39 protein-coding genes, 1 tRNA gene and 1 pseudogene (1 of these 41 running past the window's edge) are annotated in these 57,671 nt (G+C 57.7%); 25 read left to right on the top strand and 16 right to left on the bottom strand.

Features of this window, described 5'->3' with window-relative positions; genetic code table 11:
- Window positions 1-354, bottom strand: the 5' portion of a protein-coding gene (locus H3T93_RS04385; RefSeq protein WP_144177927.1) for an ABC transporter ATP-binding protein. Its footprint begins 774 nt before the window's first position; 354 of the gene's 1,128 nt are visible here — the first part of the coding sequence; its start codon is at window positions 352-354; its stop codon lies beyond the left edge, outside the window.
- Between the two features lie 204 nt (window positions 355-558).
- On the bottom strand, window positions 559-957 hold the full coding sequence (locus H3T93_RS04380) for a carboxymuconolactone decarboxylase family protein (RefSeq protein WP_144177929.1): 399 nt from the start codon (window positions 955-957) through the stop codon (window positions 559-561).
- 172 nt (window positions 958-1,129) lie between these two features.
- On the opposite strand from H3T93_RS04380, the gene H3T93_RS04375 reads away from it, so the two are divergent.
- From H3T93_RS04375 to H3T93_RS04345, 7 genes are all read left to right on the top strand, one after another.
- Window positions 1,130-3,121: a serine/threonine-protein kinase gene (locus tag H3T93_RS04375; RefSeq protein ID WP_144177931.1), complete on the top strand. Its 1,992-nt coding sequence runs from the start codon at window positions 1,130-1,132 to the stop codon at window positions 3,119-3,121.
- A gap of 61 nt (window positions 3,122-3,182) precedes the next feature.
- Window positions 3,183-4,106, top strand: a complete 924-nt coding sequence (locus tag H3T93_RS04370) for a DsbA family protein (RefSeq protein ID WP_144177933.1) — start codon at window positions 3,183-3,185, stop codon at window positions 4,104-4,106.
- 110 nt (window positions 4,107-4,216) lie between these two features.
- A tRNA-Thr gene (locus H3T93_RS04365) sits at window positions 4,217-4,290 on the top strand.
- Between the two features lie 403 nt (window positions 4,291-4,693).
- The gene (locus tag H3T93_RS04360; protein ID WP_144177935.1) at window positions 4,694-6,115 is read left to right on the top strand and encodes a G5 domain-containing protein; all 1,422 of its coding nucleotides are present in this window, start codon (window positions 4,694-4,696) and stop codon (window positions 6,113-6,115) included.
- Between the two features lie 33 nt (window positions 6,116-6,148).
- The gene (rsmA, locus tag H3T93_RS04355; RefSeq protein ID WP_121912791.1) at window positions 6,149-7,030 is read left to right on the top strand and encodes a 16S rRNA (adenine(1518)-N(6)/adenine(1519)-N(6))-dimethyltransferase RsmA; all 882 of its coding nucleotides are present in this window, start codon (window positions 6,149-6,151) and stop codon (window positions 7,028-7,030) included.
- Window positions 7,027-7,947: a 4-(cytidine 5'-diphospho)-2-C-methyl-D-erythritol kinase gene (locus H3T93_RS04350; protein WP_144177937.1), complete on the top strand. Its 921-nt coding sequence runs from the start codon at window positions 7,027-7,029 to the stop codon at window positions 7,945-7,947. The genes rsmA and H3T93_RS04350 overlap by 4 nt, the downstream gene beginning before the upstream one ends.
- 10 nt (window positions 7,948-7,957) lie before the next feature.
- Window positions 7,958-8,569, top strand: coding sequence for a LytR C-terminal domain-containing protein (locus tag H3T93_RS04345; protein ID WP_046323561.1), 612 nt, complete (start codon window positions 7,958-7,960; stop codon window positions 8,567-8,569).
- 107 nt (window positions 8,570-8,676) lie between these two features.
- On the opposite strand, the gene H3T93_RS04340 is transcribed toward H3T93_RS04345, so the two are convergent.
- Window positions 8,677-10,101 (bottom strand): CCA tRNA nucleotidyltransferase, encoded by a 1,425-nt coding sequence (locus H3T93_RS04340; protein WP_144177999.1) that lies wholly within the window; start codon window positions 10,099-10,101, stop codon window positions 8,677-8,679.
- Window positions 10,102-10,209: 108 nt separating this feature from the next.
- On the opposite strand from H3T93_RS04340, the gene H3T93_RS04335 reads away from it, so the two are divergent.
- From H3T93_RS04335 to H3T93_RS04315, 5 genes are all read left to right on the top strand, one after another.
- Window positions 10,210-10,851 (top strand): NUDIX hydrolase, encoded by a 642-nt coding sequence (locus tag H3T93_RS04335; RefSeq protein ID WP_390895323.1) that lies wholly within the window; start codon window positions 10,210-10,212, stop codon window positions 10,849-10,851.
- Window positions 10,848-13,043 carry a DUF6049 family protein gene (locus H3T93_RS04330; protein WP_144177941.1) on the top strand — a complete coding sequence of 732 codons (2,196 nt, stop codon included), beginning with the start codon at window positions 10,848-10,850 and terminating at the stop codon, window positions 13,041-13,043. The genes H3T93_RS04335 and H3T93_RS04330 overlap by 4 nt, the downstream gene beginning before the upstream one ends.
- Complete coding sequence (locus H3T93_RS04325) at window positions 13,040-17,242, top strand: murein biosynthesis integral membrane protein MurJ (RefSeq protein ID WP_144177943.1); 4,203 nt, start codon at window positions 13,040-13,042, stop codon at window positions 17,240-17,242. The genes H3T93_RS04330 and H3T93_RS04325 overlap by 4 nt, the downstream gene beginning before the upstream one ends.
- A 243-nt stretch (window positions 17,243-17,485) precedes the next feature.
- Entirely contained in the window at window positions 17,486-18,769 is a 1,284-nt protein-coding gene (locus H3T93_RS04320) for an aminotransferase-like domain-containing protein (RefSeq protein ID WP_046323564.1), read from the top strand.
- 3 nt (window positions 18,770-18,772) lie between these two features.
- Window positions 18,773-19,975: a D-alanine--D-alanine ligase family protein gene (locus tag H3T93_RS04315; protein WP_144177945.1), complete on the top strand. Its 1,203-nt coding sequence runs from the start codon at window positions 18,773-18,775 to the stop codon at window positions 19,973-19,975.
- Between the two features lie 1,234 nt (window positions 19,976-21,209).
- Here the strand turns inward: H3T93_RS04315 and H3T93_RS04310 are convergent.
- Window positions 21,210-21,560, bottom strand: a complete 351-nt coding sequence (locus tag H3T93_RS04310; RefSeq protein ID WP_198214739.1) for a hypothetical protein — start codon at window positions 21,558-21,560, stop codon at window positions 21,210-21,212.
- 109 nt (window positions 21,561-21,669) lie between these two features.
- On the opposite strand from H3T93_RS04310, the gene trxB reads away from it, so the two are divergent.
- Entirely contained in the window at window positions 21,670-22,614 is a 945-nt protein-coding gene (trxB, locus tag H3T93_RS04305) for a thioredoxin-disulfide reductase (protein WP_144177949.1), read from the top strand.
- A gap of 797 nt (window positions 22,615-23,411) precedes the next feature.
- Here the strand turns inward: trxB and H3T93_RS04300 are convergent.
- From H3T93_RS04300 to rpmH, 8 genes and pseudogenes are all read right to left on the bottom strand, one after another.
- Window positions 23,412-25,004: a ParB/RepB/Spo0J family partition protein gene (locus tag H3T93_RS04300; RefSeq protein ID WP_144177951.1), complete on the bottom strand. Its 1,593-nt coding sequence runs from the start codon at window positions 25,002-25,004 to the stop codon at window positions 23,412-23,414.
- A gap of 4 nt (window positions 25,005-25,008) precedes the next feature.
- Entirely contained in the window at window positions 25,009-25,956 is a 948-nt protein-coding gene (locus H3T93_RS04295) for a ParA family protein (RefSeq protein WP_186363957.1), read from the bottom strand.
- A gap of 2,047 nt (window positions 25,957-28,003) precedes the next feature.
- A complete protein-coding gene (locus tag H3T93_RS04290) occupies window positions 28,004-28,888 on the bottom strand; it encodes a 16S rRNA (guanine(527)-N(7))-methyltransferase RsmG (protein WP_144177955.1) in 885 nt (294 codons plus the stop codon).
- Between the two features lie 372 nt (window positions 28,889-29,260).
- Window positions 29,261-29,902, bottom strand: a complete 642-nt coding sequence (locus H3T93_RS04285) for a Jag family protein (RefSeq protein WP_144177957.1) — start codon at window positions 29,900-29,902, stop codon at window positions 29,261-29,263.
- A 177-nt stretch (window positions 29,903-30,079) separates the two neighbouring features.
- Window positions 30,080-31,102 carry a membrane protein insertase YidC gene (gene yidC, locus H3T93_RS04280; RefSeq protein WP_110426017.1) on the bottom strand — a complete coding sequence of 341 codons (1,023 nt, stop codon included), beginning with the start codon at window positions 31,100-31,102 and terminating at the stop codon, window positions 30,080-30,082.
- A 2-nt stretch (window positions 31,103-31,104) separates the two neighbouring features.
- Window positions 31,105-31,416 carry a membrane protein insertion efficiency factor YidD gene (gene yidD, locus H3T93_RS04275; protein ID WP_110426018.1) on the bottom strand — a complete coding sequence of 104 codons (312 nt, stop codon included), beginning with the start codon at window positions 31,414-31,416 and terminating at the stop codon, window positions 31,105-31,107.
- 107 nt (window positions 31,417-31,523) lie between these two features.
- Window positions 31,524-31,916 (bottom strand): annotated as a pseudogene (gene rnpA, locus H3T93_RS04270) (ribonuclease P protein component); the annotation flags it as partial.
- 26 nt (window positions 31,917-31,942) lie between these two features.
- Window positions 31,943-32,077, bottom strand: a complete 135-nt coding sequence (rpmH, locus tag H3T93_RS04265) for a 50S ribosomal protein L34 (protein ID WP_015022700.1) — start codon at window positions 32,075-32,077, stop codon at window positions 31,943-31,945.
- Window positions 32,078-32,408: 331 nt separating this feature from the next.
- Here rpmH and dnaA point away from each other — a divergent pair, with 331 nt between their 5' ends.
- The 8 genes from dnaA (at window position 32,409) to H3T93_RS04225 (ending at window position 44,483) form a co-directional block, all read left to right on the top strand.
- Window positions 32,409-34,151, top strand: a complete 1,743-nt coding sequence (gene dnaA, locus H3T93_RS04260; RefSeq protein WP_144177961.1) for a chromosomal replication initiator protein DnaA — start codon at window positions 32,409-32,411, stop codon at window positions 34,149-34,151.
- A 414-nt stretch (window positions 34,152-34,565) separates the two neighbouring features.
- Window positions 34,566-35,690: a DNA polymerase III subunit beta gene (gene dnaN, locus H3T93_RS04255; RefSeq protein ID WP_110412227.1), complete on the top strand. Its 1,125-nt coding sequence runs from the start codon at window positions 34,566-34,568 to the stop codon at window positions 35,688-35,690.
- 29 nt (window positions 35,691-35,719) lie between these two features.
- Complete coding sequence (gene recF, locus H3T93_RS04250; protein ID WP_144177963.1) at window positions 35,720-36,982, top strand: DNA replication/repair protein RecF; 1,263 nt, start codon at window positions 35,720-35,722, stop codon at window positions 36,980-36,982.
- Between the two features lie 8 nt (window positions 36,983-36,990).
- Window positions 36,991-37,476 carry a DUF721 domain-containing protein gene (locus tag H3T93_RS04245; protein WP_390895321.1) on the top strand — a complete coding sequence of 162 codons (486 nt, stop codon included), beginning with the start codon at window positions 36,991-36,993 and terminating at the stop codon, window positions 37,474-37,476.
- Between the two features lie 292 nt (window positions 37,477-37,768).
- Window positions 37,769-39,817 (top strand): DNA topoisomerase (ATP-hydrolyzing) subunit B, encoded by a 2,049-nt coding sequence (gene gyrB, locus H3T93_RS04240; protein ID WP_186363958.1) that lies wholly within the window; start codon window positions 37,769-37,771, stop codon window positions 39,815-39,817.
- Window positions 39,818-39,950: 133 nt separating this feature from the next.
- Entirely contained in the window at window positions 39,951-42,578 is a 2,628-nt protein-coding gene (gene gyrA / locus H3T93_RS04235) for a DNA gyrase subunit A (protein WP_411675002.1), read from the top strand.
- Window positions 42,579-42,682: 104 nt separating this feature from the next.
- On the top strand, window positions 42,683-43,309 hold the full coding sequence (locus H3T93_RS04230) for a DUF3566 domain-containing protein (RefSeq protein ID WP_110424635.1): 627 nt from the start codon (window positions 42,683-42,685) through the stop codon (window positions 43,307-43,309).
- Between the two features lie 58 nt (window positions 43,310-43,367).
- Window positions 43,368-44,483 carry a VanZ family protein gene (locus H3T93_RS04225; RefSeq protein WP_144177967.1) on the top strand — a complete coding sequence of 372 codons (1,116 nt, stop codon included), beginning with the start codon at window positions 43,368-43,370 and terminating at the stop codon, window positions 44,481-44,483.
- Here H3T93_RS04225 and H3T93_RS04220 read toward each other — a convergent pair.
- A complete protein-coding gene (locus H3T93_RS04220; RefSeq protein ID WP_144177969.1) occupies window positions 44,429-45,382 on the bottom strand; it encodes a DMT family transporter in 954 nt (317 codons plus the stop codon). The genes H3T93_RS04225 and H3T93_RS04220 overlap by 55 nt on opposite strands.
- 196 nt (window positions 45,383-45,578) lie before the next feature.
- On the opposite strand from H3T93_RS04220, the gene H3T93_RS04215 reads away from it, so the two are divergent.
- Both H3T93_RS04215 and H3T93_RS04210 read left to right on the top strand, forming a co-directional pair.
- Window positions 45,579-46,289, top strand: coding sequence for a LytR/AlgR family response regulator transcription factor (locus H3T93_RS04215; protein ID WP_144177971.1), 711 nt, complete (start codon window positions 45,579-45,581; stop codon window positions 46,287-46,289).
- Window positions 46,286-47,653 (top strand): sensor histidine kinase, encoded by a 1,368-nt coding sequence (locus H3T93_RS04210; protein WP_144177973.1) that lies wholly within the window; start codon window positions 46,286-46,288, stop codon window positions 47,651-47,653. The genes H3T93_RS04215 and H3T93_RS04210 overlap by 4 nt, the downstream gene beginning before the upstream one ends.
- On the opposite strand, the gene H3T93_RS04205 is transcribed toward H3T93_RS04210, so the two are convergent.
- The 3 genes from H3T93_RS04205 to H3T93_RS04195 form a co-directional block, all read right to left on the bottom strand.
- Entirely contained in the window at window positions 47,617-48,666 is a 1,050-nt protein-coding gene (locus tag H3T93_RS04205) for a glycosyltransferase family 2 protein (RefSeq protein ID WP_144177975.1), read from the bottom strand. The two genes, H3T93_RS04210 and H3T93_RS04205, sit on opposite strands and share 37 nt — an antisense overlap.
- A gap of 171 nt (window positions 48,667-48,837) precedes the next feature.
- Window positions 48,838-49,509, bottom strand: coding sequence for a hypothetical protein (locus tag H3T93_RS04200; protein WP_198207789.1), 672 nt, complete (start codon window positions 49,507-49,509; stop codon window positions 48,838-48,840).
- Window positions 49,502-51,931, bottom strand: coding sequence for a glycoside hydrolase family 3 C-terminal domain-containing protein (locus H3T93_RS04195; RefSeq protein WP_144177976.1), 2,430 nt, complete (start codon window positions 51,929-51,931; stop codon window positions 49,502-49,504). Before H3T93_RS04195 ends, H3T93_RS04200 begins: the two co-directional genes overlap by 8 nt.
- 791 nt (window positions 51,932-52,722) lie before the next feature.
- Here H3T93_RS04195 and H3T93_RS04190 point away from each other — a divergent pair.
- Both H3T93_RS04190 and H3T93_RS04185 read left to right on the top strand, forming a co-directional pair.
- Window positions 52,723-55,815, top strand: coding sequence for a glycoside hydrolase family 3 C-terminal domain-containing protein (locus H3T93_RS04190; protein WP_186363948.1), 3,093 nt, complete (start codon window positions 52,723-52,725; stop codon window positions 55,813-55,815).
- 499 nt (window positions 55,816-56,314) lie between these two features.
- Complete coding sequence (locus H3T93_RS04185) at window positions 56,315-57,151, top strand: alpha/beta fold hydrolase (RefSeq protein ID WP_186363949.1); 837 nt, start codon at window positions 56,315-56,317, stop codon at window positions 57,149-57,151.
- Window positions 57,152-57,671: the final 520 nt, after the last annotated feature.

Below are 57,671 nucleotides of genomic sequence, written 5' to 3'. Positions count from 1 at the left end.
CTTCTCCACCCGCTGGCGAATCTGATCCTTTGGGGTGCCAGCGATCTTCAGGGCGAAGCCCATGTTGTCGGCCACTGTCATGTGGGGGTAAAGGGCGTAGTTCTGGAAGACCATGGCGATGTCGCGGTCCTTGGGCTGCATGGTCGTCACGTCTCTGTCACCAATCATGATGCGCCCCTTGTTGACCTCTTCCAGGCCAGCCAACATGCGCAGGGTGGTGGACTTTCCGCAGCCGGAAGGCCCTACCAGAACAAGGAATTCACCGTCCTTGATGTCCAGAGTGAGGTCACTGACCGAGGGCTCATCGTTGCCCGGGTAGATACGAGTGACGTGGTCGAATACCACTTCTGCCATTGTTCATCCTTTCATCGGCAGGTACGTGCCGAACGATCCGTAGTGAAGGGTTGATTTTCACTGTGGTTTCCGTCCCGGGGTCAACACCGGCATCGGCATGGCCATGCGACGGTTTTCTATTTTGTGGTTAAGAGAAACTCTCCCTTGAGCCAGTGCCCACTATACACCAAGGTCTGAATTCGACGTGCAAACCCTTGCCGAGACTCAATCCTTGGGCTTGTCGGAATCTTCAGTATCGCGCTCGAAGACCGTCCTGGCTACGTTGATTGCGTTGATGACCCTGGGGAATCCCACGTAGGGAGCACATTGGAGTATGGCTTCGACCACGGCCGCCTTGCTCAGCCCCACATTCAGGGCTCCCTGTATGTGGACAGTCAGCTGTGGAACCGTGTCACCCTGCGTCACCAGACTGCCTATAGTGACCAGCTCACGCTGCTGAAGATCGAGTCCTTTTCTGGTGTATATGTCACCAAAGGCGAATTCGACAATCCAACGGCCAAGGTCCGGCGCTATATCCTGAAGGGAGTCGATGACAGCCTGTCCTCCCTTGCCGTCAATAGCGGCCAAGGCCTGGGATCCCTTTTCAAAGCGCGAAGCTTCCATGGAAGCCCCTTCTTTCTGTTATTTTGTATATTTTCCCGCCGAGAATATTGTATCAACGCCTGGTTGCTCATTGTGCCGTCGGCAGTCGAGCCATCTGAGGCAATCTCGGACGCGGCGAAATAACAAAGGCCGCAATCAGGTGCTTTTCAACCAGTCGGGGCACAATGGAGATATGAGCGATCTTGAGGGTTTGGACCTGAGGCCGGGACGGCTGGTAGGGGGCTACACCCTGATCGAGCCCCTGGGCGGTGGTGCCATGGGGTCCGTCTGGCGCGCACGTGATGGTGGGGGCCAGGACTACGCCATGAAGATCCTGCGGGAATCCCTGGAGGAGGATCAGGTCCCGTCAGACAGCCCTGACGAACGCGACCGCGCCTCGGCCCGCGAGCGCCTGCGGCGCGAGGCTCTGGCCCTGCAACGGATTCGCCATCCAGGCGTCTGCCGGATCGTGGATATGGAACTTGATGATGCCCTGGCCTTTATCGTGACCGAACTGATCGAGGGGCGCAACCTTCGCGACGACGTGGCCGTCAACGGCCCCTATCAGGGTGACGATCTGGAGCGGCTGGCACGGAAGCTGACCGATGCCGTCGCAGCCGTCCACCAAGCGGGCATCGTCCACCGGGACATCAAGCCCACAAATGTCATGATCTCGGTCTCGGGGCCGGTGCTTGTGGACTTCGGCATCGCTATGGGCCAGGGGCAAAGCCATGTGACCAGGACAGGGCTGGTCATGGGGACCCCTGGCTTCATCGCCCCGGAGATCATCGACGGAGCCGAGGCCGACCAGGGAACCGACTGGTGGAGCACGGCCGCCGTTCTGGCCTATGCAGCCACCGGGCGAGCGGTCTTCGGTGACAAACCGATGATGGCGGTCCTGGAACGGGAGGCTTCGGGCAATGCTGATCTGTCCGGGCTGCCTATCGGCACCATGAGAGCCCTGCGCTCGGCCCTCTCCCCCGACAGGAGGGCACGTTGCACGCCTGAGGAACTTCTGGAGGCCATCGGTCGGGATGCCATGGATCCGCAGGCCTGGCAAGGGGAACAAGACGATCAGGAACCCAGCAAGAACAGTCAGAAGACGATGCGCCCTTTTGGCGGCGGCTCTTCGGAGTCTGAGGGACAGGCCGACTCGCCCACCATGGTCGTGGAGCCAGCCACCATGCCCATGCCGCCGATCGCTCAGGCTGATCCAGACAGTCCGCGCACGGCTTGGTCACGACCTCCGACTGAGGAAGAAGCCGATGAACAGACGACCCTCCTACCCGACACGGAACAGCCCACCAGCCTGTTGAATCCCCTTCCCACAGCCGAGGAGCAGACACAGGCATGGCAGGACCAACAACCATTAGCCGACCGACAAGATCTTCAAGCCACCACCGTTCAGGATCCGCTACCGCCAGCACAGCCCCTGCCCAGCGGATACCGCAATGAGGCGAATGCCCACTGGCTGGGAGACCAGCCTCCAGCTCAGATGCGGCGCCTGCGCTACCTGAAGGCGGGAACCCCCTGCCTGGTCATGCTGGGAATCCTCCCCGCCCTGCTGACAGCTCTGGCCCCGGTCTCGGCACTAGTGGCCGCCGGAATCCTCCTCTGGGCCCTGAGCACCGCAGGATGGAGCATAAAGGCCCAAATAGAACGGGAGCTGCGCCGCGAGGGCCCTCGGCGGGGCACCGACCGTCTGTTGAACGCGGCCGCCCTTCCCTGGCACTTGCTCAGGGGCCTGGCGGCCGCCCTGCTCCGCCTGCTGGGCATAATCCTTGTCCAAGCCTTGGCCGCGCTGCCGCTGACCTGGATAGGCGCCCTCACCACCGTTCATACAAGTCTGGCCCTGGGCGGACACCTGCTGATCTTCCCCCTGCCAGCGGCCAGGCCACTGTCCGCCGGCGGACTGGCCATGGCCCTGGCGACGCTGGCCGGCTGGCTGTTGACAACCCTGCCCACGCAAGACGGCTCAGCCCCCAAGGCCAGCAGTGGCAACATGGTCCTGCGTCTGGCGGCGGGCCGCATCCCCATGGGCCGCCAGAATCCCGATGCGCCGGGTAGCCCCCGTCGCAGGTGGATTCTGCTCCTGGTCTGGCTGCTGATCATTGCCGTTCTCCTGGCCGGGCTGATTACCCAGCCCTCCATGGACTGGGCGCCCATTCACCTCCTGCGCGCCTAAGATGGCGCTTCACCCCTGGCGGCTACACTATGCTCAGTATGCCAAGGAAAGGATCCAGGTCATGTCCAAGGGCAAGCAGAACCATCAGGCCGCGCTCAAGGCCCAGGAAGAAGCTCGGCGGCTCCAGGAGGCCAAGGAACGCCGCCAGCAGACCATGATCGGCATCATTGTCACCGTGGTGCTCATCGCACTGATCGCTCTGGGCGGATTCTTCTACTGGCGCAGCCATCGCCCGGTCAAAACCCAGGACTTGGAACAGGCCCGGCAAGCCGTCGCCCGGGTCAAGGAGAAACCCTCGGCCGCCAATGACCAGGGTGGCTTCCTGATCAGCTCCCGGGGGCTGGGCAAGCCAGTGGCCAAAGCGCCGACCGTGGAGATATACATGGACTTCATGTGCCCAGGATGCGGCGCCCTGCATCGCGGGCTGGACTCCACCTTGACCGGTCTTGTGGATGGCGGGCAGATCAACTTGGTCATCTACCCCATGAGCTTCATGGACCGGCTCTCCACGGACAACTACTCGACCAGGACGGGCACGGCCACCATCTATGTGGCCCAGCACGATCCGGACCACCTGCTGCCCTTCATAGCCAATCTCTACGCCAAGGACTTCCAGCCGGACGAATCCAACTACCAACCCATCAGCAACGACAAGATCCGCCAGCAGGCCATCAAGGCCGGGGTTGATCCCAAGGTTGCCGACCAGGCACTCAAGGGCCACTACCGGGACTGGATCAAGGCCATGGACGCCTATACCCCCATGCGTAAGGAGCTCTGGAATCCCTCCGGGTCCAACAAGGGACAGATGACCACGCCCACGGTCCGCATCAACGGCAATTACTGGGATCTGGGCAACCTGTCCCAGGCCGGCTTGGACTACCGCTCAGGCCTGCTCAAGGCTCTGGGTCTGGATCAGTCCAAGGTGGGCGTCAAGGGCGCCATGCCCGCAATCGGCGCCTCCGGCCATCCGCGCTCACTGGACTGAACTGGATACGTCGAGAGAAATTTCGCGCCCAGCGTCCCCTTGGGGGCATGGTGATGGTACGATATCATTTCGTACCGCGGCCCGGAATGCTGTAATGGACCACCGGGACCGCCTCCTTAGCTCAGTTGGCCAGAGCAGCCGCCTTGTAAGCGGCAGGTCGTCAGTTCGACTCTGACAGGAGGCTCTACGCCAAGAACGAACTATTAAATCCAACTATTCATTTTTCTTCTTGGCAGGCTACAATAATGGACATTGCCTGGATAACTACAAATACTTCCCTCGAGTAAGTCATTTCGGAGGCTCGTCCTCCGAAGTACGAACGGAGCATTTCCCCAACCATCTCCGTTCGTATTCGAGGACGGGATCATTCCCCTTCATTCCCGTCCTCTTGACGTTGACCCGCCGACCAGGACCCGGGTCTTAAAAAAAGCCGACTGACCGATGAAGGCCAAGTCGGCTTTTTTATTGCCGTCCGTCTACTACAAATGTGGATGTTTGCCCGACCTTGCGAATTGTGCGGCCTTACTCCATGCCCGCACCGCTAGAATTGCGGGGTACAGACAAGGCAGGAATGGGGAGGCGAGCACATGGCCAGACGCTGGACACCGCGGCGTTTTGTCGTGCTCAGAAGGATCCGCGTGGCCTCTTGCGCCCTTCTGGTCGTTCTGGCCATGATTCTGACCTTCGGCATCACTGCACGCAAGAGCGTGGCGTTGAGCGTCAACGGACAGACCAGAATGGTGACCACCTATGCCTACAGCGTGGACGGTCTGCTACGCCAGCAGGGGGTCAAGGTCAAGACCCACGATCTGGTCGATTCCACCTCGGGAGGCCAGCTGCGCAACCATGCGGCGGTCACTGTGCGCTCCGCCTATCAGACCACCATCGTCATTCAGGGGCAGCGGGTGCCCTTCTGGACCACGGCAACAAGCATGGACCAGCTGCTGGGATTCTTTGAGGAGAACCGCAAGCAGGCCATGAAGGTCACCGTGGATGTGGGCAACGTCTACAACCAGCTGACCGGCGGTCTGGTCATCAATCAGGCCGGGCCGGTCACGGTCGTGGCTGATGGGAAGACCTCGGTGGCCCCTGACGGCAAGCTTCCAGCCGCCTCCATCCTGGACTCCAAGGGTATCGTGCTGGGCAAAGAGGACCGAGTCAGCGTGGAGCATGACCAGGGCACCACTGTGCTGCGTGTCCAACGGGTCACCCACGGAAACACCCAAAGGACGGTTCCCCTCCCCTTCGCCACGAGGACCGTGGTCGACCCGAGCCTGGCGCCCGGTCAAACCCAGGTACGGCAGGCGGGCGTAGCCGGTCAACGCATGCAGACCATCCAGGTCACCTACGTGGATGGACAGGTCGAATCGGAGCAGGTGATAAAGGAGGAGACCGTAGCCATGCCAGTGGATCAGGTGGTGGCCGTCGGTCCCGACAAGCCACAGGAGGGCCAGAACAGCGGGCAGCAGTCCAAGGGCAACGCAGGCAAGGACTCCCAACAGACGCAGAAGACCCCCTCTCCGAGCCCCTCGCCCAGCCAGGATTCGCAGTCGTCATCAACACCGGCCCCTACACCGACACAGACCAAGCCGCCACAGACCACGCAGCCGACACAGCCGAGCACACCAACTCAGCCTAAGCCCGAGAACAAACCAGCCCCGTCCCCAGCGCCAAGCCCATCTCCTAGCGGTCTTTGGCACGCAGAACCTGAAGTAGCCCAGGCCTATGCCGGCGGTGCTGCCGCCCAGCGCGGATGGACAGGTTCGGAGTTCACGGCTCTAGTGGAACTGTGGAACAGGGAATCAGGATGGCTCTGGTATGCCGAAAATAAAAACTCAGGCGCCTACGGTATTCCCCAGGCTTACCCCGGTTCTAAGATGGCGTTATTTGGAGCCAACTGGCATGACGATGCCGCTGTCCAGATCGATTGGGGCCTCTACTACATTGCGCAGCAGTACGGGAATCCTAGTACGGCCTTGCAATACCAAAAACAGCATAATTCGTACTAATCCCCAACCACACCCGCCGAGCAACGAACCGACATGAACACTAAACCCGAAAGCGACCGCCTCCTGGGTGCCGCCGACATCCGACGCATCGCCGACCAGATCGATATCCACCCCACCAAGCGATTGGGGCAGAACTTCGTCATCGATCCAGGAACTGTCCGCAGAATCGTGCGTTTGGCGAGAGTGGAGTCCGACCAATCCGTTCTGGAGGTGGGTCCTGGTCTGGGATCCCTGACTCTTGGGCTGCTGGAGGCTGGCTGCCTGGTGACCGCCGACGAGATCGATCCCGTCCTGGCCCAGCAGCTTCCGCAAACCGTCCGCGAGCGCATGCCGGAGAGCCTGGACCGGCTGACCGTGATCAACCGTGATGCCCTGACCTTGACCCCTCAGCTGGCAGGCGACGCGGGCACGGCCACCGACCTGGCCATGGTGGCCAACCTGCCATATAACGTTGCCACTCCGATCATTCTGACCCTCCTGGTCCGGTTCGCCAATCTGAGCCGGTTTTTAGTCATGGTCCAGAAGGAGGTGGCGGATCGGCTGACGGCAGCCCCGGGCTCCAAGGTCTACGGCGCTCCCAGTCTGAAGCTGGCCTGGTACGGGCATGCCGCCCAAGCGGGCAGAATCGGGCGCCATGTCTTCTGGCCAGCCCCCAACGTGGACTCGGCCCTGGTTTCCTTCACCCGGGACAAGGATGGACGCGGGCGCGGGGACGAGGGGACGAGGACCGAGGTCTTCGCCCTGATCGATGCCGCCTTTGGACAGCGCCGTAAAACCCTGCACGCCGCCCTGAAGGGTCTGGTGACCACCGAAGCCTTCCAGGCAGCAGGCATTGACCCTGCACGTCGGGGGGAAACCATGACCATCGAGGAGTTCGTCGCCCTGGAGCAAGCCCGCCGCGAGGTGACCGCGTGAGCCCGGCAGCCGGACGGGACGGCGTGTGCCTCTGCTGTCCCGCCAAAATCAATCTGAGACTTCGCGTTGGTCCTACCCGAACCGACCTTGGAGGACGACACCGCCTGGACACCATATACAGCGCCGTGGGAATCTGGGACCGGGTGGAACTGCGCCCGACAGAACCTGGCAGCGGCTTCCGCCTGAGCTTGGAGGGTGAGCACCTTGGCGACCTGAACCGCCGGGATGCCGATCCACACGCCAACCTAGCCGTCAAAGCCCTCCTAGCCATGGCCCAAGCCACCGGGCACGAGCCTGATGTGGCCATCCACATCGTCAAACGGATACCGGTGGGCGCCGGCCTGGCCGGCGGATCAGCGGATGCTGCCGGAACCATGCTGGGCCTGAACCGGCTTTGGAATCTAGGGATGGCTGCCGCCGACCTGGATCGAATCGCTGCCAGTCTGGGCGCGGATCTGCCCTTCTGCCTGCATGGAGGGCTCAGCAGAGGCACAGGTTTCGGCCAGATTCTGGAACCCCTGGATCCTGATGGCCCGCAGGCTCAGCGGCTGTCCCGAGCTGGGCTGACCGGACACCTCCTGATCGGGGCCTACGAGAGCCAACTGAGCACAGCCCAGGTCTACAAGGCCTTCGATCTGATCGGACCCGGCTCCCACGATCTGAACGACCTGCAGGAGACCGCCTGCACTCTGCACCCGCGCTCACGCCGAGCTCTGGACCTTGCCCGACGGGCAGGCATCGGGCCGGCTTTCGTCTCTGGATCAGGCCCCTCGGTTGTGGTCATGGCCCCTCTGCCCGAGCAGGCAATCGCACTGATAAGGCTCTGGCGGGAGCAAAATGCCGTGGACAGGATCATCGAGGCTGACTCGCCAGTCCTGCCCAGGATGGTCCCACTGCGAGTCACCCATGGACAGTAGAGTAGGCAACATGACGAATCCCGAACCACTGGACGAACGCGAGGCCCGCAGGCAGTTCGTACGACGGCGGCAGAAGATGGTCTTCACCATAGTCGTCAGCGCCCTAGTGGCCATCCTGGTCATATGCAGTCTGATCATCTTCGGGTCCATCGGGCATAACGCCAAACACACCAGCATCGCCAAGCCCAACTATGGGGTCGCCGTGCCCTGCCCGCCTGACAAGTCCAAGCTGGTCAACCACCCCGACATCCGCGTGCGGGTGCTCAACGGAACCAACAAGTCCGGTCTGGCCACTGCCCTGGCCTCGGCCCTGCGCAATCGGGGATTCAACATGCAGGATGTCGCGGACTATCCAGGCAAGACCGAGACTGCACGCACCGAGATACGCTTCGGGGCCTCGGCCATTGACCGTGGCTACACAGTGGGATCCCAATTCAACGATGCCGTGCTGATCATGGACGACCGCGGCGACGATCTAATCGACGTCGTCGTCGGGGCCACCTTTAACGATCTGAACGACGAGGACAGCACCTCTGTCGTGGGCCGCAAGATCGAAGCCATCAAGGGCTGCCAGGCCGACCCCTCCTCCATGAAGAACCTGCCCAAGGCTCCCAAGGCCTAATGCTGGCGATCTGGCTTACTGCCGGATTCAACACAACGACACCACAATCCTCGCCGCCAATGTTCGCAGCTTTCTGGCCAGGAGTTCCGGGGAAGGGTTGACCTGGGTCAGGCTTGGTCGGCGCCTTCTCCTTGCCACCAGTCCCGTAGCTCCTGCTCGGCTGTCTGCCGGTCGACAGGGCCCTGATCCAGGCGGTAGTCCAGCATGTGCCGGTAAGCACGTCCCACCTGCGGTCCGGGCTTGAGGCCCAGAATCTGCATGATCTGTCGTCCATCCAAGTCGGGCCGGATGGCATCCAAATCCTCCTGCTGGCGCAATTGAGCCACCCTGTCCTCCAGCTCGTCCATAGCGGAGGAGAAGACCTGAGCCTTGCGTTTATTGCGGGTGGTGGCATCGGCCCGGGTCAGGCGATTGAGCCGCTCATAAAGCGGACCGGTCTCCCGGGCATAACGGCGGACGGCCGCATCGGTCCAGCGCTCGTCCACATAGCCATGGAAGCGCAGGTGCATGGAGATCAGGTCGCAGACGTCGGCGATCAGGTGGTGGTCGAAGCGCAGGGCCTTGAGGCGCTTGCGGGCCAACCGGGCTCCGACTGCATCATGATGATGGAAGCTGACCTTGCCACCGGGCTCAAAGCGTCTGGTGGCGGGCTTGCCGATGTCGTGCAGCAAGGCAGCCAGGCGCAGGGTAAGATCCGGGGCGGGCACAGGTCCGTCAGGTCCGGTCTCCAGGGCGATGGCCCGGTCCACCACCATCAGGGTGTGTTCAAAGACATCCTTGTGCCGGTGATGCTCGTCTATCTCCAGCTGCAGAGCCGGCACCTCGGGCAGAACGATGTCAGCCAAGCCGGACTGCACCAGGGCCTCAATGCCCTGGACGGGGTGTTCGGCCAGCATGAGCTTGGTAAGCTCATCGCGAATCCGCTCGGCCGAGACAATGCTGATTCGATCGGTCATGCGGGTGATGGCCTCTGCGGTCTCCGGGGCGATGGTGAATCCCAGCTGGGCCACGAACCGCACGGCCCGCATCATCCGCAAGGGATCGTCGTCGAAGGACTGGCGGGGATCCACCGGGGTCCGCAGCACCTGCTTGGCCAGGTCGTTGGCCCCCCGGTAGGGGTCTACAAAGACCAGGTCGGGCACCCGCAGGGCCATGGCATTGACGGTGAAGTCGCGCCGTGAAAGATCCCCCTCGAGGCTGTCCCCATAGTCCACCTCGGGCTTGCGGGAATCGGGATCGTAGGTGTCTCGCCGGTAGGTGGTCACCTCCACCTTGACCTCGGTGCCGTCAGGACGCCGCCGAAGCGCACCCAAGGTGCCGAATTTACGACCCATATCCCAGAAACCCGACCCCCAATGACGCAGGATGGGCTCGAACTGCTCGGGTCGGGCCGAGGTGCAAAAGTCCAGGTCGTGGGAGGGCCGACGCAGGAGCAGATCGCGTACAGGACCCCCTACCAACGCCAGTTCATATCCCTGCTCGGCGAAGAGGCGCCCGAGCTCAATGGCCTCCGGCCAGACTTGGAAATCCACGCTCACCCTTTCCTACGGAGTTGATGCGCCTACTAGCATACCGTTACCCCACCTGCACATTACCTTACGTAAAGTTGGAGTATGATTACGCCCGCAGACATGGCGCGCATGCTTGCACATAGCGCCAACTCTGCGGACACCCATGCCCGCGGCCAGCAGAGGCGGGACCATCTTGTGGAAACCGTAAGCGAACGTCTGGATCCGCAGGTCCGCGAGCACATACAGGCAGAGGATGACGCTCCCACGCCTGCCCTCATGCCCCGGCATAAGCAGGCACCAGGACCTTCGACCTTTGCCTCCCTGGATGCCCAGGAACTGCCCGTGGTGCGCGAGTATTCGGCGGGCGGACTGATCTTCGACCGGCATGACCGGGTGGCCATCATCGCCCGGCACTCCCGCTCAGGCCACCTGGAATGGTGCCTGCCCAAGGGCCATATCGAGAAGGGGGAAACACCCGAGCAGACGGCGGTGCGCGAGGTTCACGAAGAGACTGGGATACTGGGCCGGGTAACCGATTCCATCGCCACCATCGACTACTGGTTCACCGGAACCAACCAACGGGTCCACAAGTTGGTCCATCATTTCGTCCTGCGGATGATCGGCGGCTCCCTGAGTGTGGAAGGCGACCCCGATCATGAGGCCGAAGATGCCATCTGGGTGGACTTCTCCGATCTGACCTCGGTGCTCAGTTACCCCAATGAGCGTAAAATAGCCTGGCTCTACGCGAGGAAGTACAAAAAACAGCCATGATCCAGACCCCCCTGCGCCCGAGCGGGCGCACCAGCCAGCACACTCATGCCTTCAATCGGTGGACCCGGTGGGCTCGAATCCTGCTAACGATCGTCCTTCTGCTGACCCTGGTGATGGCTCCTTGGCATCCGGCACCAGCCTTGGCTGCCACCAATCATCAGAGCTCTGCCGAGGTGGCCCTGCGCTGGTCGACGCCAGTGGTGACCGACAAGTCCGGCTACACTCTGCGCGCCGCGGTGACCAACACCGCCAACCAGCCCATGGAGAATGCCCATCTGAGCGTGTCCACCAGCGCCCTTTACTCCTTCAGCTCCCGGGCCGACATGCAGGCCTGGTCCGAAGGCCACGCTCGCATCCCCACACCGGACGTGCTGGGTACGCAGACCGTACCGACAATCCCGGCAGGGCAGAGCGTCGAGATTGCAGTCAACGTGCCGGCTGATCAAGACGCGATCAAGAAGATGACCAGCTGGGGGCCCAAACCTGTCCGGCTCTCCCTGAGCGACGATCAGGACCAGGTCCTGGGCGACGTGTTCACCTTTCTGACCCGGACCTGGGATGGCCTGCCTACCGCAGGCACCCCCGCCCTGGCCCTGACCATGGTCATGCCGCTGACCTCCTCGGACTGGAACATTGACGACAAGGCCATGACGGCGCTGATGACCCAGTCAGGTTCGGGCAACGATAAAAACCGGAGCGTGACACTGACCCGCCAAGGGGCCCGCCGCCAGGGGGATCAGAGCCAGCTACTGGCCAAGCACGGGTCCCTGCAGGCCCTGGGCGATCCGGTCTATCTGTCCGCCTTCGCCAATCGTCCCCAGATCCAGGGGCTGATTCAGCCGGCCGACTTCGACATCACCGGGTATGCCTCCCAGAATCAGGACCGCTATGCCCAGGCTGGGGTCACGCCCGGATCCTGGAGCGCCAAGACCTCGGCCAAACTCTATGCCGACAGCGCGCCTGACACATACGCCTGGCAGGGCAGACAGGAGTGGACCGTGGAGTCCATCACCGCCGCCCGCCGTGCCGGCTATCAGACGGTCATCGCCCCCCAGGGCTTCGAAGTCGACGCCGGCACCTCCGCCCACACGGGCAAGTACACCATCGAAACCAAAGCCGGAAAGGTAACCGTCCTGTCGGCACAGCGCGAGCTCAGCAACCTGGCCAGGGGCCACCCCAGCTCCACACGTGCCACCGGGGAGCAGACCCAGGCCGGGCAGACGGCCCGCTTCATAGCCCAGAGCGCCTTCTATCAGATGGAACAGCCCTACGCCGAACGTTCCCTTCTGGTCTGCTTCGATACCGATGAAGACACCCAGCAGGCGGACCAGATCATGACCGAATTGGAGCATGCCCCATGGATCAGCCTGAAGTCCATGGACAACCTGATGCAGGCACCCGACTTCACCGGCGGGTCGTCGGGTCTGCTCAAGGCCCTGGAGCTCGACAGCACCAAGGGCAGCGCCAAACATGGCGATGGACCGACAGGCACCCTGGACTCCCTGATCGCCAGCCGGGCTGAGATCGACCGGTTCGCTACCACCATCCTGGCTGACGGCAAGCAGGATTCCCAACCCACTGCCAGCGCCACGGCAGGCAAGACCGACAGCCAGGCCCTGGCCCGCCAGGATGCCGACACCACCGCCCGCCAGCCCAAGGATCCGCATCAATGGCTGAGCCAGCTGACCGCCGCCCACGACGACCTGGCTCTGAAGTCACTGGGCGGAACCGCAGCCGCCGCCGGTTTGGCCGATCAGGCCGAGGCCATGTCCCGCCGACTCCTGGATGGTGTCAGCATCACGCCCAGCGAATCTCTGAACGTAGTCAGCGAGACGGCTTCCATGCCAGTGACCGTCAGCAACAGCCATCCCTACCCTGTCCACGCCCGCATCAGCGCGCGAACCGACTCCATGGAGATCGTCACCTCGCGTATGGCGGAGGTGGTCATTCCCGCCCGATCAGAAGCCCAGGTGACCTTCAAGGTCAGAGTGGCAACAGCCGGCAGAGCCAATGTGGATATCGGTCTGCTGGATCGCCAGGGCCGACCCTTCGGCCAGGTGCGCCGGGCCCAGATCACCAGCAATCTACGGCTGAGCGACATGAGCGGCCTGATCATTATTGTCATCGCCGTGCTTCTGGGACTTCTGGGGCTCTGGCGGCAGTTCCACCGTACGAAGGACCCGGACGAATGAGTTCCGTAGGGCGCAATTCCGCCATCATGGCCACGGGCACCGCGGCCTCCCGTGTGACCGGGCAGATCCGCACCATCCTGCTGGCAGCCGCCATAGGCACCACCGGAATCGCGGCTGACGCCTACCAGACCGGCGCCATGATTCCTCAGGTCATGTTCACCCTGATCTCGGGCGGCATCTTCAACGCCGTACTGGTCCCGCAGATCGTACGCACCCTCAAGGAGCGGGATGCAGCAGACCGGCTGAACAAGCTGATCACGGTCGCCATGGTCCTCCTGGCCCTGTTGACCCTGCTGCTGATGCTGGGCACCCCGGTACTGACCACCATCTATCTGAACTCCAAGTGGAACCCGGCCCAGCGTGCCCTGGCCAACTCCTTCACCCTCTGGTGCATGCCGCAAGTGTTCTTCTATGGGCTCTACACGGTCCTGGGTCAGATCCTGGCCGCCAAAGGCCGGTTCACTGCATACGCCTGGAGCTCAGTGGGCGCCAACGTTATCAGCTGCCTGGGCTTCCTGGTCTTCATCTTCCTGTTCGGCAACGCCCGCAATCAGCCGGTCGGCTTCTGGGACGACGGTAAGGTGGCCTTGACCGCTGGAGCCTGGACCCTGGGCGTGGCCTTCCAGGCACTGGTCCTCTTCATCCCCCTGATCATGAGCGGCTTCCGCTATCGCCCTCGCTGGGGTCTGCGTGGAATAGGCCTGCGATCCATGGGGTCGGTAGCGGCATGGAGCATGTGCGTGGTCATAGTCGACCAGCTGGCCAACGTGGTCAATGCCCGCATCAACAACGGCGCGCCCCTTGAAGGCAACCCGTTTGACATCGCTGGCAACGGCTCCTATCAGAACGCCTACACCATCTTTATCCTGCCCTATTCCCTGGTAGCCGTCTCGGTCAGCACGGCCCTCTTTCCCAAGCTGTCCAAAGCGGTTTCGGACGGTCGCATCGGGGATGCCCGCAATGATCTGAGCCAAGCCCTGCGCAACGTCGGACTGGTCATGTTCTTCTTCGCCGCAGTCCTGTTGGCAATTCCAGTGCCCATCACACGAGCCCTGCTGCCCTCGGTAAGCGTCCATGAGTCTGTCCTTATCTCGGGACCGCTGATAACCCTGTCCCTGGGGCTGGTCCCCTCAAGCGCCTTCCTGCTCATTCAGCGCACCTTCTACGCCTTTGAGGATGGGCGGCATCCTTTCATCTTCGCAGCCGTCTCCAACAGCATCCAGGTAGCACTGGTTCTGGTATCCATACGCTTGTTCCCTCCCCGCTACTGGGCAGCGCTGGTAGGTCTGAGCCTGTCCCTGAGCAGCATCCTCAGCTTCCCTGCCCTGACTCACATGCTGCGCAGCCCCTTCCAGGGGAATCTGGACGAGCGGCGGATTCTGACCACTTACGCCAAGGCTTTCCTGGCTGCGGGATTGGCCCTGGCAGCCGCCCTGACAGTCAAAACCCCGGTGACCCATCTCGTCGGCGCCTGGATTCAGGGCCGACAGGGCCACATGAGCTGGGTGCAGGCACTCTTCATCTGCGTGGTCATCACCCTGCTGACGGCGGTCATCTATGTCGTGACCCTGGTAGCCCTGCGCACTGAGGAATTCACCCAACTCCTGATCGACCTGGCCCGTCGACTGGGCAGGACAGCCCGGCACCCCGTCCGCAGCATGGACGCTCTGCAGGGACGACCCTCCCGGCTGGCCGACCGCTCAGTCAGGGTGGTGCACTCCTCCTCCCCTGACTCCGCTCTGCCCGGCATGGACGCAGCACTGGAGAACTTCGAAGAGGCCCATGAGTCCGACGCTGATGGAGAATCCGCGATAGCCGGACCCCCACCGGCCCCTCCGACCCAGCAACCCGTTAGGATTGTACCTAGGAACAGCAAGGTCCACCACGGTGTCGCCGACTACAGGCGACGCCCCACTTCTGATGAGAGCTCGGCAACCATGAACGCGCATATCGGAGACACCATCCTCGGCAGATATACCCTGGTCACCCTGCTCCGCCGCGCGAACGGTCTGAGCGCCTGGCGGGCCAAGGACAAGGTCCTGGAAAGGGACTGCCAGCTCTTTATCGCCGGGGATTCCACCTGCATGGACCGGATCAACGTCAACGCCTCCAGCCTGGCGCTGAACAAGGACCGCCGCTTCACCCCGGTCTACCAGCTGCACACTCGTGACAAGGTCTCCCTGATCGTCACCGCCCCCGATGCCGGCATGTCCTTGAGGGACTACATGCACGGACCCGCTGGGGGAACGCTCAGCGACCGGGCCATCGGCACCATCATGGGAGAGGTCACCGAGGCCATGCGCACCCTGCATGCCGCCGGCATGGTCGACTATGCGGTCTCCACGAGCACCATCAGGCTGGCACCAGCCTCGATCACCCTGGCCGATGCACCTATATCGCCCATGCTCGAGCACCCGTCGGTCTCGACTGAGATGGGACTGACGGACGAGGAGTATGCCATACACGAGCTGGCCGGCGTGCTCTATGCCATGCTGACCAGACGGGCTAATCAGGACGGACGACAGCCTAGTCTGCAGGAGCTGCCCCAGCAGACCCCGGAAGAGTTCAAAATCATCTGCATGCGCGGGCTGGGCCTGGCTAATGAGCAGGGAGCCGTGCCGGTTCCGCTGGTCACATTGGCAGAGCTCTCGGCCCTGCTCAGCCCCTGGGTCCCGCCAGAGGAGCTGACCGACAGCGATCTGATTTGGCCTGAGATGGACGGCCGTGCCTCCATCGAAGCCGTGGCCCTGCGCCCGGTGGATCCCAAGAATGTACTCCCGCTTCCCGCGGGGCTGACCTCCTCGGCCCTGCCTGCCGCGCAGACCGTATCTCACCATGAGCCGCACTGGAAGACCAACCAACTGCTCTTTCCCGGTCGCAGCGAGATTGAAATGCTCAATCCAGAGGATACGGATACCGACCTCTTCTCGCTCTTTGACGAGCGCCAGCGGCTGCGCTCGCTGAACAGCTCCTCCCGCAAGACCGCAGCCATGGATGTGAGCGCACTCAGGGCGACGGCAACCAGACCCACAGCCATGAATGAGGAAGAGTCCAAAGCTGTGACCGGACGGGTGCCGACCGTCAAAAGTGATCAGCGTAAGCCCTCCGAGACTCTCAGCGGCAACGGCGTGACTGCCGACAATCCCGTGGAGCGAGGCTTCTCCCAGTGGGACTTCCACAAGTCCGGCAACAGCCAAGCCAAGGCAACCTCCAACCTGAGCGCCCCACAGGGCAACGTCGATTCGCGTGCGCGCCAAGCAGGAGCTGCGGCTGCCGAGCCTATTGTCGCAGGAGAATCTGCAGCCCGGAATGCACACTCCCCTTCCGCTGCTGCTTCTGACAAGTCCAAGGCACCCAGCCAAGCGCCCAGCCAAGCGAACCGGTCCTTTAAGAACCACGATTTCGATGAGGAGGAGCAGGAAACCACAGTTATGGAGCCGCTGCCCCCCAGCTTCACGCCTGAAATCCACTCCATGCCCGCTCCGGTGACTTACTCGGTTCTTCCCGACGATGAGCAGGATAATGATCTGGACGATGAGGCCGATATGGCTAACACCCGCCTGTTCGGCCGCTTCACGACTCGCTCAGTGGTTATTGCCATAGCGGCGGTAATCGTTGTGGTGGCCCTGGTCTGGGCCCTCTCGACCATTACCGGGTCCCGATCCAGAGTCGGCAAAAGTGAGGGCGGCTGGCCGGTCATGTCCAACGTGCCCTTCCCAGGCAAGACCAATGAGAGTGAAGAAGCAACCCCCTCCAGCAATGACAACGGCGATGACCAGGCTCAGGCCGGCAATGCCAGGAACGACAAAGTCAGCCACGCTGACAAGAAGGCAGGCAAGGTTCCCGATCCGCCCAAGCCCAAGAACACCACGGCCTATCCGATTAGCCGCCAGCTCTTCCTCAACAAACCCGCCGGCCTGCAAGGCTATGGGTGGTATATGCATCTGACTCAGCCGGAAGAGGTCTCTCGCCTGACCATCGTCGCGCCTCAGAGCGGTGGCCATGCCCAGATCTATGCGAATTCCACGGCGGCTCAGCCCAACCAAGGACAGCCGCTGGCCGACTTTAGCTTCGATGCCTCGGGAACCACCCAGGTCACCCTGCGAGAACCGGTGACGACTCAGGACCTGGTCGTCTGGGTCCCCATGGATGGCATGCCAGGAAACACCCTGCGCTTCACTTCCGTTCAGGCTTTCTGAGCATGACTATGGGTCGACGGCAACAAATGCGAATCATCCCGACGTTGACCCACAGACCACTCGTCGACCGCAATTGCCTGCAAGTCCCATGGACCCAATCAGCCAGACATGACTGCCTACCGATCCTTATGCCGATACTATGGGTGTACCGAAATGGTAATGTGTTGGATTTTTCCTCCTACATAGCGCCCACAGGTAATACAGTTTCCTTAGACAACGGCGGCAGGAAGGCGGAAGTCAGTTATGGCGGATGATCCCAATATCGCGTCCAAGGTCATCAAGAACGATCCTTGGTATAGCTCCTATGCAACACGAGCCGAGCAGATGCGCGCCTCCGAGATTCGCGCCCTCTTCGCCGTGGCCAATCGGCCCGAGGTGGTCTCCCTGGCCGGCGGCATGCCCTACCTGGGCCGGATGCCTTTCGATAAGTTGGCCGATCAGCTTGGCGACATGCTACGGAGCAAGGGCCAGGTGGCCTGGCAGTATGGGTCAGCACAGGGCGATCCCCATCTGCGCGAAGACGTGCTGCCCATTATGGAGCTGGAAGGCATCAAGGACGTCCAGCCGGATGATGTGGTTATCGTCAACGGTTCCCAGTCGGGACTGGACCTGATTACCAGGATCATGTGCGACCCCGGCGATGTGGTACTGGCTGAGGCACCCAACTATGTAGGTGCATTGGGCGTCTTCCAATCTTTCCAGGTCGATGTGGTCAATGTGGCCATGGACGGAGACGGACTGATTCCCGAGGCTCTGGAGGAGACCATTTTGGAGCAGCGCCGCCAGGGCAAGGCGGTCAAGTTCCTCTACACTGTGCCCAACTTCCATAACCCTGCCGGCGCCACCATGAGCGTCGAGCGGCGTCCCCGAGTCATCGAGATCGCCCGAAAGTACCATGTGCTCATCGTGGAGGACAATCCTTATGGACTGCTGGCCTTCAACGGCCAAACTTATCCGGCCCTGCGCTCTTACGACTCCGAGGGCATTGTTTACCTGAGCAGCTTCTCCAAGATCATCGCTCCGGGCATGCGAGTGGCCTGGATGGTCGCTCCTCCTGGCATCCGACAGAAGCTGGTTCTGGCCAATGAGTCAGCCATCCTTTGTCCTTCCAACATGAGTCAGATGACCATCACCACCTATCTGGACAACTTCGACTGGAAATCGCAGATCAACGATTACCGGGGGATGTACAAGGAACGTTGCGATGCCATGGACGAGGCTTTGAAGGAATACCTGCCCTACTGTTCATGGCTCAAGCCCAAGGGCGGCTTCTACATCTGGCTGAAGATACCCCAGGGGCTCAACGCCAAGGAGATGCTGCCCAGGGCAATCACCGCCAAGGTGGCTTACGTGTCGGGCACAGCCTTCTACGATAACGGGGAGGGGGCTGACCATATGCGCCTGTCCTTCTGTTACCCCACTCCCGATCGGATCCGAGAGGGAATACGCAGACTGTCCACAGTCATCGAGAATGAACTCGCCACCGTCCGGCTGTTCGAGCCCGACAGCGGCAAGGAAAGGGGCTGAATTATGGCGGCCAAGCACAGCAAGACACCACGGCAGCAGACCGGCGGCAAAACCCCAGCAGTCGGAAAGGCCAAGACAACCGCGAGCGCAACGACGACCACAGCCGCCAGCCCGGCCAACACTGCGTCCACGGCTACTGGCGAAGTGGTCAAAAGAGCCAGGCGAACCTCGCATCGCTCCATCCGCGAGGCCACGCCGGTCACCATGGACGATGTGCTCTCTCTGGCGAGCAAGGCCACCAAGCGTGCTGATAAGTCACTCCTGGTTATCTGCGGCGGCCTCAGCCATGAGCGCGATGTCTCCATCAGTTCAGGGCATCGAGTCCAAGGATTCCTGGAGGAGGCCGGATGGACGGTCTACGTCCACGACATGGACGGCTCGCTCCTGCCCTATCTGACCGACGAGTCGACCCGTCCTGATCTGGTCTGGCCTCTGCTGCACGGCGCCAACGGCGAAGACGGCTCCATCCGTGATGTCTTGGAGATGGCTGAATTGCCTTACATCGGATCCCGGGCCAAGGCCTCCCGGACTGCCTGGAGCAAACCCATCGCCAAGAATGTTGTCCGCATGGCCGGATTGCAGACGCCACATTCCGTGACGCTACCCGAATCCATGTTCCGGGAGCTGGGAGTCGAACCCGTTATCGACATGCTTCTAGGTTCGCTGGGACTCCCGCTCTTCATCAAGCCCACCATGGGCGGCTCAGCCATGGGTTGCACCATGGTAACTGAACAGAGTCAGCTCACTCAGGCGTTGATCAACTGCTTCGCCTACGGTGATGTGGCCCTAATCGAACAGGCTGTAACGGGCACTGAAGTCTCCGTCTCTATCCTCGAGTTTGACGGACACCCCCTGGTTCTGCCTCCGCTCGAAATCTGGACTCCCTCAGGTACCTACGACTTCGAAGCTCGTTCCACCCCCGGCCCGACGGAGTTTTATGTTCCGGCCCGACTGGATGCCAAAACCACACAGGCTGTGAGCGATGCTGCATTGACCGCCCATCGAGCCTTGGGACTCCGCGATATCTCACGCACCGACTTCATCGTCGATGCCCAGGGTCAGCCGCAATTCCTGGAGTCCAACGTGGCGCCGGGCATGACGGACACCTCGCTTTTGCCGCAATCAGCCCTGGCTGCAGGTTACAACCTGCCAGAGCTATACACTGCATTGGTTCAATCGGTTTTGGATCAAAAACGAACCGACTGAAACCTCAAAGCCTGCCTGGTTCTGCCTACCATTCGGCAAGCACGAGTGGAGTCCGCATGATGCATGGCGTGCAAGTTGCGCAATATGCATCATGCGGACTTGCAATATACGTAGTCTGCAAACACAGCCAGAGCAAATAGTGGGTAAGACGAGCACGCTACACACAGCGCGAACTAACAGTTTGTAATCATTAAACTCGATGCTCTGTTCTGCGTTCATTATTCTCATCATCATTCTTCTCTGGCGCCAAATACCTATTATTCACCATTTACCATTCATCTTCAGTTATTTCCTCTCCCCCTATTTGCTAATCTCGACTCCCAGTTTCTCCTTTGCTCTCCTCCCCCTCCCCTACTGTTCCGCCAAAGCCAGCATTCGAACCAACATTGAAACCAACATTGAAGCCAACTTCGATTGAAGGATTTGTTTAATCAGGTCCCTGTTTTTATATTGTCGGCTTATGTTGACTCGCAGAAGAGATGCAATCTAATAAATGGCCGATGTCAGAATGGCTAGTCACTCTCCAAGATTCAACTCACAATAGACGGCTGACTCGCTCCACATCCATGCATGCAATCGTGGTCGGTATCGAATGTTTCACGTGAAACATTCTGTGGTGATCAACTTACTTCGTCGACTCCTGCGAGAGTCCCACACGATACAACACCTATGACCGGCTGCGAATGTTGCCCGTTAAAAGTGCGAGTCTAATAAAGATATGAGTCAGATAACAATGAAGACAACCTTCATATGGTTGCAAAGCTACAGGGTCTAGATCAGTCAACACAAGATGGTTTTACCCAAGATGTTTATCAAGCAGACTTGATTACATACAGTTGTAGGCATCACTGCTTTTCCATCTTCGAAAAGCGAGCTATCGCTACTATGCCATCAAGAACCTCGAACGAGAACTGAGTCCGCGCCGGTAAATCGCAATGCCGTCACCGGCATTGCTGCATCTATTCATTTACCTCGATTCGTTGGTCCTCATCGCTGCGAACACGATCTTCCTATCCGAATTCATCGATCGAGTCATATCGCTTATGACCGGCTCGCTCCCCCGCGGCCGTCCTAAGCCCATTAAAAGCCAATAGATACCTTGCAAATCAGTGGATACATATGTACAGGCGCAGCCGTCCTTATTAAAAGACCATACTTTCGTAAGACCGAACAGACAATTGAAACCGTACCCACCGAGATTGAATCGTCTACGACCCAGCTAGCTAGATATTCCCTACTTGTCTCTTTTGCTTTCCTTGTTCTTGTCCGATGCGTGCGAAGAACTTTCAACAGGTTCTTCTTGAGTTGATGATGAATATCGTTCGCTACTCCTAGCAGTCGTATCTTCATCGGCCCCAAGGTTTTTGTCTGTTGTCAGAGAATCAGCATCCAACTCGTCGTCATTGTCATCAGGCCTTGGTGGGTTCCAAAAACGCCAGCTATGCCAGCTGTCATCCTCGCTCTTATTATCTGTTTGATGGCTGGGATGCTCCCGCAGCAAACGATCAACTCGGAGCATAAACCAGATCAGCACCAGAATCGTCCCAAGATTGGTTAGGATGGCGACTATCACAGTTTTCTCCATGATTCAAGAATAGCCTGACGGTGTCAGGACCGAGCTTACTGTGAGATAACAAGCGCCCTTTTCGCCCACCGCATGTGACTCGGTCATCCTGAATGGATACAGTAGCGTTATGAAGCAAACTGTTCATGATGCGATTGTTATAGGGTCCGGACCCGCAGGTTACACCGCCGCCATCTATCTTGGCCGGGCTGGATATGCTCCACTCGTTATTGCAGGAGCCCTAACGCCCGGCGGACAGCTTATGAACACGACGGAAGTAGAGAACTTCCCTGGATTCCCCAAAGCAGTACTCGGCCCCGATCTGATGGATCAGATGCGCGATCAGGCCGAACATTTTGGTGCTCAAATTGAATATGATGATGTTGTCTCAGTTGACTTGAGCGGAGACGTCAAGCGGATTACCACCGATGGCGGCGAGGAATATCAAGCTCGAGCCGTCGTCATCACCACTGGCTCGCAATATCGTAAATTGGAAATTCCTGGCGAGCGCGAGTTTTCAGGACGAGGGGTATCCTACTGCGCCACATGCGATGGCTTCTTCTTCAAGGACAAGCCCATTGTAGTCGTTGGTGGAGGCGACTCTGCCATGGGTGACGCGGACTTCCTGACCCGCTTTGGTTCTTCTGTCACACTGATCCACCGTCGCCAAGGCTTCCGTGCTTCAAAAATCATGGTGGACCGTGCCAAGGCCAATGACAAGATCAACTTCCTTCTTGATTCGGTCGTTACACGGATCAACGGCGACGATAGCGGCGTAACCTCTTTGGACGTCCGCAATACAGCCACTGACCAGCAATCCACTATTCCAGCTAATGGTGTCTTTGTCGCCATTGGATTCACCCCTCAGACTGCTTTCCTTAATGGCCAAGTTGATCTGGATCAGGACGGCTATATCCTGGTCGAAGGTGGGTCAACGAAGACTTCTGCACCTGGAGTCTTTGCCGCTGGTGATGTCACCGACAAGATCTATCGTCAGGCCATCTCTGCGGCCGGCATGGGTTGTCGTGCTGCTTTAGATGCTCAGGAATATCTTACGAGTTTGGATAACCGATAGAACTCGATATGCACCCCCACAAACATGAATTCACGTGCCTGGCAGTTTACGATTGCCAGGTACTTCGTTTATCGATTATGCGCAGCTGCCTACTTAGTTTGCTTTTATTTCTCCATTGACTGCCAGCGGACACCCTACTCAACAAGAACATTTCCTACCCTACAGCTTCTTAAATCATCCTCTGCTGACGCAAGTTACTTCCCACTGACGCAACTTTCCACAACAGAGCCCCCTCCCCTCTAACGCACAACTAGAATTCCCAAAGTTACGCTGCATGAATTTGTCACCCCACCTCAATGACTAAGACCAACTTCAGTGAAAAGTCGCACAAAAGCGAGGGCTTATTACCTACCAAATGACAAACACAAAAACAGAAGTTCCATCATGGCCGACTAAGTGGCCTGTCACCAACGACTAACTGGATATCTTACGATTGAATATACCTATCACACTACTGACAACTATGAAGGCGAGAGACCAATCTAACCAGACACAGCTGCCCGACAAAATGACCTGGGTGACCAGGCTGTAGCGATTCGCGATCCAACTCTTTGCCGGCCGACTGTTTGTCAGCTCCATGCTATTTATCAAACTTTTCCGCACAGATATATCTGGTCAGTGAATCGGACATACCTAGGACGCCCAATCATTCTGACTTTCCCAATCATTCTGGCCTTAAGGTAATTTCAGCGATTGCTCATCAGCTCATACCAAACTCGATCGGGCTATGAAGCAATCGCTCACTTAACAGCAAGGTTCGGATGAGCAAACCCTGAAGTCTCACTTCCAGAATGGGATCAAACCCAGCCTTTATCGCCAGAATGACTGTCATTACTTGCAGATTGATTCTTTTCCAAAAGAATGGCAACAATGCGGTCCATGTCTTCAGGCGAAGAAAACACGATTTCTATCTTCCCGTGCTTTTTAGTGCCCTTGATAGCCACCTTGGTATCAAAGTGGCTTTCCAGATCCTGGCGCACAGGACTATCAGCCCAGGCGTTTACCCTAGGCTTCTTTGCTTTCTTCTTCGCCTGTCCAGTCTGCAAGGCGACAAGTTCCTCAGTAGATCTTACCGACAGACCTTCAGCAATGATCTTGTCTGCCAGAGTAGTCATAGACTTTTCATCCGGCAAAGTAAGCAAGGCGCGAGCATGCCCAGCTGACAACACACCTGAGCTTACTTTTTTCTGCACACTAGGGGGCAATTTTAACAAGCGAAGTGTGTTCGTGATCTGAGGCCTGGACTTAGAGATTGACTTAGACAAACCGTCCTGAGTCAAGCCGAACTCATCAATCATTTGCTGATAAGCGGCTGCTTCTTCCAACGGATTAAGAGCCACTCTATGGAGATTCTCGAGCAAAGCATCACGCAACATGGTGTCGTCGCTCGTTGTTTTCACAATTGCAGGTATGGTATCCAGGCCAGCCAATCGTGTAGCACGCCAACGACGCTCACCCATTATGATTTCATAATGGGTTGTTTGCTGTAGACCCGCTTCCCTCTGATTTGAAAGCGGACTCGATTGTTCCTCACCGGTCTTAGCGCCAATTGCTCCGGATTTGCTTTCCGCGCCGCCAACTGAGGTTGTCTTATTCTTGGTTGTTCCTGGACGGTCTATAAGAGTTGATCTTCGCACCACTATGGGCTGCAATACGCCAACTTCTTTGATGGAGCGTGAAAGCTCCAACAGTTCGTCTTCATCGAAGATTTGTCGCGGTTGCTGAGCATTGGGCCTAATATCGTCCACACGCACTTCAGCCAAGTACCCGCCTTGGACGGGTTTCAGCTCCTCTTGGCTATTGCTCTCCGTCTTATTCGGCTCAGCAGCATTGCCAACAATAGGTGCACGGTTGACGCTTTGCTGAGTCTCTTTTGTCCGATGATCGACAGCCTTACTCGATCCCATCATCGGCAATGTTTCACGTGAAACATTTGTCGTCGTAGGACCAAAGAATAGATCACTTGGGTGTTCCAGGCTGCTGATGGACGGAACTGACCGACGCTTGGTAGTTCTCTTCGAAGTGGATGTTTCACGTGAAACATCCTCCTTAAGAGACTCGGAAATGCTGACACGCTTTTGTCCCCTGTTGGAACGTTTACGACCGCTCCCAGAAGACTTTGCCGAAGCCGCTAGTTGAGTGCTTGTACTCCCCAAATGCGTAGTACTGCGTTCTCTTTTAGCTCCGTCTTCTTCTGAGGCATCTATATCTTTGCGAAGTCGTCCGTCCGATTCAGCACCCAAGCCCTGAAGGGTGGGCTGCTTGTTGCCGGAATTCGGTACTTTGTTATCTTGCTGACGGCCTTTGTCAGCATTTGTTTCGTCATCTTCACCTGGCAGGGCGGGGAATAGAGCCCCCAAGCCCTTGCCTAACCGTGAACGGCTTGTCATGTCCTCACTCCCCCTGTCTTCTATTGGCGATATGTTCCAACACTTGCTCGGATCTCTGGGCGATTTCTAACGCCGCCTCTTCGTAAGCAATAGCGCCAGCCCCTTTAGGGTCATAGGTGACAACGCTTTGCCGGAAGCTGGGAGCCTCAGAGATTTTGACAGAACGCGGGATGGTCGTATTAAGCACTATCTCTGGATAATGCTCCTTGACTTGATCAAACACTTCTTTGCTGAGCAGCGTTCGCCTGTCATACATGGTCAACAACATGGTTGAGATTACGAGATAAGGATTATAGCTTTGCTGAACAAGTCCTATGGTATGCAGTAATTGTTGCAGTCCTTCAAGAGCATAGTATTCAGCTTGCACTGGGATCAATACCTCATTGACCGAACACATAGCATTCAGAACTAATAATCCGAGACTAGGAGGGCAATCAACGAGAACATAGTCATAATGCTGGTGGCAGATTTTAAGATAGTCGGCAACCGCTTTCTTCATGAGCTGATTGCGGTTGGGCATATCCGCAACTTCCAGCTCAGCACCACTGAGGTCAATAGAAGATGGGACAACCTCAAGGTTGGGGAATTGAGGGGATACTACCTTAACATCGTCAATCCCAAGACGACCCTCGAGCACGTCGTATGTTGACGGCGTCCCGGATTCATGAGCTACACCCAATGCAGTAGAAGCGTTGCCTTGTGGATCCATATCGATTACCAACACATGTTCGTCGAATTCAGCAAAAGCACATGCCAAATTTACAGTGGTCGTGGTTTTCCCTACCCCGCCTTTTTGATTTGCAACGGCAATGAAGCGCGTTTTTGAAGGGTGAGGAAATTCAGCCTGATGTAAGGCCTGATAGCGCGCAGAAAGATCTGCCATCTCCGCACCAGACACCGAACCAGTCCCCTCAGCGAATATTCTATTGAGAATATCCGTTGTCGACTCCATACCTGATGCGGTTGGCGTGGGCTTCTCACCGATATCCGGGGTATTCCCCGAAACGGGTTTCACCTTCTTCGATGCGGTCACGAACCTTCCTCCTTTTGATAACCATTCAATTTTCCCGTCCTAGTTGGACATGTCAGAACAGCTGAAAGTTATACACGGTCACTGTTCATAACTGTGGATAAGTGTGGATAGATCCAACGGAGCCACAGCGGCTGGCCCTTACCCAAGATTATTAGATTTGCCTTGTAATTATTGATAAGTCTGGCACTTCCCACCCCAGGCCAGCGTCTTCAAACGACGATGTGGATAATTCGAAGGTCTGGTCCGAATTGTGCATAACTTATTAGCAACAAATCTATAAATCTATTAACTCGTCGAACCAAGCAACATTATTCATGGTTATATTCAATGATCTTATCCATCTGTACGATAGCCGCTTTAAACACCGCTGTAATACCAAAATAAATCCTTCGGATGACAAGCCTTATACAAAAGTACAGCAAGAGGGAGGTTTCACGTGAAACATCTATACTTCCTGGGCAGTATTATTACCCCGTTAATTGTCGTCTAACGCAGTCGGCTAACTCAGTTTTGTCTTTTATTTGCAGAATCTATCCATCTACCTCCAATAACGGCTGCCGAATCAAGAAAACAGAACTAAATGCTAATTTTAAGTGGTGTTTTAGTGCTGTTAAACAAAAGACTTCATTATGTCTATGAAGACTCTAGTCTACTCCGCAAAATTATGATTGAAGGAGACGTAGCTAAGAAGCAAGACCTTTAACAACTTTTTCTAAAAAAGACACAGAAAATATTTCGATATCCTCTCGTCTGCGCTTTCATAAAGCTAATCCTGATTATTTCATTCTGCGTTAATTGTTTCACGTGAAACATTACGATCTATCTCTACATAGCGATCGTCCACCGGAAGCACACCCTCGAATATTGCTATATTCTAAGATGCCCTAAATGTAGTCGTTACTGATGGACGTTCTTGTAGAACATACTCATAACAGTGTGCTAAGTCATCTAGATGAGTTACAGCTGGAACAAATGAAGCCTAGTTTACTTGTTTTGGGGTTAAAAAAAGATCCTTTTCAATGTTTCACGTGAAACATTCTTTAGTGGACACATCTGAAGCCGGTGAACAGCTCTCTTATAGCTCGGTTCGGTTGTCCCCCAACTCCCACATCAGGGGGAATCTCGCCATTCCGGGTTATTTTAGAGACATAATCTGTGCTGTTTAATCGATAACTCATGTAATCTTCATGCATTTGCAAGAATCAGGATACCCCTATCGATATTTCTAAGGAAAGGGAGGAAACCGAACGGTTTAAAAAGCCGAGAAGATCGAGACAAAGGATAGACACAATAAACTGCCTGGGAGTAAGAGAAACACGTAAATAAGTACAGCAAGAGATGTATAACTTCGACTGTCGAGTAAGGGACGTAGGTAAACGCATAGATCCCCCAGCAACGAAAGTAGAACATCTCCCGAGACTCTTAATGCAACAATAGAAAGAGATGTCAGTATATCCAACTCAGATATAGGGCACCATACAATCATTCCAATACGACTTGGACGGCAACATCAGGATACAATGAAACCTCCTGCACAACAAACCCAAATAAGTACTTTGATGTGCATTACATTCAAAATATATAATATCTTGATTTTAAATAATCTAATTGTATATAGCAAGTTCTGACTGTTGTCTACGGCGTTGTTTAAAACTAAAGTATCAAAAATCCTTAGAATGTTTGAGGTGAAAGCATACACGAGTCAGACAATAAAAATCACAAGCGTGCTTGCTTTCCTCTTAATCTAATACTCCATTCACCTCGAATGAATATCGGCTAAGCCGCTGTCTAGAAAAGGCCTACTTAGATCCGATAGAGCTTAATCGATTATCTCTAATCAGGTATTCGATAAGACTCTGTGTTGAATACTGATAATTGATTATCTTACCTAGCCTATTCTTATCTTTAGATTGAGCAACATCTCAAGCATCAAAGTCATTAAATAAGGTCATATCAGTGTCGTACTTTAGTGTTTGTCCACAAGAACCACGTGGGTATCCTCAAGGCCTGGTGCGACTGGAGCTAGACAAACCCGTGGATTCTCTCCATGACATTTTTTTATCTCTCTGGCAGCCTTATCCAGCTCAGCTTGTGCCGAACGACCCTTAAGGGCAATAAGCTGACCTCTCGATCTTAAAAGCGGCAGGGTCCATCCGGCGAGCTTAGTCATGGGGGCTACAGCTCGGCACGTCACAACGTCAAAAGTCTGTGGAATTGAAAGATTGGATTGGACGTCTGCTAGACCTGCACCACCCGTAACCTCCGAAGAGTCATGGTCATTTACATCTTGTTGGCTGTCAGCATTCCTGGCTTCGGTCGAGGCTAAAGAGCCAACACGGCCGTATGCCGAAACAGACTGTTTCTCTATTCGACGACGACCATGACGGCGGCTTCGTGTACCTTTTTTGTTGTGCCGGATCGAAGCCTTAGAGGATTGCGGAACCAGATCCTCTGCACGCTTGCGAATCACAACAGCATTAGCCAGGTGCAACTCATCAACCACTTCCTGCAACCAGGTCACACGCCGCTCCATTGGCTCGACAAGAACAACACTGCACTGCGGAAGGCAGGCAGCCAGTACAATGCCTGGGAAGCCCCCACCAGAACCTATATCCGCCACCGTTGCCGTCCGGCTGTCAGTGCTCAATCGCTCTCGCACGAAAGGCACAATAGCCGCTGAATTGAGTATGTGCCGTTCCCAAATAATGTCTTCATCGCGAGGGCCAATGATGCCCCTCTCCACACCCTCGCGCAAGAGCTTGTCATGAAAGCGCTGCATGGGTACCAGAGCATCGCCGAGCACCTGCCTCAAGAGGGGACTATCGTTCAGCTCATCATCCACAACAGCCATTTCAACTCCTCACATTCACCTTCCACGCCCAGTCTGCCAAAGCCACAGACCATAACAGCGTCATATAGTCTCGTCGTATCCAGCAGGATTATTCACACTGCCAGAATCGAAAATAGCTGCATTTCTAAGACCGTTACCACCATATGATTTTCAAACGCAAAAGAGCAATCAGGATTAAGCAACATGGCAGACTAAGCACAACAGACTAAGCACAATCATGAGCCAGACAATACTACACACCTGCCAAATGGCACAGCGCTGGCAGATAGCACAACAAACCTCGACAGTATGACCGCACCAAACAGTGGACACATCCAAAAAGGCCGACGTCATGAACTCTTCATCAACGCATAGCCCTGTGAGGCTTAACAGTCACTCCCTATCAGCATCCGCAGGATCATCATCAGCCTCGTAGTCATCCGAATCGACGACCTGATCGGTTTCATCCACGTCCAGCGAGTCGTCATACCCGATTGGCTCGTCCTCAACATCGTCATGCAGGTCTTCGTCTTCGCTCTTGGCCTTCAGATAGACAGTGACGTACCGGTGGGGCTCCTCACCATGGGAACGTGACTTCAGCCCCTCCTCGCGGACCATGTCATGAACGATCTTGCGCTCAAAAGAGTTCATAGGCTTCATATTGACAGGGTCGCCAGTCTCACGAACCTCATCAATCACATCCAGGGCTTGCTCGCGAAGATGTTCGCGCTTGCGCCGCAGGAAGCCATCCACATCCACAATCAGATGGGAGCGCTCCCCTATCTTCTGCTGCACGGCCAAGCGTGTCAGCTGCTGAAGAGCATCGACCACCTCACCATCCTTACCGATCAGATGCTTGATATCCGTATCGTCGTCAGCCACAATCTGCACGGTCGGACGGTGGTTGCGCACCCCCATCTCGATATCGCCCTCGTAATCGACGATGTCCAGCAACCCCTCCAGATAGTCGGCGGCGACATCCGCCTCCTCATTGAGTTGCTCGATGGTCTTTCCCTGGTCCAGAGACTGAGACATCTATGCTCTCCTTACACGCGTTTACATCCGATTCATAACCTCAGGTCCACTGGATTCCTGGTCACCAATCGAGTGTCCAGTATTGAGGATACACGGACGTGATGATTGCAGATTACTCCAGTATTCGCCCGACCGAAAGCCGGGTCACCACGCTGGCCTCCACTGCCAGTAGCCGCATCAACGGCCGCGACGTTTGCGATGGGGTTGGGAACGCTGGTGGGAGATGTTCTTGTTGTTGCGGGCTTCCTCTTCCAACCTCTTGGCCTCCATCAGCTGCTCCTCCTCCAAAGAGGGCAGCCCCTGGCGCTTGCGGCGGGCATTCTCACGGCGGTGGTCACGCTCTTCCTTGCTCTCTGCGGCCGGCGAGCCAGGAGTGGGCATATGGCGCACCTGGAAGAGGGTTCGGCCCAGATTCCAAAGGTTGTTGGTCAGCCAGTAAATTAGCACTGCGAATGGGAAGTAGATGCCCGAGAAGATGTACATGACCGGGAAGATGAAGGCCATCATCTGCTGCATCTTGTACTGCTTTCCCTGCATGGCCGACCTCGGCATGTTCCGTCGAACATTATGGAACTGCGAGTAGAACATGGCCAAGCACATGAGCACGATGAAGACCACAATGACTATACGGCCCGCACCCTGGGCGGACATGAAGTTGTCCGAAATCCGCAGCCCGAAAAAGGTAGTCTCTTCGAATTCCCGCGCCACCTGTCGATTGAAGGCTCCCAGGGGTGCCCGCTTGCCCCGGGCGATGAAGGGCACAGCCGAAAGCACGTAGAACATGGTCATGAAGACCGGGCCCTGCACCAGTGCTGGCAGACAGGACCCCATGGGGTTGGCATGGTTGTCCTGATAGACCTTCATGGTCTCCCGGCTCATGGCCTCTCGGCTGGCCGGATCCTTCTTGTTGCGGTACTTGTTCTGGATCTTCATCAGCTTCGGCTGCAGAGCCTGCATCTTTTGCATGGATCGCAGCTGCTTGATGAAGAGCGGCAACACGCACAGGTTGACGATCAGCACCAGCATCACTACCGAGAGCGCCCAGGCCACGCCGGGACCCTTATGGAACCCGATCAGGGTCAGGAACTTGTGGCAATAGGTCATGATGTAGGTCATGAGCCACTCGATTGGGTACAGGATCTTGTAGAAGAAACCGTATATACCCGTATCGAAGGTGAAGGTGTCGTTGTTGTGTAACATTGTCAGGCCGTCTCCTTGTCTGAGGCCATGGGGGTCAGCCGGGCCTCCTCATGAGCCTTGGACCACGAGAACCGATAGAAGATGGAAAACCTTTGGGGCACGTCATCGATTCCGCCGTTGTTGAAGGGTGTGCAACGCAATAACCGCAGAATGGCCAGGATGGTTCCACGCAAGGCCCCGAACCGCTTCAAGGCGGTCAAAGCGTACTGGGAACAAGTCGGATAGTAACGGCACCTCGGCGGCGACAAGGGTGAGATGTGGCGCTGATACCAGCGGACTGCGCTCTGCAGAGCCCGGGAGGCCAGGCCGCTCATGCTCGGCATCCTTCACTGGTTTTCAGCTGTTGGACCGTTTGACGCTTGGATCCAGCGAACTGCGGACCTGACTGTCCCTGTGCATCAAGACCGCCGGCAGTCTTTCCGGACTTACGCATGAGGTCACGGAAGAGCCTATCCACTTGCTCCTCCAGCTGCTTGTAGGTGGCTGTGGCAGCGCTGGGTTTGGCGCGCATGACCAGATCACAGGAGGATGGCAGCAGGTCCTCCTTGAATCCCGCAAGTTGCCTGAATCTGCGCTTGACCTTGTTCCTGGTCACGGCCTTGCCCACATTTTTGGATACAGCGAGCCCCATGCGGCGTCTGCCTGCAGGCAGGATGTCATGCCGCCCTTCGTGCACAGCCGATGCCGTTGGCAGCAGGGTCGCCGTCCGATCAGGCCCAGGTATCAAATAATGTATGACCAGATCCCTGCTGCTGACCCGATGACGTCGCCTGAGCACCGCCGTGAACTCCCGGTGGCTCCTCAGCCGTTCCACCTTCTGAAAAAGGATCGGGATCCGACTCAGGCAGAGAGGGTCCGACGGCCCTTGGCCCGGCGGCGGTTGATCAGGGCACGACCGGAGCGGGTACGCATGCGAGCGCGGAATCCGTGCTTCATGTGACGACGGCGATTGTTGGGTTGGAATGTCCTCTTCATAATTCGTTGCTCCCGTGTGTAGACATACTCGAGTACGGCTCGTTATGAGTCAAGCTATATCACGGTACACATGAGCCGGGACGGAGTCAAACGAGCTTCCACCACCCAGCTGATTGGGACCGCTTCATGCCCTCCGCAAACCCTGTCATAGCAGGAAAAGGGCCTCCTCACTTATCCACAAATTACATCACTGTTATTCACATTCATCGCAGATACAACACGCTATCCTGTGGATAACCGCGCAAAGTCGGTGTAACAATGGGCTACTGTCGAATTTGAGAGAAGCAGAAAGACCGGGACAATCAGTCGTCAAGAAGAGAGGAGCACACTGATGGCGCAGGATCCGCTGGATGCCGCTGCCCAGGCCAAGAGAATCTGGGATTCGGTCCTGCAGGTGCTCCGCTATAGCAGTTCACTGACCTCTAGGGACAAGGGCTGGCTGGAGGACATCACCCCCGAAGCGGTTTTCGGCACCACCATCGTTTTGCGGGTCTCCTCCAAGGCAACTCAGGAGGCTGTGCAGGGACCGCTCAGCCAGCCCGTCTTAAATGCACTGCAGCTGGTCACCAATCAGGAAATGTTCCCGGCTATTAAAATCGTCTACCCGGAGCAGATGGCCAAGCAGAAGGCTGCCGACCAGCAGAACGACCACCGCGCATCCGCCATGGCCGGGTCCACCCCGGGCAGTGGCGAGTTCCGTCAAGTCCCCAGTCCTGCTCAGGATCCCTATGACGACTACCAGCGTCAGGTCGGCACCGACCGATCCCCCAGCTCAGAGGTCCACTCGGACTGGCGGACCGAGAATCCTGGAACATCCAAGTCCCCGATTGTCTCTGCTAATGACTTCCACGAGGGCACCTATGTGCCCATGACCTTGGATATGCAGGCCGAGTTATCCGAACCCTCCTCCGTGGTAAGGCCAACGGCAGGCGGTAATACCGATCTGCAGAGCGAGACAGAAAGAGCCGCATCCCGGCCCGCCTTCACCGTGCCCCGCTTCCCCATGAACCAGAACCGGGTGGAGCGCGACCCACAGACTCACCTGAACAAGAACGCCACCTTCGATACCTTCGTCCCGGGCGATTCCAACCGCTTTGCGCGGACCGTGGCCTTGGCCGTGGCCGAAGGATCAGGTCAGGATTTCAACCCCCTGTGTATTTACGGCAGCTCAGGCCTGGGCAAGACCCATCTGCTCAACGCCATCGGCAACTATGCCCTGGTCAAGGATCCCTCGCTCAAGGTCCGATACGTCAACTCGGAGGAATTCACCAACGAATTCATCGACGCCCTGCAGAACTCCACCCAGGGATCGGGTCAGATCGCAGAATTCAATCGCCGCTACCGGCAGGTGGATGTGCTCCTTATCGATGACATCCAATTTCTAGGGGGCAAGGAGGCCACCCTGGACCAGTTCTTCCACACCTTTAATGCCCTGCATGACGCCAACAAGCGCATCGTCATCGCCTCGGACGTGGCCCCCAAGAATCTGAAGGGCTTTGAATCGCGACTGATCTCGCGTTTCGATTCGGGTCTGACTGTGGACGTCAAGCCGCCAGATCGGGAGACACGGGTGGCCATCCTGAGAATGATGGCTTCCATGAACGGAGTCAGTATTCCCAACGAGGTTCTGGATCTGATCGCGGAACGCTTCACCGAAAACATCCGAGAGCTTGAGGGTGCTCTGACCCGTGTCACGGCCGTAGCCAGCCTCAATAATCAGCCGGTCACTACGGCCCTGGCCGAACAGACCCTGCAAGACTTCTTCTCTACGGACGTAGAAATCAAGCCCACTGACATCATCTCCCAAGTAGCCAAGTACTTCCATCTGACCTTCGACGATATCGTCGGCCGTACGCGCACCAAGAACATCGCCCTAGCCCGACAGATCGCCATGTATCTGGCCCGGGAAATGACCAGCATGTCCTTAGTCGACATCGGCGAGGTCTTTGGCGGTCGCGATCACACCACAGTCATGCACGCCTACACCCGTATCTCCAATGAGATGCAGGAAAAGCGAGAGATTTACAACTATGTCATGGAGCTCACGGTCCGGCTCAAGCAGCCTCAAAATTGATGCGACACGCAGACACTGTTGTGGATCGACAGAAAAAGATATCCACCTACTTATCCCCGGATGTGGGCAAACCTTGGGAATAACACACCGTTTTTCCGGGGATAAGTGGTGCATTTTCAGCGAATAACTGCGTCTCTTTTGTGGATAACCCAGCAAAAATGCATCCCTGTGGATAACTTGGCCTCTTATTCACATCGGTTTCACCGCTTATCCACATCGTCTGATTGAGATCTATCCACTTCGTTGCAAGGATTTGAGAACTTATCCACACCATCCACCGAGCTTATTACGATGACTCTATGTATATTTATGCAATAACCACCTTCACACTCAAGCACATCTGCTTGTTCCAACCACATCACCTGAGCCATTCGATAGAATGAATCCAGTTCATTCGTCAACAAGAAGGCTCCCATGAAAGTAGAAGTGAATTCATCCGCACTCTCGGATGCAGTGGCCTGGACCACCCGCATCATCCCTTCCCGACCAGCTTCGCCGATTCTGGCAGGCATCAGGATGGAAGCCTCTGATGGAACATTAAAGCTTTCCGCTTTCGATTACGAAGTTTCGGCAAGAAACCACATAGAAGCAGGCATCGATGAATCCGGAACAGCCTTGGTGCTAGGCAAACTGTTGGCAGACATCACCAAATCACTACCATCAGAGAAGACTTATCTGTCAACCGAGGGATCCAAGATGACCATCACCTCGGGCAAATCCACTTTTTCTCTGCAACTGATGCCTGACAGCGAGTATCCCGACCTCCCTGCCGTCCCTGAACCTATGGGCCAGGTGGATGCTGAGACCTTTATCCAGTCCATCTCCCAGTCCATCGTCGCTGTTTCCAGGGAAGAGAGCCGGCCGGTCCTGACCAGCGTCAAGACCGAGATCACTGGGGACAAGGTGGTCATGACCGCCACCGACCGTTTCAGATTGTCCCGTTCGAGCTTCACCTGGACTCCTCGTGATGCCGATTTTTCCACCTCCATGCTGATCCGCGGCTCCCTGCTGCGAGACATCGCCCGTTCTTTGGACGAGCACCAGAACGTGACCATGGATTACGAGGCTGACAACCCCACCATCATGGGCGTGGAAAACGCTGGCAAAATATCCACCACCCAGCTGATCGATGGGGAATTCCCGGCCGTGGATCGTCTCTTTTCGGACGAATACCCCATCCAGGCGGTCATCGCCCGGCAGGATCTGATCGATGCCATCAAGCGTGTAGCCCTGGTAGCCGAACGCAACGCCCCCATCCGTATGGTCTTCTCCGGCAACGAGGTGACCCTGAGTGCCGGCACGGCTGACGAAGCACAGGCACATGAGGTTCTGCAGGCGGATCTGGACGGGGAAGACATCACGGTGGCCTTCAATCCGAACTATCTGATTGACGGGCTGGGTGCCATCGCCGAGCCCTTTGTCCGCATCAAGATGACTTCGGCAGTCAAGGCTGTGGAATTCAACGGCCAGCAGGAGCAGGATTCCGAGGAGTCCATGGATTACCGTTACCTGCTGGTACCCATGCGTTTCAACAACTGACATCCGGGTAGGTTCGAGGAACAATCGTCGTGCACATCTCCCGTCTGGTTCTGGATCACTTCCGTTCCTGGGAGCATTGTGTCCTCGATCTGGAGCCTGGAGTCACCATTCTGGAGGGGCGCAACGGTCTGGGCAAGACCAACCTGGTCGAGGCCGTCGAGGTCCTGTCCACCGGCGGCAGCCATAGGACTTCATCTTCACTACCCCTGGTAGAACGTGGGCAGTCCAAGGCCACCATAAGGGCCAGGCTGGAGCAGGACGGGACCGCTACTGACTATGAGCTGACCATTGCCGCCAAGGGAGCCAACCGGGGAAGAATCAACGGCGGGCCTTCCCTCTATCAGCGTGACCTGGTGGGCCGGGTACCCTGCGTGACCTTCAGCCCTGAGGATCAGCTGATGGTCTCCGGAGAGCCGGCGGCCAGGCGGGCCGTGCTGGACCAGGCCGGCAGCCAGCTCGATGTCGACTACTTCCAGGTCCGGCAGGATTTTCGTCATGTGGCCAAGCAGCGCGCCGCCCTGCTCAAGCAGCTCTCCCAGGCGGGCTATGATCCGTCGGGTGATGGGCGTGACGCCGCCCTTTCCGGCCTTGAGGTCTGGACTGGGCAGTTTATTCGCACCGGGCTGGATCTGAGCCGACGACGAGCGGCTCTGGTAGAGGCTTTGGACCAGCCCTTCAGCGATTTGTATGGTCGGCTTGCAGGCCCTGATCAGGATGCTCGATTGACTTACCAGCCATCCCTGGAGGAAATCGGACCCGATAGGCAGACCGGTCCAGAGGTCGCCGAAGCCGTCAGCCGTCACTTTCAGCGGATCTACCCGGGAGAAGTAGCCCGGGGCACTAATCTGATCGGTCCTCAGCGCGATGATTTGGTCTTCACCCTCAACGGCATGCCTGCTCGGGAGTTCGCCTCCAACGGTGAGATGTGGACCCTGGCTCTGGCTTTGCGGCTGGCTCTGCTGCAGGTGGTCAAGGATCGTCGCGATCTGGAGCCTATCGTCATTCTGGATGATGTCTTCGCCCAGTTGGATCGGGGCCGTAGGGATCAGATTCTGGACTTTGCCCGTCAGCAGAGCCAGGTGCTGATCACCGTGGCCGCCGACAGCGATATTCCCTCCCTGCAGGGTGCCAGGCTGGTGGATGTGTCCCGACTGAGGCCTGTGCAGCCATCTGATCCGGCTGCCCAGGATCCAGCCATTGCCAGTGCCATGCAGGACCTGCGTCGAACCAGAGGGACGGCTCATGAGGACTCGGATATGCCGAATGGGCCGGAGGGGAACGACCTGTCATGAAGGCCCCCATGGTTGAGACTCTGCACCTGGATCAGCGTCGATTGCCGGCCCTGGTCTTCGAGGGCTGCACGCGCCGGGCGGCCACTCGTCGGCAGCGGGAGGACAACTCCCGTAAGGCCTGGTATGCATTTGGCAAGCCGGGCCGCGACCCAGCCAAACTGGGAGGTGTGGTGACCAGCCTTGCTGCTGGGAGCGGGTGGACCAGTCATCTGAAGGTTGCTCGGTTGCGCAACCAGTGGGACGGTGTAGTTGGACCCGGCATCGCCGCCCATTCGAGAGTGGTCTCCTACCAGGAGGGCGTGCTGATCATCCAGGCGCAGACCACGGTATGGGCCACTCAGCTGACCTACCTGGTTCCCCAGCTCAAAGCGACCATTGCCAAGCGGCTGGGCATGCCGGTCAGACAGATTCGGGTGACTGGCCCCCACAACTACAGCTTTCGCCGTTCGCGGTTCGATCCGCCCGGCCGAGGTGTGCGCGACACCTACGGGTGAACCCATAATCTGCGAATACCGTCTTCCCAGCTTTCTGTAAGCCTAAAGTCCCCTAGCGCTGGTATTCTATAGGTTATAGGGTCAAACGCTTCCAAGGCCCCTTTATGGACGATTTGGAACCTGGTGACCATGAGTCAATCCCCCGCTCGACCACGAACGGAAGCTGCTTTGTCGTCAGTGGCCGACGATGGGGGTGCAGAAAGGACTATCCGTGGCAGATCTCAATACTGACCCGTCCCGGACCCCGCAAGAGGGCCGGGAAAACGAGGAGGACAAGCCTCAGGATGATGGCATGACGGGCCAGGAGCAGCTGGATCAGCTGGACGATGCACAGCTGGATGATTCGCTTTCACCCGAGCACTATGATGCCAGCGATCTGAAGGTGCTTGAGGGGCTGGAGGCGGTCCGCGTCCGTCCCGGCATGTATATCGGGTCGACGGGTCCCAGAGGCCTGCACCATCTGGTCTACGAGATCGTCGACAACTCGGTCGACGAGGCTCTGGCCGGGTACGCTGACCATATTGAAGTCACCATCCTGCCCGACAACGGCATCCGTGTGGACGACAACGGTCGTGGCATCCCTGTGGACGAGGTGCCAGGCGAGGGCAAGAGCGGCGTCGAGGTGGTCATGACCAAGCTGCATGCCGGCGGCAAGTTCGGTGGCGGCGGCTACGCGGTCTCGGGCGGCCTGCACGGCGTGGGCATCTCCGTGGTGAACGCCCTGTCCACCCGTATCGACGTCCAGGTGCGTCGGCAGGGTTACCACTGGCATCAGAACTTCCGCAACCAGAAGCCAACCGCTCCCCTGTCCAAGGACCAGGCCATGGGGCCGGACGAGAGCACCGGCACCTCGGTGACCTTCTGGGCCGATCCCAAAATCTTCGAGACCACAGTCTATGACTTCGAGACTCTGCGCAGCCGTTTCCAGCAGATGGCCTTTCTCAACAAGGGCCTGCGGATTACCCTGACCGACCTGCGCCCCAACGACCAGACCGGCGACGAGGTGGCGGGCGAGGAGCAGACCCCGGAGCAGAAGGGCCAGTCCGTCAGCTACCAGTACGCCAACGGCATCAAGGACTATGTGGACTACCTGGTCAAGGTCAGGAAGGCCACGCCTGTGGAGGCCGAGGTCATCGACTTCGAAGCCGAGGACTTGAAGCTGGGCATCTCCGCCGAGGTGGCCATGCAGTGGACCACCGCCTACTCGGAGTCGGTGCACACCTTCGCCAACACCATCGCGACCACTGAGGGCGGCACCCACGAAGAGGGATTCCGCGCGGCTCTGACCAGCATGATCAACCGCTACGCCAGGGACAAGAACATCCTCAAAGACAAGGACGATAACCTCTCTGGCGACGACGTGCGCGAGGGGCTGACCGCTGTGGTTTCCGTCAAGTTGACCAACCCGCAGTTCGAAGGCCAGACCAAGACCAAGCTGGGCAACTCCGAGGCCAAGACCTTCGTCCAGCGGGTCATGACCGAAAGGTTGAGCGACTGGTTCGACGCCCACCCAGGCGAGGCCAAGGCCATCATCCAGAAGGCCATGGAGGCCTCCCGCGCCAGGATCGCGGCTAAGAAGGCCCGCGAGAACACCCGTCGTAAGTCCATCTTCGAGACGGCCGGCATGCCCGACAAGCTCAAGGACTGCCAGTCCAGCGACCCCGAAGAGTGTGAGCTGTTCATCGTGGAGGGTGACTCAGCAGGCGGCTCGGCCATACAGGGGCGCAACCCTATGACCCAGGCCATTTTGCCGCTGCGTGGCAAGATCCTCAATACGGAGCGGGCCAGCCTGGACCGCATGATGAAGTCCGACACCATCGAATCCCTGATTACCGCTGTAGGAGGGGGATACGGCGAGGATTTCAACATCGACAAAGTGCGCTACCACAAGGTCATCATCATGGCCGACGCCGATGTGGACGGCGCCCACATCGCCACCCTGAACCTGACCCTCTTCTTCCGCTACATGCGGCCCATGATCGAAGCCGGCTACGTCTACGTGGCCATGCCTCCGCTCTACCGGCTCAAGTGGACCAAGGGTCCCCACAGCTTCGTCTACACCGACGCCGAGCGCGACAGGGTTCTGGCCGAGGGCAAGGCCTCAGGTCGGCAGCTGCCCAAGGGCGAAGGGATCCAGCGCTACAAGGGTCTGGGCGAGATGAGCTACCAGGAGCTCTGGGAGACCACCATGGACCCGGAGCATCGCATCCTCAAGAAGATCCGCATCGATGACGCCGAGCAGGCCGACGAGACCTTCACCATGCTCATGGGTGACGAGGTCGAACCCCGGCGTCTGTTCATCCAGCGCAACGCCCACGACGCCCGCTTCATCGACGCCTGAGACGGACGCCTCCTCTTTTCACCATTTGAGCTAAGGATCAATTTTGGCAGACGATAACAACAACGACAACAGCCCGGACCAAGACGGCCTCAACCTGCCCGACGGGTCTCGAGAGCCGCTCAGCCCCCAGGAGATGGACAATACCGATTACGGCCTCCTTAAGGGTGAGCGGATTCAGCCCATTGACCTCCAGCAGGAGATGCGGGAATCATACCTGTCCTATGCCCTGTCCGTAATTGTGGAGCGGGCTCTGCCCGATGTCCGCGACGGCATGAAGCCGGTCCATCGCAGGGTCATCTACGCCATGTATGACGGCGGATACCGGCCCGACCGTGGCTACAACAAGTGCTCGCGCGTGGTGGGCGACGTCATGGGCAAGTACCACCCCCACGGCGATGCGGCCATCTATGACACCATCGTGCGCCTGGCCCAGTCCTGGTCCATGCGCTATCCGCTGGTGGACGGCCAGGGCAACTTCGGCTCCCCTGGCGATGATCCGGCTGCCGCCATGAGGTACACCGAGTGCCGCATGGCTCCCCTGGCCATGGAGATGGTGCGCGACATCGACAAGGATACGGTCGACTTCATACCCAACTACGATGGCAAGACCCAGGAGCCCACAGTTCTGCCCTCCCGCTTCCCCAACCTGCTGGTCAACGGATCAGCCGGCATCGCCGTGGGCATGGCCACCAACATTCCTCCGCATAACCTGCGCGAGGTATCCAAGGGCGTGCACTGGGCTCTAGAGCATCCCGAGGCCTCCAAGGAGGAGCTGCTCAATGCACTGATCGCCATCATCAAGGGGCCTGACTTCCCCACCGGTGCCACCATTCTTGGACACAAGGGCATTGAGCAGGCTTACCGGACCGGACGAGGCCTGATCACCATGCGGGCCGTGGTCAACACCGAGGAGATCCGCGGACGGATGTGCCTGGTGGTCACCGAGTTGCCCTACCAGGTCAACCCTGACCGGCTGGCCTCCTCCATCCGCGAGGCCGTGCGCGACGGCAAGATTCAGGGCATTGCCGACATGCGCGATGAGACCTCGGGCCGCACCGGCCAGCGCCTGGTCCTGGTGCTCAAGCGCGATGCCGTGCCCAAGGTGGTTCTTAACAACCTTTACAAGCACACCCAGCTTCAGCAGACCTTCGGGGCCAACATGCTGGCCCTGGTGGACGGAGTCCCCCGGACCCTGAGTCTGGATGCCTTCATCCGCCACTGGGTGGACCACCAGCTGGACGTGGTCGAGCGGCGCACCCGCTACCTGAAGCGCGAGGCCGAGGATCGCGACCATATCCTGCAGGGGTATCTGAAGGCCTTGGATATGATTGACCAGGTCATTGCCCTGATTCGCGCCTCCAAGGACGTGGAGACCGCACGCACTGGCCTGATGGAGCTGCTGGACGTGGACGAGGTCCAGGCCGATGCCATCCTGGCCATGCAGCTGCGTCGTCTGGCTGCCCTGGAACGGCAGAAGATCCTGGACGAGCACGAGGATCTCATGCGCAAGATCGCCGACTACAACGACATCCTGGCCCACCCCGAGCGGCAGCGCACCATCGTGGGTGATGAGCTGGACGAGATCGTCGACAAGTACGGCGACGAGCGGCGCACCCGGATCGTCCCCTACTCGGGTGAGATGAACGTGGAGGATCTGATTGCCGACGAGCAGGTTGTGGTCACCGTCACCCACTCCGGCTTCGTCAAGCGGACCAAGGCCGATGAGTACCGGGCCCAGCACCGCGGCGGCAAGGGCATCCGCGGAGCCAGGCTGCGTGAGGACGACGTGGTGGACCACTTCTTCCTGACCAGCACCCACAACTGGCTGCTCTTCTTCACCAACAAGGGCCGGGTGTACCGGCTTAAGGCCTATGAGCTGCCTGAAGGCTCCCGCGACTCCAAGGGACAGCATGTAGCCAACCTGCTTCAGTTGGGTCAAGGCGAGCGGATTGAACAGGTCCTTTCCCTGCACGGCTACGACGATGCGGACTATCTGGTATTGGCCACGCGGACGGGACGGGTCAAGAAGACCCGCCTGGACGAATATGATTCGCCCCGTCAGGGCGGTCTGATCGCCGTGCGACTGATGGAGCTGGGCACCGTCACCGACGAGGAGGGACAAGAGGTGCCCCAGAGCGATGAGTTGGTGGGTGCCGCACTCTGCAATGCCGATGACGAAATCATCCTGGTCTCCCGCAAGGGCATGAGCGTGCGATTCTCGGCGGACGACTCCACCCTGCGGCCCATGGGACGGCAGACCGCTGGTGTCCAGGGCATGCGGTTCCGCCCAGGCGACGAACTGCTGAGTATGGACGTGATCGCCAAGGAGTCTGAAGATGATCTGCTGGTGGTCACTGATGAGGGTTTTGCCAAGCGGACCGCTCTGAGTGAGTACCGCCTGCAGGGTCGCAACGGCTACGGTGTCAAGGCCATCGCCATGGTGGAGGGCCGGGGATCCCTGGTTGGTGCCCTGGTGGTGAATGAGGACGACCAGATCATGGCCATCATGAAGTCCGGCAAGGTCATCCGCTCCGATGTGGCCGAGGTCAAGCGGACCGGTCGCAACACCCAGGGAGTCACCCTGGCCAAGCCCGACAAGGGTGATGAGATTCTCTCCATCGCCCGCAATGCTGAACGTGACGACCAGGAAGAGGATGCCGATCAGACTGATCTGGCTCCCGCCGCTCCCTTGGCAGCCAAGGATCAGCCCATCGCCACCACCGGAACCGGCGACGGTCAGAGCCTGACCCAGGAGGATTGAGTTGGTCCGCTACCAGTCTGACAAGACTGGTAGCCTCGTAAGAAGTCATGCAGGCCCAGCGGCGGTATGCGCGGGCTATTGAACGCAAGGATCAAGGAGTGCCGATGAGCCAGGATGATCAGAAGCAGGTCAAGGCCGGCAAGCAGGGTGCTGGTAAGTCCCAAAAGGGGAAGACCAAGGCTGATGAATCCGCACAGGGCGAGTCCCGTCGAACTGCATCGGCCACTCCCCCGGCTCCTGCAGCCGGCAGGACGGCATCGGGACGTTCCGCAAGAACTACAGCTTCGGCTGCCGGTCCGGTCAAGGTATCCTCATCCCGTCCTGTTCGGCCTGCGGCTTCGGCTTCGGCGGCGCGTCCTCATGTGCCTCGGGCCCGACGCATGCAGCTGTCCCTGACCCGGTTGGAGCCCTGGTCGGTGGCCAAGGTCACCTTCCTGTTGGCCATCGCCGGGGGCATCATTCAGGTGGTGGCTGCTGCCCTGCTCTGGTTCCTGCTCAACGCCATGGGGCTCTTTGACAACCTGACTCAGGTCATCTCCAAAACGGGCCTGGACGCGGGCGGCTTCGATCTGGGCCAGGTGCTGAGCCTGGGGACGGTCCTGAGTTCGGTGACCATCTTCTCCATTTTCGAGATTGTCATAGTAGTGGTTCTGGTCACCATTTTCGCCTTCCTCTACAACCTGGTCAGTTCCTTGGTAGGCGGCATCCACGTGACCTTGGGCGACGACTGAGCTCCTGGTCGGCGCAGTCAATCGGTCGATAGGCCCGAGGGCGATTTAGACTGGATTTGTGCTCTCGACATACTTGGACTACTTCAGCGGCTCCTTTGGCATATCTCTGGTCTTTTGGCCCTTGGCCTCGCTGATTCTGACCCTGCCCATTCTTGCCCTGATCTACAACCGGTATCACCGGCTCCGGTTGACAGCAGCCATGGCGGCCTACCTGACTGTCTTATACCTGCTGGCCTTGGTCTTCTTCACCCTCTGGCCTATGCCCGACGACCGTGCCGCCTTCTGCGCCACCCATCATCTGAGCCCCCAGCTCAACCCCCTGCAGTTCCTGACCGATCTGAGCACAGGCGGTCGGATGGCCATGCTGCAGATCCTGCTCAATGTGGCCTTCTTCCTGCCCCTGGGCTTCATCATGGGTCGAGTCTTCCGCTGGCGCTTCATCCTGGCCCTGCCTGTAGCTCTCCTGGTCTCCCTCTTCATCGAAACGGCCCAGCTGACCGGGGTCTTCGGCATCGTCGGCTGTGCCTACCGCCTCTTCGACGTGGACGACCTGATTTGGAATACTTCTGGCGCAATAATCGGCTATCTGGTGGCCATGGTTGCCAACAAACTCATTCCCACCCGTCAGGCTGACGCCGCCCAGCTGGTCACCAACCCAGGGTTCATACACCGTGCCGTCTCCCTGGCTCTGGATCTGCTCCTGGCTACCATCCTGTCCATGTCCCTGGGGATGGGCGTGACCTATGCGGTCCATCGCCTGGGCACCTATCAACTGGATGGACACTACCGCTTTGGTGGGCTGCTGATCGCCCCCTCCACTCTGGACGTGTTCGGGACTGTGGTGGATCTGGTCATGCTGCTGATCTTCGAACTGCTTATCCCTCTGCCCCGTAGGGGACGGACGCTGGGCGCCACCTTCACCCACATGACCGTCGAGACCAAGCAGCGGCATGGCTGGTCCCGCTTCCTCTTCTATCTGTTCAGAACTGCGATTATCCTGGCTGTCTTTGGCCCATGGACCGGCAACGTTCAGATTGCAACGCGCATCCTGGCCCTGCTCCTGCTGGTCTTCTATCTGATCAAGCGGCAGATGCCCTACGACCTCTTGCCTGGGACAGCCTACCGGGAGGAAGACACAGGTGCAGAGGAATCCGCCGATGACCGACGGGGGTGAAGCCTGACCTCGGACAGGATGATGGCGGTGAAGATGATGGCGAAGCCCAGCAGATGGGTGGCTGTCAGCTCCTCGTGCAGGACTAGGACCGAGACCAGCATGCCGAATAAGCTCTCTGAACATAGGATTAGTGAACCTTGGGCGGCGGGGACCCTGGAAAAAGCGATGTTCTGGAAGTTCTGTGCCATGAGCGTCGAAATCAGTGTCAGATAAATCATTGAGCCCAAGGTCGATGGTGTGAAGTCGGCCGCACTGGGCAAGGGATCGAAGATCAGCGCGCAGACCAGGAAGAGGATACCGCCGAACAGTAGCTCCAGGTATGTCAGCGTGGGGGCATCGAACTTCTTGGTCAAAAACCCGGTGATCACCAGGTTGACCCCATAGAGCAGCGCGCCGGCCAGGGTCAGCAGGTCACCAGCGCTCAAAGACAGCCCCTGTCCCCCGCCATGGGCTGGCAGTGAGATCAGAGCCACACCCAGGATGCAGATGGCAGCCGCGACGAAGTGGCGCAGGGCCGGTCGTCGACGGGCCATGATCCAGACCAGGAAGGGCACAGAGATGCAGTAGGTGGCCGTCAGGAAGGAGTTGCGGCCCGGAGCGATGGTAGTCAGCCCCATCATCTGCAGGCTGAAGGCCGCCCAGTAGCTGACCCCCAGAATCAGCCCCGGTACCAAGGTGTGTATGGCCCCGGTTCTACGCAGCCGTGGCAGCAAAAAGGGTGTCATGATGGCAATGGCACAGAGGATGCGAATGCCCATCAGCCAGCGTACGGTCAGAGTCTCCATGGCAACCTTTTCGAAGGTGTATCCGGCTCCCCAGGCGGCTGCGGCCATCAGCAGCATCAGGCGGGCCAGCCAGGTGGAGGGTTTCCAGGATGAAGAGGGTGCGAAGGTAGACATGTTTCGACTCTAATCGTTCCCGTCCACAAGTGAGAATTGATTCGCAAGGCAAAAAGCGAACAGTTTAAACCATGCTTGTCCGAGTTCGGCTTCCGGCAAGCGCGGTCTGCCATGCGGACATCTCCGATATCATAGAAGAACGGTGATAACGGCGGCCATAGGTCTTTGGCCGACGGGGTAAGGAGTGTGCACCAGGATGATCAGAATCGCAGTGGTGGATGACGATTCCATCAGCTGTCGAACCATGGTCAATTACCTGAGCCGCTACCGCAAGGAACGTCAGGAGGAACTGACGGTCAGCGTTTTCACCGATGGCAAGGCTTTCGCAGATGGTTATCGGCCTGTGTATGACATCCTTCTTCTGGACATTCAGATGACCCCCATGGACGGGATTGAAGTGGCCCACAGGGTGCGTGCCCGTGACGAGTCGGTGGTCATCGTCTTCATAACTTCCGCCCCCCAGTACGCCATCAACGGCTATGAAGTGGGTGCCCTCTCCTACCTGCTCAAACCACTGCCCTGGTTCGCCTTCTCCCAGGAGCTGGACCGGTCCATCGCCCAGGTGCGCGGCCGCGTGGACCTGTCCATCCTGATTACCGAGGGCGCCCGATCCACCAGAATTCCCCTCAAGGACATCGTCTTCATCGAATCCGTCCGCCACAGCAGCGTCATCCACACCCTGGATTCCTCGCTGACCACGAACAGCACGCTGAAAAGTCTGGAGGGACAGCTGGATCAGCGGGGATTCTTTCGCTCCAACTCCTGCTACCTAGTCAATCTGGCCCATGTGACGGGCATGGAAGACCAGGACTGCATTATGTCCACCGGCCAACGGCTGCGGGTCAGCCGGCCCCGCAAGAAGTCCTTTATGACGGCCCTTACCGCTTACGTGGCAGGTCGATCATGACCACCACGCACATCCTCAATGCCCTGCCTGACATCCCCCGACTCTATACGGCCATCAGCGAGTGGCTGGGTTGCCTGGTCTATCTGTTGGCCATCGGACCGAGGATCTCCCGGTTGCGGATGGTGGCGGTCCTTCTGCCTGGTTTGGCTGTGCTGATCGTGGTTCAGTACTGGGCTGGCACCCTGCCCATCGCCTTCTGGATCATCAGCATGTGCCTGGCTGTGGTCTGCATGTACGCCATCATTATGCTGGCTTCAGGGTTGGGTGCGCTGGATGGGGCCTATCTGCTGGCCCGCGCCTTCGTCCTGGCTGAGCTGATAGCCTCCCTGCATTGGCAGCTGGACTCCTTCATGCGGCCATCCAGTCACAGCCTGTACGACCCAGCCTCACTGGTTTTGCTGGTGTTGATCTACGGCGGCGTAGGGCTGGTGGCTTGGGTGGCTGAGCGACGTAACTTTGCCGATGCCCAGCCTTCCGTGCCTGGCCGCAGCGTCTTCATAGCCGCGGTTATCGCAGTGGTCACCTTCGCCATGTCCAACCTGAGCTTTGTCTCCACCAATACCCCCTTCTCCGGTCGGGTTGGCCTGGAGGTCTTCTATATCCGCACTCTGGTGGACCTGTGCGGGTTCGCCATGCTCTACGCCCAGCAGGAGCAGCTGCGGGAAAGCCATACCAGCGCCGAGTTGGCCTCCATTAACGCCCGGGCTTACAGCCAGCATCGCGAGTACATGCGTTCCAAGGAGAATCTTGAGGCTATGGGTAGGCTTGCCCACGATCTCAAGCATCAAATCGCCGCCCTGCGCTCGCAGATGGACCCTGAGCGCAAGTCCCAGGACTTCGAGGAGCTGGAGGCTGCAGTCGGACGGTACGGGTCGCAGCAGCATACCGGCAACCCCATTCTGGACGTGGTCATGTCGACCAAGGAGCGCATCTGTTCCGAAGAGGGGATCACCTTGACCATGGTGGCCGATGGCTCGCTCCTGGAGGGGATGTCGCCCATGGATGTCTCTACTCTCTTTGGCAACGCCTTGGACAATGCCATTGAGGCGTTGAGAAAGGTCAAGGAACCCGACCGTCGCCTGATCAAGGTGGCTTTATACGCTCGAGGACAGTTCGTGGTGATTCGCATCGAAAACTACTTCGTCTCGCCTCTGAATTGGAAAGGCAATGGCGAGCTGGCCACCACGAAGACCAGGACCGACGATGGCCTGCATGGGTATGGTGTCAAGTCCATCCGGCACATAGCCCACCGCTACCAAGGGGAGATGACCCTACGTACCGAGCATCACTGGTTCAGCCTCTGCGTGCTCCTGCCGAGGGAGGGCGATCAGTTGAAGCCCATGGCGGCTTCGGCGGCTTTATAACCCAGGCGGATGGCCAGGCGGCCCGGTCTGCCCGGCATGTTGATCATCCGGCAGAGCAGGGTGGAGCGGACATCGGAGGCGATGGCAGGGGAGCGGTGCTCCAGCCTGCTCCAGAGCATGTCCTTGTTCCTGTAGTTGCTGGGCTTGCGAGAGAGGATCAGAAAGACCGAGGTCACCACGCAGTTGATGGACAAATAGTGGATCATATAACGATAAAGTCCACGGGGAACCGTCCCCGGGTCAGGCGTGGAATCCGCCATGAGCCCGTTGACCAGCAATAGTTGTGAAACTCGGGCGATCATAATCGAAGTCTGCACCGACTGGCCTTTGCGGCCGGTGTGATAGCGGTAGAAATTCGTGTCCAAGTAGAGCAGGGTATGCACCCAGGGCAGGGGCTGATAGGAGTAGATGAAGTCCACATAGTAGGTGTGCTCGGGCAGGCGGGTGTGGGCCTGACGGAGCACCTCGGTGCGCAGGATCAGGGCGTGCATGATCATGTACTGGGCCAGTCCGAACCGCCCTAGATGGTTCCAGTCCAGCACCCGCCCCGGGTCCATGACACTGCGGAAGTTGATGACCCGCTTATGCTTGCGGCCTTCTTTTTCATAGACGTAGTTGGTGACCACCATGTCCACAGGATTCGTACATCGCGATTGGTCGCGCAACTGGTCCAGGACCAGACTCAGCGATGTCGGGTCCACCCAGTCGTCGGCATCGACCACTTTGACGTAGCAGCCTCGGGCGGCTGCCAGGCCGGTGTTGACCGCGCCACCATGGCCCTTGTTGGTCTGGGTGATCAGACGGACGGTGTGCGGATGGCGTTCCTGGTATGACTGCACCACTTTCGCTGTGTCATCGGTGGATCCATCATCGATCACGATAACCTCCAGATCGTCCCTCTCCCGGCTCAGGAGCGAATCCAGGCAGGTCGGCAGATGCTGGGCCATGTTATAGGCGGGGACGATGAAGGTGAGAACGGGCGGGCTTGTGGAGGCCGGTCGGTCAGCTGTCATGAACGATCACTTCGCAAAAGAATGGGTCGGTGGGTATGTCGGCGGGTTTGCCGTACCCCCGCCGGCGGCCGTTGCGACCACTGTACATGATGGGTTTGAGGAAAAGGCCCCGCTCCTTTGGCTCCCGATGCATGCCGGTCCATTGGTAGCCGGGGGAGTGGGGCCGGAATTTTACTGGGTGCTCGCCTGGGATTCGGTGGGCTCCTGGCGGAAGATGACCTTGAAGATGGGGAAGAAGACCCAGAAGGAGATGGCCGAGTTGATGATCATGGTGACCAGATCGGCAACGGTGGTCCCAAGGCTGCCCCAGTTCAGAGTGTGCTGGAAGAAGCCGTAGATGGGGTCCTTGTACCAACCCTGCAGCGCCGCCGCGATGATGGTGATGATCACATAGGCCACCAGGTACCAGAAGGCCGCCTTCCAGACCGAGGAGTTGGACTTGAAGGTAATGTTGCGCTGGAGGAAGAAGTTGATGATCTGGGCAATCAGCAGGGTGATCTCAACCGCGAGGAAGTAGGCCAGGCCGCCCCCGCCGCCGTGGCCAATCGACCCGGCCGCATAGTCGAACAGGTAGTAGGGCTTGCCGCCGACAGTCCCCATGCGCCAGATTTGAAAGTTGGTGCCCACCAGGGAGGTGCCGTTGAAGATGGCCTTGAGCACGGGCATGAGCACCAGCTGCAGGACGGTGACCCCGTTGGACAGGATGAAGAAGACGATGAACTGGGCCAGGGTGGTGTGCCGGTCGCTAAACCGTTGCCACCAGCGGACAATCGCCCACTGTGAGGTCCTCGTCGCCTTCCCCTGAGTCGGCTGTCCGGCCTGCTGGCTGTGCTGATCACTCATGATTGAGCTCCTTTCCGGTCCGGCGGTTGGCGGACATGTTCCTGAAGAATCCGGCGATGAATCCGCCCAGTCCCCGCCATAGGTGGCCATTAGGAATGCGCACGATGGCCTCGACCATGGCCGTGTCAATCAGCCCGTTGGTCATCTTGGCCATGGCCCTGGGGGGCATGTTGAGCAGGAAGAGGGTGTTCAGGTCGGGGTTGCCGGTCTTGGTCTCGTGGCGGCTCTCGTTCTTGGCCAGGAAGTTGGCCACGAACCTGGCCAGGGCGCTTCTGGAGTCCTTCCAGGACGAGAGCGGATCGTTGATGCCGAAGGAGTTGACGATGCCCTGTCGAACCACCGGGTGACCGAAGAGTGCTGTCACTGCGGCATCGTCGACCTCCTTGACCCGGCCGGTCAGGTAGGCGCCCAGGGCAGGGTCGGGACTCTGCGGGTCGACGGTGCCCTGGACGGTTAGATGTCCGCTCAGCTCCATGCTGCGGGCGTCGGATCCGATCATGATGGTCCAGTCGCCGGACTCGACCTGCCATGAGTTGCTGGCTGTGTCGAAGTGCCGGAAGGTCGTCTGGTCGAAGTCGATACGGACACGGGTTGATTGACCGGCTTCCAGGCTGACTTTCTTGAAGCCTTTCAGCTCGCGGACCGGCCTGAGCACGCCACCCTTGGGCGCCTGGACGTAGAGCTGGGGAACGGTGGCCCCCTGCCTGTCCGAGTCATTGGTCAGGGTGAAGGTTGCTCCCTTGTCGTCCATGGATAGATCGGCATAGGTGAAGTGTGCGTAAGACAGGCCGTATCCGAAGGGGAAGCGTTCCTCTACGCCTGCAGTCAGGTAGTAACGGTAGCCGACGAATGGGCCCTCCCGGTAGATTGATTCGTGAGCAGGGTCGGGGTACCAGTCAGCGCTGGGGCAGTCGGCATAGGACTTGGGCCAGGTTTCCGCCAGGTGGCCGGAGGGGTTGACCCGGCCCGTCAGGATGTTCAGGGTGGCTGAGGCCCCAGCCTGCCCGGACAGTCCTATGTAGAGAACGGCATCGCATTGGTCGATCCAGTCGGTGGTGACGGGGGAGCCCGCCACCAGGACGACCACGAGTGGCTTGTCAGTCTCGCCTAGGGACTTGATCAGGTCGACTTGGTTGCTGGGAATGTCCATGTGGGAACGGTCCAGGCCCTCGGATTCGCTGCGCTCATCCAGGCCCACACAGGCGACGATCACGTCAGCCTGGCCAGCAGCATTCACGGCCTGGTCGATCAAAGATTGGTTCTTCTCGCCATGGCGTTCATATCCTTGACTGTAGGAGGCCAGCTCCAGGCCGTCGCCGTTGCCCTGCCTGAGCAGGTCCAGCATGCTCTCCTGCTTGGCCGCATTGACTTTTGAGGACCCAGATCCTTGGAACCTTGGAGTCTCGGCCATGTCGCCGACCAGGGCGACCCGTGTGCCGACGGCCAGTGGTAGGCGTCCCTTCCGATTGACCAGAAGAACGGCGGATCCCTCTGCGATGCTCCTTGCCATCTGATGGTGATCCCGTATCTGGTCTGCGGTCAGGTTCCCATCGGGGTCCATGTCGGAGTGATAGGTCAGCTTGGCCAGTCGCGCCACCTCTTCGGCCCGGGCGTTCAGGTCGGCTTCGTCCAGGCGGCCCTCCCGCACGGCCTTGGCTAACTGGCGGACGGAGTCGTATCCGGCCTGGGGCATCTCCAGGGAGGAACCATTGGCGGCTGCGGCGACTGCACTGTTGGAGCCGCCCCAATCCGAGACCACCATGCCGTCGAAGCCCCACTCCTTGCGCAGGATGTCCTTGAGCAGGTGGGGATTCTCGTTGGCATAGGTGCCGTTGACCATGTTGTAAGAGGTCATGATGGCCCAGGGATGAGCCTGGCGCACTGCAATCTCAAATCCTGTCAGATAGAGCTCGCGCATAGTGCGCTCGTCCACAACGGAGTCGGATGCCTGGCGGCGCAGCTCCTGGCTGTTCATGGCGAAATGCTTGGGGGTGGCGGCCACACCTTGGGACTGGATGCCTTCAATAAGGCCTGCAGCCATATGACCAGCCACCTGGGGGTCTTCAGAATAGTATTCAAAGTTTCTGCCACACAGGGGGTTGCGCTTGATGTTCATACCCGGACCCAGGACCATGTTGACGCCCAGGCTTCTGGCCTCGCTACCCAGCGCCTGGCCCATGGTCTTGGCCAGCTCCGGGTCCCATGAGCAGGCCACAGTGCCGGCTGTGGGAAAGCATGTGGCGGGCTTGGATTTGCCCATGCCCAGGTTGTCCCCTGATCCGGTCTGGCGGCGCAGGCCGTGCGGGCCGTCGCTCAGGACCATGCTCGGGATGCCCGCCCTCTTCAGGGCACGGGTCGCCCAAGTGGATTTTCCGGAGAGCAGCGATGCCCGTTCCAGAACTGTCAGATCCTCGACTTCCATGGTGTTCCCTCTCCACGACTTCTTCGGTGGCTAACCGGCCAGTCTCCCAGAGAGGTCAAGACCCGTGTCGAAATTCTCTTCAGGTTCAGAAAACACCGAAGTTTTCTGGTAAAGGCTCGGTTCTGCTTCGTTTGTATTATCGGTGTTTACACCTCCATGTGCAGCACTTTGAGACCAACCTGTTCAATTGGCCGCATAAATGGTCGTTGGTAGTGCCTTCTCTAACATCAAATACTGTTCTTTTGAGAGAAATTTTCAGCTATTTTTACTGGTTTTGCCAGATGTGCAGGCATGCAATCCTGCGTACCGCTTGAGTAATGGGGTTTCGGACTTGAGCAAGCCATTCCAAGCAACTATTGACGAGGATTAAGTAAGAACGCGAGTTGCCTGTATTATCTGGATCATCTGGGGATGCTTCGCTTTTGGAGTCTATTCCTATGCGGATTTTAATTGTTTACGATGCGGCTCATTACAAGCTATAAGACCGGAATATTCGTTTTCGTGCCTAATTCTAGGAGCTTGCTGTGAGAAAACTACTACACCAGCAGAATCGTTATGCGAATCCTCTATAGGTGCCAGCAGATTAGGGTGTCAAAGCGACAGGTTGTGCTTTTCCCAAAGATTGCTTGAAAAGTGATGGATATTCTGACCGTGTTCGAAACAACTGAGATGTTAGGGAACGTACAGGGCGATTCCTCATCGCTGATGACCGTCGTCGGTGCTTTCCCCAAGTGTCAATGAAGAGACTGCAAGGAGAAATCGTGGAATCGGAAAAACCAAAGAAACTGAAGATGAGCGGACGGACGTTCAAGCGAATATGGATCACCGTTATTGTGGTCATCTTAGCTTTGGCTGTGGCTTTGACCGTGGCCGGCAATTCTTTCGCCAGTGTGCTTGACAGTTACCTGGGTGGAGGCCACGTTGTTGTAAAGAAAGCCTCGGGTACTTCAGACTGGAACACCACTTACAACGCCAAGACCACCAATTCTATACAGGAGGCCAAGGCGAAAAGCGATGCCGTATCTCAGAAGGTAACCGATGAGGGCATCGTCATGTTGAAGAATGATGGTGTGCTCCCTTTGAAGGGGCAAAGTATCGTTTCGCCCTTCGGAGCGGGATACATGGATCCAGCCTATTCCGGTAGCGGGGCAGCGGCTACCACGGACAAGGAGATGATTACCTCAGAGCAAGGGCTCAAGCATTATTTCAAAGTGAATGATGCAACAGTGCAAGCCATGAAAGGAGCTAAGACTTCGTCGCCAGGTGCTGCGCCAGGCACCAGGGAGTTGAATGCGGACAAGAACTCGGTTCAAGCCATCATGGACAAGGGGAAGTCAGCCCATATCGATGAGTATGATCCCAGCATCTATACGCCACTTGCTGACAAGGTCAAGGACACAACGGGCATAGTTTTCATCAAGCGTTCAGGTTCCGAAGGAATCGACAAACGCACGCAGGGGTATGACGATGGAACTCCACATTATCTGGCTTTGACTGCAGCGGAGAAGAACACGATCAAGTTTGCCAAGGATCACTGCGCAGCGGTTATTGTGGTGCTCAACAGTGCGAATCCTATGGAGCTGACCCCAATTATGGGTGGAGAATTTGAGGCTGATGCCATTGTATGGACCGGCACCACTGGCTCGCGTGGGTTTGAATCACTCGGCAGGATACTGAGCGGAAAGGTTAATCCTTCCGGTCGCTTGACAGACACTTATCCAACCGATTTCACCAAAGATCCGACCTTTGCCAATTTTGGTGAATACCATTACACCAACACTAAGGTCAAGGATCAATCGGTCTTGGGTGATTTCATGCCTGGAGCCAACCGCGGCACCATCGATCGCCCTTATGTCGAATATGAAGAGGGCATATACGTCGGCTATCGCTATTATGAGACGGCCAGTGTCGAAGATCCCGATTTCACATACGGCAGGCTGAATGAAAACGGCGGCATCGCCCAGCCTGGCGCTGTGGCCTATCCTTTCGGTTACGGGATGAGCTACACCTCTTTTGATCGTTTGCTCAAGAATGTTCAGGTGTCCGATGGGAAGGTGGAAGCCACTGTCGAAGTAAGGAACACTGGCAAGGTAGCTGGCAAGGATACCGTCCAGCTGTACTACACAGCTCCCTACACCGACTATGACAGGAGCAATCATGTGGAGAAGTCTGCCACTGAATTGGGCGCCTTCGCCAAAACCAAGCTTCTGCAGCCTGGTGCTGGACAGGAGATCAAACTGAAGTTCTCTGAGGACGATATGGCTTCCTACGACTACCACCATAAGAATCATGACGGTTCCACCGGTGCCTATCTTCTGGAGGCCGGGAATTATGCCCTGCAACTCAAGAACAATTCTCATGATGTCCTGGACACCTACCAGTTCAATGTTGCCAATACACAGTTCTACGAAGGCAACAATCCACGGCAGTCCGACAAGGATGCACAATCCAAGCTCAACGACAAGGGTGAACCGACGGGCAAGCCTGAGCAGAAGGCCGGATTCAAGGCGCCCAGCAACCGCTTCCAGACCCTGAACGCCTACATGGATGAACAGGGTGTCACTCAGCTTTCACGTAGCAACTGGAAGGGAACCTTCCCAACAGCCCCGGAGGGACGCAAGGGTGTGGCTCCGAAGGTTGCTCTGGATGAATTCTCTTGGTTTGACAAGTTCGACCCTGATACTGATAAGGTTCTGGGCAATGACAAGGCCAGCAAGGTCTACCAAGATAAGGAGCCCAATTCCAAAGCCAAGCATGATCTGGCTCTGATCGACCTGCGTGGCGAGGATTACAACAGCAAGAAGTGGGACCAATTGCTGGACCAGATCGATTGGCAAGGTGACAAGAAGAGTATCACTGAGGTTCTTTTCAAGGCTGCCTACCAAACCGCTGCGATTCCGTCTATCGACAAGCCTGCAACTGTGGATAAGGACGGTGCCATGGGATGGAGCATCAAGGGTGCTTCATCCTGGGCAGGCGCCAATGTCATAGCCTCCACTTGGAACGTAAATCTTCTGAAGGAGATGGGGGAGGCCTTGGGCGAGGAGGGTCTGCAGTCAGGCCTGAACGCTTGGTATGCTCCTGGAGTCAATACTCACCGGTCTCCCTTCAGCGGTCGTGTCTACGAGTACTACTCTGAAGATGGCCTCCTGTCTGGGAAACTGGCTGCGGCCTCGATAAGCGGGGCTGGCAACAAGGGCATCTTCAGCTACTTGAAGCATTTTGCTCTCAACGAGCAGGAGACTTTCCGCGATATGTACCTGGCTACTTGGGCTAATGAGCAAGCAGTGCGCGAGATCTATTTGAAGCCCTTTGAAATTGCCGTCAAGGAGGCTAGGAGCACTGAGAAGTACATTGGTGACAGCAAGGGAACGATGACAACCAAGGTCATTCGTTCGGCTACGGGCATCATGTCTTCTCAGAACAGCATCGGTGGTGTGATCGGGTTTGCGCATCGTGGTCTGCTAACCGATGTGCTCCGCGGCGAGTGGGGTTTCCAAGGCGCAGTAATCACGGATCTTTATCCAACTAAGCAGCATCAGCTGCGCGATATGACCCTTCGCGCAGGTAACGATCTCTTCATGAATCAGATGGAGAACGCTGCACAGGATTACGACAGCCCGACCGCCCGGATGGCCATGAGGAGGGCCCTACACAACATCGGCTACGCCACAGTGAATTCAAATGCTATGAATGGAATCACTCCAAGGTCACGGCTGGGGTATTCCATGAGTCCTTGGAAGAAACTGCTCTATGGAATCGATGTGGCCATCGTAGTTGTGGCCGCGCTCCTCATCTTCTGGATCGTGCAGCGGGGACGTGATGAAAAAGCCAACCCGGACCGTTACAAGAAGCCGAAGAGCCGCAAAAAGGTCAAAGCGTAATGGTGTAAGGGTTCAGAATCCAAGGATCCACATCTGATCTATCAGTGGGTCCAAGCCCAATTGGGGCAACTGTGATTCAAGGTTGCCCCATTTTTATGCTTGGCTGCCTATGACGCTGACCGTAAAGTTAGGCAGCATGTATTTTCCAAGAATTGTGGGGCTTCAATGGGTGGAACTGTTCAAATATTAGAAGGTTCATGGAGATCTTATTGATGTCGTCGATACCTGCAACCTTCTGAGGAAAAAAGTGCTTAATGGCGGGCTTGGTGGGCGGTATAGAACTGTTACTTTGGCGCTGCAGTCGTTTCCTTGACTGGTGTTGTGGGACTAACTAGGACTGCTCTCTTGCACGTTTTGTTGTTCGAATGAGAGATTCGTGTGGTCTGTTTTCCGATAGAATTCCATTATGGCCCAAGGCAGAAGCTGTGTTCATCCTCAGTGTTCCACGCATTCACGTTTGTATTGGACGTGGATTAGAGGTACACGCCTTGTCTTCTCGATGAATCCAGCTCCTCGCCGTACCCCTATTATCCTTTACCTCCATGGTGGCCCGGGCGATGCCTGCATTCCACTCACCATGCGCTACAACGCGGCCTTGGAGCGCGATTTCCGCTTCATCAACCTGGACCAGCGGGGCAGCGGTCTGTCCTATCATCCTTTTGCCCCTGGCGAGGCGGTGACCATCGATTCGATGGTCGAAGATGTTCACCAGTTTGTGCTAAAGCTTCTTCGAGCCTACGAGCAGGATTCTCTGATTCTCATCGGTCATTCCTGGGGTAGCGTCCTAGGGCTGGAGATGGTGAAGCGCTATCCCTCGCTTGTTCGTTGCTACATCGGCCTTGGGCAGGTTGTCAGCATGCGCGCTGCTCTTCGGCTAAGACGGCATTGGGGGCAACGGAATTTGGGCCCCCGGCTCGGTTCGGTCGTCAGCAGGGAGAGCGGAACCGCTGACATGGTGCTGATGATCAATGAGTTGCTGTCTCGTGGCGGGGCTGCCATGCTGTTCGGATCCCTGAGACGGATCATGACTTACCTGCGCTCGCCCTATTACAACTGGTCGCGTCTGCTCAACCACGCCAAGGGGGTGGCTCAATCCCGCGCTCGCTTGGATGCTGAGCTGGAGCAGGTTGATTTCAGCAGGCAGACTTCTTTCGGGGCACCGGTATATTTCATCAGCGGCAAGTATGACCGTCACCTGCCAGGCACTCTGGTTGAGCGGTTTGCAGATGGGTTGAAGAGCCCACATCGGTTTATCCGCTTTGACCGGTCAGGACACTGCCCGCAGTGGGATGAACCAGAACGGTTCACAGCAACGGTTAAAGCCATCTGCCTGTAACGCTTTATTGATAAGCAAGGGTTGCTCTGCCGCTTGTACCCATTCGCATGGTGGAAATACATGCTGCGCGCGACGAAAACTACTAATATGAGCCATTGGAAGATATTGGTTTGAGCCTCGCTGGAGAGTGTGCGGGGTTCCTGGATTGACGAAGGTCGATGAAACGGGGACTATGTCGATGGAAATCGACACGCCGTAGAATCCCCGGAATCATTGGGTTCCTTCGATATTTTCCCATGCCAATTTGCGGGACAACGTAACTTCGTGTAAGTTTACTTCTTGCTGCCCGGCAGTGATGAGAACTCTTCGGAGGGCTTGGAGCTGTTGGTGTGGTGGTGGTTTGAGAACTCAAGAGCGTGTTTGTGCTACTTATAGCTTTTTGATTGCCAGTCCGATGCCTTCCCCTGTTGTGGGGTTTCGTGGGAGCGTGTAATTGGTGTCGGGGTTTTTCGTGGGTTGGTTTCCTCCTTATGGAAGCTGGCCCGTCAATTATTGATGTGGGCTGTTTCGGCCTTCTTCA

Origin of the sequence: Bifidobacterium sp. M0404, from assembly GCF_016101415.1 — a bacterium.
Classification (GTDB): domain Bacteria; phylum Actinomycetota; class Actinomycetes; order Actinomycetales; family Bifidobacteriaceae; genus Bombiscardovia; species Bombiscardovia polysaccharolytica.
This window is presented reverse-complemented; position numbering and strand designations above follow the sequence as displayed.

Coding starts and splice junctions, on each gene's coding strand:
- H3T93_RS04200 (WP_198207789.1), bottom strand. CDS start 49,509: ATGAGTGATCAGCACAGCCAGCAGGCCGGACAGCCGACTCAGGGGAAG.
- H3T93_RS04300 (WP_144177951.1), bottom strand. CDS start 25,004: ATGACAAGCCGTTCACGGTTAGGCAAGGGCTTGGGGGCTCTATTCCCC.
- H3T93_RS04310 (WP_198214739.1), bottom strand. CDS start 21,560: ATGGAGAAAACTGTGATAGTCGCCATCCTAACCAATCTTGGGACGATT.
- H3T93_RS04315 (WP_144177945.1), top strand. CDS start 18,773: ATGGCGGCCAAGCACAGCAAGACACCACGGCAGCAGACCGGCGGCAAA.
- H3T93_RS04195 (WP_144177976.1), bottom strand. CDS start 51,931: ATGGAAGTCGAGGATCTGACAGTTCTGGAACGGGCATCGCTGCTCTCC.
- H3T93_RS04295 (WP_186363957.1), bottom strand. CDS start 25,956: ATGGAGTCGACAACGGATATTCTCAATAGAATATTCGCTGAGGGGACT.
- dnaN (WP_110412227.1), top strand. CDS start 34,566: ATGAAAGTAGAAGTGAATTCATCCGCACTCTCGGATGCAGTGGCCTGG.
- H3T93_RS04190 (WP_186363948.1), top strand. CDS start 52,723: ATGAGCGGACGGACGTTCAAGCGAATATGGATCACCGTTATTGTGGTC.
- yidC (WP_110426017.1), bottom strand. CDS start 31,102: ATGTTACACAACAACGACACCTTCACCTTCGATACGGGTATATACGGT.
- H3T93_RS04325 (WP_144177943.1), top strand. CDS start 13,040: ATGAGTTCCGTAGGGCGCAATTCCGCCATCATGGCCACGGGCACCGCG.
- H3T93_RS04335 (WP_390895323.1), top strand. CDS start 10,210: ATGCTTGCACATAGCGCCAACTCTGCGGACACCCATGCCCGCGGCCAG.
- rsmA (WP_121912791.1), top strand. CDS start 6,149: ATGAACACTAAACCCGAAAGCGACCGCCTCCTGGGTGCCGCCGACATC.
- trxB (WP_144177949.1), top strand. CDS start 21,670: ATGAAGCAAACTGTTCATGATGCGATTGTTATAGGGTCCGGACCCGCA.
- H3T93_RS04205 (WP_144177975.1), bottom strand. CDS start 48,666: ATGACAGCTGACCGACCGGCCTCCACAAGCCCGCCCGTTCTCACCTTC.
- gyrA (WP_411675002.1), top strand. CDS start 39,951: ATGGACAATACCGATTACGGCCTCCTTAAGGGTGAGCGGATTCAGCCC.
- rpmH (WP_015022700.1), bottom strand. CDS start 32,077: ATGAAGAGGACATTCCAACCCAACAATCGCCGTCGTCACATGAAGCAC.
- H3T93_RS04330 (WP_144177941.1), top strand. CDS start 10,848: ATGATCCAGACCCCCCTGCGCCCGAGCGGGCGCACCAGCCAGCACACT.
- gyrB (WP_186363958.1), top strand. CDS start 37,769: ATGACGGGCCAGGAGCAGCTGGATCAGCTGGACGATGCACAGCTGGAT.
- H3T93_RS04220 (WP_144177969.1), bottom strand. CDS start 45,382: ATGTCTACCTTCGCACCCTCTTCATCCTGGAAACCCTCCACCTGGCTG.
- H3T93_RS04345 (WP_046323561.1), top strand. CDS start 7,958: ATGACGAATCCCGAACCACTGGACGAACGCGAGGCCCGCAGGCAGTTC.
- H3T93_RS04375 (WP_144177931.1), top strand. CDS start 1,130: ATGAGCGATCTTGAGGGTTTGGACCTGAGGCCGGGACGGCTGGTAGGG.
- dnaA (WP_144177961.1), top strand. CDS start 32,409: ATGGCGCAGGATCCGCTGGATGCCGCTGCCCAGGCCAAGAGAATCTGG.
- H3T93_RS04185 (WP_186363949.1), top strand. CDS start 56,315: ATGAATCCAGCTCCTCGCCGTACCCCTATTATCCTTTACCTCCATGGT.
- H3T93_RS04285 (WP_144177957.1), bottom strand. CDS start 29,902: ATGTCTCAGTCTCTGGACCAGGGAAAGACCATCGAGCAACTCAATGAG.
- H3T93_RS04210 (WP_144177973.1), top strand. CDS start 46,286: ATGACCACCACGCACATCCTCAATGCCCTGCCTGACATCCCCCGACTC.
- H3T93_RS04290 (WP_144177955.1), bottom strand. CDS start 28,888: ATGGCTGTTGTGGATGATGAGCTGAACGATAGTCCCCTCTTGAGGCAG.
- yidD (WP_110426018.1), bottom strand. CDS start 31,416: ATGAGCGGCCTGGCCTCCCGGGCTCTGCAGAGCGCAGTCCGCTGGTAT.
- H3T93_RS04320 (WP_046323564.1), top strand. CDS start 17,486: ATGGCGGATGATCCCAATATCGCGTCCAAGGTCATCAAGAACGATCCT.
- H3T93_RS04360 (WP_144177935.1), top strand. CDS start 4,694: ATGGCCAGACGCTGGACACCGCGGCGTTTTGTCGTGCTCAGAAGGATC.
- H3T93_RS04230 (WP_110424635.1), top strand. CDS start 42,683: ATGAGCCAGGATGATCAGAAGCAGGTCAAGGCCGGCAAGCAGGGTGCT.
- H3T93_RS04380 (WP_144177929.1), bottom strand. CDS start 957: ATGGAAGCTTCGCGCTTTGAAAAGGGATCCCAGGCCTTGGCCGCTATT.
- H3T93_RS04245 (WP_390895321.1), top strand. CDS start 36,991: ATGGTTGAGACTCTGCACCTGGATCAGCGTCGATTGCCGGCCCTGGTC.
- H3T93_RS04370 (WP_144177933.1), top strand. CDS start 3,183: ATGTCCAAGGGCAAGCAGAACCATCAGGCCGCGCTCAAGGCCCAGGAA.
- H3T93_RS04215 (WP_144177971.1), top strand. CDS start 45,579: ATGATCAGAATCGCAGTGGTGGATGACGATTCCATCAGCTGTCGAACC.